General features: G+C 41.8%; 52 protein-coding genes and 1 pseudogene. 33 read left to right on the forward strand and 20 right to left on the reverse strand.

The genetic code is table 11. The annotated features are described in order from the left end of the window. From V7L31_RS19850 to rdgB, 3 genes are all read left to right on the forward strand, one after another. On the forward strand, window positions 1–2,226 hold a 2,226-nt coding region (locus V7L31_RS19850), incomplete at its 5' end, for a tetratricopeptide repeat protein (protein WP_334697835.1). Between the two features lie 244 nt (window positions 2,227–2,470). Next, window positions 2,471–3,907, forward strand: a complete 1,437-nt coding sequence (locus tag V7L31_RS19855; RefSeq protein WP_334697836.1) for a phosphoglucomutase/phosphomannomutase family protein — start codon at window positions 2,471–2,473, stop codon at window positions 3,905–3,907. Between the two features lie 88 nt (window positions 3,908–3,995). Continuing rightward, window positions 3,996–4,574, forward strand: coding sequence for an RdgB/HAM1 family non-canonical purine NTP pyrophosphatase (gene rdgB, locus V7L31_RS19860; RefSeq protein ID WP_334697837.1), 579 nt, complete (start codon window positions 3,996–3,998; stop codon window positions 4,572–4,574). A 145-nt stretch (window positions 4,575–4,719) separates the two neighbouring features. Here the strand turns inward: rdgB and V7L31_RS19865 are convergent, their stop codons facing one another. The 3 genes from V7L31_RS19865 to thiD form a co-directional block, all read right to left on the reverse strand. Continuing rightward, a complete protein-coding gene (locus V7L31_RS19865; RefSeq protein WP_012410794.1) occupies window positions 4,720–5,058 on the reverse strand; it encodes a P-II family nitrogen regulator in 339 nt (112 codons plus the stop codon). A gap of 358 nt (window positions 5,059–5,416) precedes the next feature. Beyond that, a complete protein-coding gene (locus V7L31_RS19870) occupies window positions 5,417–6,025 on the reverse strand; it encodes a cell division protein ZapB (RefSeq protein ID WP_334697838.1) in 609 nt (202 codons plus the stop codon). A 185-nt stretch (window positions 6,026–6,210) separates the two neighbouring features. Then, a complete protein-coding gene (gene thiD / locus V7L31_RS19875; protein WP_334697839.1) occupies window positions 6,211–7,035 on the reverse strand; it encodes a bifunctional hydroxymethylpyrimidine kinase/phosphomethylpyrimidine kinase in 825 nt (274 codons plus the stop codon). A 1,086-nt stretch (window positions 7,036–8,121) separates the two neighbouring features. Between thiD and V7L31_RS19880 the strand changes: the two genes are divergently transcribed. The 3 genes from V7L31_RS19880 (at window position 8,122) to V7L31_RS19890 (ending at window position 13,453) form a co-directional block, all read left to right on the forward strand. After that, window positions 8,122–9,843 carry a hypothetical protein gene (locus V7L31_RS19880; protein WP_334697840.1) on the forward strand — a complete coding sequence of 574 codons (1,722 nt, stop codon included), beginning with the start codon at window positions 8,122–8,124 and terminating at the stop codon, window positions 9,841–9,843. Between the two features lie 75 nt (window positions 9,844–9,918). After that, on the forward strand, window positions 9,919–10,047 hold the full coding sequence (locus tag V7L31_RS19885) for a hypothetical protein (protein ID WP_334697841.1): 129 nt from the start codon (window positions 9,919–9,921) through the stop codon (window positions 10,045–10,047). 190 nt (window positions 10,048–10,237) lie between these two features. Continuing rightward, window positions 10,238–13,453, forward strand: coding sequence for a choice-of-anchor D domain-containing protein (locus tag V7L31_RS19890; RefSeq protein WP_334697842.1), 3,216 nt, complete (start codon window positions 10,238–10,240; stop codon window positions 13,451–13,453). 172 nt (window positions 13,454–13,625) lie between these two features. Here the strand turns inward: V7L31_RS19890 and V7L31_RS19895 are convergent, their stop codons facing one another. Together V7L31_RS19895 and V7L31_RS19900 are read right to left on the reverse strand one after the other, a co-directional pair. Further along, window positions 13,626–14,450, reverse strand: coding sequence for a M90 family metallopeptidase (locus V7L31_RS19895; protein WP_334697843.1), 825 nt, complete (start codon window positions 14,448–14,450; stop codon window positions 13,626–13,628). A 174-nt stretch (window positions 14,451–14,624) separates the two neighbouring features. After that, window positions 14,625–15,242, reverse strand: a complete 618-nt coding sequence (locus V7L31_RS19900) for a hypothetical protein (protein ID WP_334697844.1) — start codon at window positions 15,240–15,242, stop codon at window positions 14,625–14,627. A gap of 155 nt (window positions 15,243–15,397) precedes the next feature. Between V7L31_RS19900 and V7L31_RS19905 the strand changes: the two genes are divergently transcribed. The 8 genes from V7L31_RS19905 to V7L31_RS19940 all read left to right on the forward strand — a co-directional run bounded on the left by V7L31_RS19905 (window position 15,398) and on the right by V7L31_RS19940 (window position 21,619). After that, window positions 15,398–16,153 carry a TspO/MBR family protein gene (locus V7L31_RS19905; RefSeq protein ID WP_334697845.1) on the forward strand — a complete coding sequence of 252 codons (756 nt, stop codon included), beginning with the start codon at window positions 15,398–15,400 and terminating at the stop codon, window positions 16,151–16,153. 343 nt (window positions 16,154–16,496) lie between these two features. Beyond that, a complete protein-coding gene (locus V7L31_RS19910) occupies window positions 16,497–16,865 on the forward strand; it encodes a Crp/Fnr family transcriptional regulator (protein ID WP_334697846.1) in 369 nt (122 codons plus the stop codon). A gap of 186 nt (window positions 16,866–17,051) precedes the next feature. Next, entirely contained in the window at window positions 17,052–17,417 is a 366-nt protein-coding gene (locus V7L31_RS19915; RefSeq protein WP_334697890.1) for a Lin0512 family protein, read from the forward strand. Window positions 17,418–17,507: 90 nt separating this feature from the next. Further along, window positions 17,508–17,846: a hypothetical protein gene (locus tag V7L31_RS19920; protein WP_292850203.1), complete on the forward strand. Its 339-nt coding sequence runs from the start codon at window positions 17,508–17,510 to the stop codon at window positions 17,844–17,846. A 487-nt stretch (window positions 17,847–18,333) separates the two neighbouring features. Then, complete coding sequence (locus V7L31_RS19925; RefSeq protein WP_334697847.1) at window positions 18,334–19,518, forward strand: AbrB family transcriptional regulator; 1,185 nt, start codon at window positions 18,334–18,336, stop codon at window positions 19,516–19,518. A gap of 508 nt (window positions 19,519–20,026) precedes the next feature. Then, window positions 20,027–20,302 carry a hypothetical protein gene (locus V7L31_RS19930; RefSeq protein WP_334697848.1) on the forward strand — a complete coding sequence of 92 codons (276 nt, stop codon included), beginning with the start codon at window positions 20,027–20,029 and terminating at the stop codon, window positions 20,300–20,302. Between the two features lie 45 nt (window positions 20,303–20,347). After that, entirely contained in the window at window positions 20,348–20,710 is a 363-nt protein-coding gene (locus tag V7L31_RS19935) for a phosphoribosylanthranilate isomerase (protein ID WP_334697891.1), read from the forward strand. Window positions 20,711–20,803: 93 nt separating this feature from the next. Continuing rightward, the gene (locus tag V7L31_RS19940; RefSeq protein WP_334697849.1) at window positions 20,804–21,619 is read left to right on the forward strand and encodes a DUF1838 domain-containing protein; all 816 of its coding nucleotides are present in this window, start codon (window positions 20,804–20,806) and stop codon (window positions 21,617–21,619) included. Between the two features lie 158 nt (window positions 21,620–21,777). On the opposite strand, the gene V7L31_RS19945 is transcribed toward V7L31_RS19940, so the two are convergent. Further along, window positions 21,778–22,410 (reverse strand): retropepsin-like domain-containing protein, encoded by a 633-nt coding sequence (locus V7L31_RS19945; protein ID WP_334697850.1) that lies wholly within the window; start codon window positions 22,408–22,410, stop codon window positions 21,778–21,780. Between the two features lie 257 nt (window positions 22,411–22,667). Here V7L31_RS19945 and V7L31_RS19950 point away from each other — a divergent pair, with 257 nt between their 5' ends. Further along, the gene (locus tag V7L31_RS19950) at window positions 22,668–23,393 is read left to right on the forward strand and encodes a Uma2 family endonuclease (protein WP_334697851.1); all 726 of its coding nucleotides are present in this window, start codon (window positions 22,668–22,670) and stop codon (window positions 23,391–23,393) included. A 191-nt stretch (window positions 23,394–23,584) separates the two neighbouring features. Here V7L31_RS19950 and V7L31_RS19955 read toward each other — a convergent pair whose 3' ends face one another. Then, entirely contained in the window at window positions 23,585–24,523 is a 939-nt protein-coding gene (locus V7L31_RS19955) for an NAD-dependent epimerase/dehydratase family protein (protein WP_334697852.1), read from the reverse strand. 311 nt (window positions 24,524–24,834) lie between these two features. On the opposite strand from V7L31_RS19955, the gene V7L31_RS19960 reads away from it, so the two are divergent. The 8 genes from V7L31_RS19960 to V7L31_RS19995 all read left to right on the forward strand — a co-directional run bounded on the left by V7L31_RS19960 (window position 24,835) and on the right by V7L31_RS19995 (window position 32,359). Continuing rightward, on the forward strand, window positions 24,835–25,977 hold the full coding sequence (locus V7L31_RS19960; protein WP_334697853.1) for a glycosyltransferase: 1,143 nt from the start codon (window positions 24,835–24,837) through the stop codon (window positions 25,975–25,977). Window positions 25,978–26,088: 111 nt separating this feature from the next. After that, a complete protein-coding gene (locus V7L31_RS19965; RefSeq protein ID WP_334697892.1) occupies window positions 26,089–26,847 on the forward strand; it encodes a sugar transferase in 759 nt (252 codons plus the stop codon). A 497-nt stretch (window positions 26,848–27,344) separates the two neighbouring features. After that, window positions 27,345–28,424 carry a GDP-mannose 4,6-dehydratase gene (gene gmd, locus V7L31_RS19970; protein WP_334697854.1) on the forward strand — a complete coding sequence of 360 codons (1,080 nt, stop codon included), beginning with the start codon at window positions 27,345–27,347 and terminating at the stop codon, window positions 28,422–28,424. Between the two features lie 23 nt (window positions 28,425–28,447). Continuing rightward, a complete protein-coding gene (locus V7L31_RS19975; RefSeq protein WP_334697855.1) occupies window positions 28,448–29,392 on the forward strand; it encodes a GDP-L-fucose synthase family protein in 945 nt (314 codons plus the stop codon). Window positions 29,393–29,464: 72 nt separating this feature from the next. Next, window positions 29,465–30,040 (forward strand): 5-formyltetrahydrofolate cyclo-ligase, encoded by a 576-nt coding sequence (locus tag V7L31_RS19980; protein ID WP_334697856.1) that lies wholly within the window; start codon window positions 29,465–29,467, stop codon window positions 30,038–30,040. Between the two features lie 38 nt (window positions 30,041–30,078). Continuing rightward, window positions 30,079–31,089 (forward strand): catalase family protein, encoded by a 1,011-nt coding sequence (locus V7L31_RS19985; RefSeq protein WP_334697857.1) that lies wholly within the window; start codon window positions 30,079–30,081, stop codon window positions 31,087–31,089. Between the two features lie 205 nt (window positions 31,090–31,294). Continuing rightward, entirely contained in the window at window positions 31,295–31,456 is a 162-nt protein-coding gene (locus V7L31_RS19990) for a hypothetical protein (protein WP_334697858.1), read from the forward strand. A 69-nt stretch (window positions 31,457–31,525) separates the two neighbouring features. Beyond that, entirely contained in the window at window positions 31,526–32,359 is an 834-nt protein-coding gene (locus V7L31_RS19995) for a carbohydrate ABC transporter permease (protein ID WP_334697859.1), read from the forward strand. 53 nt (window positions 32,360–32,412) lie between these two features. Here V7L31_RS19995 and V7L31_RS20000 read toward each other — a convergent pair whose 3' ends face one another. Together V7L31_RS20000 and V7L31_RS20005 are read right to left on the reverse strand one after the other, a co-directional pair. Beyond that, complete coding sequence (locus tag V7L31_RS20000; protein WP_334697860.1) at window positions 32,413–33,066, reverse strand: sugar transferase; 654 nt, start codon at window positions 33,064–33,066, stop codon at window positions 32,413–32,415. A 457-nt stretch (window positions 33,067–33,523) separates the two neighbouring features. After that, window positions 33,524–37,576, reverse strand: a complete 4,053-nt coding sequence (locus V7L31_RS20005; protein ID WP_334697861.1) for a hypothetical protein — start codon at window positions 37,574–37,576, stop codon at window positions 33,524–33,526. A gap of 704 nt (window positions 37,577–38,280) precedes the next feature. Here V7L31_RS20005 and V7L31_RS20010 point away from each other — a divergent pair. The 4 genes from V7L31_RS20010 to V7L31_RS20025 all read left to right on the forward strand — a co-directional run bounded on the left by V7L31_RS20010 (window position 38,281) and on the right by V7L31_RS20025 (window position 42,190). Beyond that, on the forward strand, window positions 38,281–38,982 hold the full coding sequence (locus tag V7L31_RS20010) for a Crp/Fnr family transcriptional regulator (RefSeq protein WP_179065484.1): 702 nt from the start codon (window positions 38,281–38,283) through the stop codon (window positions 38,980–38,982). A 377-nt stretch (window positions 38,983–39,359) separates the two neighbouring features. Further along, window positions 39,360–40,100 carry a DUF2232 domain-containing protein gene (locus tag V7L31_RS20015; protein WP_179065485.1) on the forward strand — a complete coding sequence of 247 codons (741 nt, stop codon included), beginning with the start codon at window positions 39,360–39,362 and terminating at the stop codon, window positions 40,098–40,100. A 68-nt stretch (window positions 40,101–40,168) separates the two neighbouring features. Then, on the forward strand, window positions 40,169–41,371 hold the full coding sequence (cobT, locus tag V7L31_RS20020; RefSeq protein ID WP_334697862.1) for a nicotinate mononucleotide-dependent phosphoribosyltransferase CobT: 1,203 nt from the start codon (window positions 40,169–40,171) through the stop codon (window positions 41,369–41,371). A 234-nt stretch (window positions 41,372–41,605) separates the two neighbouring features. Further along, entirely contained in the window at window positions 41,606–42,190 is a 585-nt protein-coding gene (locus tag V7L31_RS20025; RefSeq protein ID WP_334697863.1) for a PEP-CTERM sorting domain-containing protein, read from the forward strand. A 138-nt stretch (window positions 42,191–42,328) separates the two neighbouring features. On the opposite strand, the gene V7L31_RS20030 is transcribed toward V7L31_RS20025, so the two are convergent. Next, the gene (locus V7L31_RS20030) at window positions 42,329–44,293 is read right to left on the reverse strand and encodes a di-heme oxidoredictase family protein (RefSeq protein ID WP_334697864.1); all 1,965 of its coding nucleotides are present in this window, start codon (window positions 44,291–44,293) and stop codon (window positions 42,329–42,331) included. A 339-nt stretch (window positions 44,294–44,632) separates the two neighbouring features. Beyond that, window positions 44,633–45,004, reverse strand: coding sequence for a hypothetical protein (locus V7L31_RS20035; protein WP_334697865.1), 372 nt, complete (start codon window positions 45,002–45,004; stop codon window positions 44,633–44,635). A 335-nt stretch (window positions 45,005–45,339) separates the two neighbouring features. Between V7L31_RS20035 and V7L31_RS20040 the strand changes: the two genes are divergently transcribed. After that, window positions 45,340–46,497 carry an extracellular solute-binding protein gene (locus tag V7L31_RS20040; protein ID WP_334697866.1) on the forward strand — a complete coding sequence of 386 codons (1,158 nt, stop codon included), beginning with the start codon at window positions 45,340–45,342 and terminating at the stop codon, window positions 46,495–46,497. A gap of 109 nt (window positions 46,498–46,606) precedes the next feature. On the opposite strand, the gene V7L31_RS20045 is transcribed toward V7L31_RS20040, so the two are convergent. Further along, window positions 46,607–47,158 carry a hypothetical protein gene (locus V7L31_RS20045; RefSeq protein ID WP_334697867.1) on the reverse strand — a complete coding sequence of 184 codons (552 nt, stop codon included), beginning with the start codon at window positions 47,156–47,158 and terminating at the stop codon, window positions 46,607–46,609. 54 nt (window positions 47,159–47,212) lie between these two features. Then, the gene (locus V7L31_RS20050; protein WP_334697868.1) at window positions 47,213–47,992 is read right to left on the reverse strand and encodes a class I SAM-dependent methyltransferase; all 780 of its coding nucleotides are present in this window, start codon (window positions 47,990–47,992) and stop codon (window positions 47,213–47,215) included. A gap of 155 nt (window positions 47,993–48,147) precedes the next feature. Between V7L31_RS20050 and V7L31_RS20055 the strand changes: the two genes are divergently transcribed. Continuing rightward, window positions 48,148–49,059, forward strand: coding sequence for a LysR family transcriptional regulator (locus V7L31_RS20055; RefSeq protein WP_334697869.1), 912 nt, complete (start codon window positions 48,148–48,150; stop codon window positions 49,057–49,059). Window positions 49,060–49,195: 136 nt separating this feature from the next. Here V7L31_RS20055 and V7L31_RS20060 read toward each other — a convergent pair whose 3' ends face one another. Next, window positions 49,196–50,242, reverse strand: coding sequence for an alkaline phosphatase family protein (locus V7L31_RS20060; protein WP_334697893.1), 1,047 nt, complete (start codon window positions 50,240–50,242; stop codon window positions 49,196–49,198). Here V7L31_RS20060 and V7L31_RS20065 point away from each other — a divergent pair. Further along, on the forward strand, window positions 50,150–50,413 hold the full coding sequence (locus tag V7L31_RS20065; RefSeq protein ID WP_334697894.1) for a hypothetical protein: 264 nt from the start codon (window positions 50,150–50,152) through the stop codon (window positions 50,411–50,413). The two genes, V7L31_RS20060 and V7L31_RS20065, sit on opposite strands and share 93 nt — an antisense overlap. Before the next feature lie 453 nt (window positions 50,414–50,866). Here V7L31_RS20065 and V7L31_RS20070 read toward each other — a convergent pair whose 3' ends face one another. Both V7L31_RS20070 and V7L31_RS20075 read right to left on the reverse strand, forming a co-directional pair. Continuing rightward, window positions 50,867–51,163: a type II toxin-antitoxin system RelE/ParE family toxin gene (locus tag V7L31_RS20070; protein WP_334697870.1), complete on the reverse strand. Its 297-nt coding sequence runs from the start codon at window positions 51,161–51,163 to the stop codon at window positions 50,867–50,869. Next, window positions 51,160–51,357 carry a hypothetical protein gene (locus V7L31_RS20075; protein WP_229488218.1) on the reverse strand — a complete coding sequence of 66 codons (198 nt, stop codon included), beginning with the start codon at window positions 51,355–51,357 and terminating at the stop codon, window positions 51,160–51,162. The genes V7L31_RS20070 and V7L31_RS20075 overlap by 4 nt, the downstream gene beginning before the upstream one ends. A gap of 104 nt (window positions 51,358–51,461) precedes the next feature. On the opposite strand from V7L31_RS20075, the pseudogene V7L31_RS20080 reads away from it, so the two are divergent. Further along, window positions 51,462–52,103: pseudogene (locus V7L31_RS20080) on the forward strand (Uma2 family endonuclease). Here V7L31_RS20080 and V7L31_RS20085 read toward each other — a convergent pair. Continuing rightward, window positions 52,098–54,719 carry a U32 family peptidase gene (locus V7L31_RS20085; RefSeq protein WP_334697871.1) on the reverse strand — a complete coding sequence of 874 codons (2,622 nt, stop codon included), beginning with the start codon at window positions 54,717–54,719 and terminating at the stop codon, window positions 52,098–52,100. The pseudogene V7L31_RS20080 and the gene V7L31_RS20085 overlap by 6 nt on opposite strands. Before the next feature lie 164 nt (window positions 54,720–54,883). On the opposite strand from V7L31_RS20085, the gene V7L31_RS20090 reads away from it, so the two are divergent. Continuing rightward, complete coding sequence (locus tag V7L31_RS20090) at window positions 54,884–55,216, forward strand: low molecular weight protein tyrosine phosphatase family protein (protein ID WP_334697872.1); 333 nt, start codon at window positions 54,884–54,886, stop codon at window positions 55,214–55,216. Further along, the gene (locus tag V7L31_RS20095; RefSeq protein WP_334697873.1) at window positions 55,213–55,896 is read left to right on the forward strand and encodes a class I SAM-dependent methyltransferase; all 684 of its coding nucleotides are present in this window, start codon (window positions 55,213–55,215) and stop codon (window positions 55,894–55,896) included. Before V7L31_RS20090 ends, V7L31_RS20095 begins: the two co-directional genes overlap by 4 nt. 140 nt (window positions 55,897–56,036) lie before the next feature. Here V7L31_RS20095 and V7L31_RS20100 read toward each other — a convergent pair whose 3' ends face one another. Genes V7L31_RS20100 through V7L31_RS20110 form a run of 3 tightly spaced genes read right to left on the reverse strand, consistent with a single transcriptional unit; the run spans window position 56,037 to window position 57,660 of the window. Next, entirely contained in the window at window positions 56,037–56,948 is a 912-nt protein-coding gene (locus tag V7L31_RS20100; protein ID WP_334697874.1) for a metallophosphoesterase family protein, read from the reverse strand. Window positions 56,949–56,962: 14 nt separating this feature from the next. After that, on the reverse strand, window positions 56,963–57,370 hold the full coding sequence (locus tag V7L31_RS20105) for a cupredoxin domain-containing protein (RefSeq protein ID WP_334697875.1): 408 nt from the start codon (window positions 57,368–57,370) through the stop codon (window positions 56,963–56,965). Continuing rightward, window positions 57,367–57,660 (reverse strand): peptidase, encoded by a 294-nt coding sequence (locus V7L31_RS20110; protein ID WP_334697876.1) that lies wholly within the window; start codon window positions 57,658–57,660, stop codon window positions 57,367–57,369. Before V7L31_RS20110 ends, V7L31_RS20105 begins: the two co-directional genes overlap by 4 nt. Window positions 57,661–57,671: the final 11 nt, after the last annotated feature.

The raw sequence follows: 57,671 nt of genomic DNA on the forward strand, positions 1-57,671 counted from the left end.
CGCCAATCATTAAATGACACATCATTGATAGCTGTAACTTACCATCAATTAGGTCAAATCTATCAAGCATGGGGTAAATATGAACAAGCGATCGCTCATTACCAACAAAGCCATGACCTTTATGAGCAATTGGGTCAAGACAAAAATGTAGCTAATCAGTGGTACAATCTGGCAGCCTGCTATCGGGAATGGGGAAAATATGAACAAGCACTTGAATGTCAGCAAAAATGCTTGGCACAACGTCAAAAGTTAGAAGACCAATCAGCTATAGCTCAAGCTTACTTTCAACTAGGCTGGATTCATCAAGTATGGGGCAAATATGAACAAGCGATCGCCTATTTCCAACAAAGCCATAACCTCTATGAGCAATTGGGTAAAGAGAAAGATATAGCTAACCAGTGGTATCGACTAGCTGATTGCTATCGTGATTGGGGTAAATATCAGGAAGCCGTAGAGTGTGAACAAAAGGACTTGGCAATTTGCCAGCAGTTAGATGACCAAACCGGAATAGCTTTTGCTCATTATCAGCTAGGACGTATATATCAAAGTTGGGAAAAATATGAACAAGCGATCGTCTACTTCCAGCAAAGCCGTGATCTCTATGAGCTGTTAGGCAAAGAGAAAGATGTAGCTAGCAGATGCTACGGCATAGCTGATTGTTATCGGGACTGGGGAAAATATGAACGGGCATTAGAATATCAGCAGCATTGTTTGAGCATACGTCAGACATTAAATGACACATCATTAATAGCTGTAACTTACTATCAGCTGGGTCGAATCTATCAAGTATGGGGTAAATATGAACAAGCGATCGCTCATTACCAACAAAGCCATGATCTCTATGAGCAATTGGGTCAAGACAAGAATGTAGCAAACCAGTGGTACAACTTAGCTGGATGCTACCGAGAATGGGGAAAATATGAACAAGCATTTGAGTGCCAGCAAAAGTGCTTGGCACAATTTCAAAAATTAGAAGACCAACCAAATATAGCTAGTGCCTACTTTCAACTAAGTCGCATCTATCAAGCTTGGGGAAAATACGAACAAGCGATCGCCCACTACCAACAAAGCCGTGACCTCTATGAGCAATTGGGCAAAGAGAAGGATGTAGCTAACTTGTGGGATTGGCTAGCTACTTGCTATCGAGAATGGGGCAAATATGAACAGTCATTAGAGTGTCAGCACCATTGTTTACTCATACGCCAGTCATTAAATGACACATCATTGATAGCTGTAACTTACCGTCAATTAGGTCAAATCTATCAAGTATGGGGTAAATATGAACAAGCGATTGCCTACTTGCAACAAAGCCGTGACCTCTACGAGCAATTAGATAAAGTAAAAGATGTGGCTAATCAATGGGACTGGTTGGCTTATTGCTACCTTAATTGGGGTAAATATGAGCAGGCAGTTGAATGTCAAAAACAATATCTTTTGCTACATCAAGCGCTAGAAAACCAACCTGAAATAGCTAATGCCTATTATTGGCTAGGACGCATTTATAGAGTTTGGGACAAGCATGAGCAGGCATTAGAGTATTTTCAGCACAGTTACAACTTGTACCAGCAACTAGATTTAGGTAAGGATTTAGCTATATGTCATAGAGCAATTGGTGAGAGCCAACGCTTGCTAGTAAAAAATACCTCAGATAAAACAGTAGCTTTTCAATTACTGGCGCAAGCTGAACAAAATATCCGTCAAGCCATCCAAATAGATACTACAGGAGACTATAAAGAAAATCTTGCTTACGACCACATTATCTTTAGCTTAATCTGGTCAGAACGCTTACGCTTATCGTCTATTGACGACTCGTTACCGCAAGAACAAATTGCCAAGTTTGAAGAATATTATAATACTGGCTTAACGTATTTTGCCGAACTGGGGCAGACAGTAAATAGAGCAGATGAAGCTCTGGATATCGCCCGTGCCTATCTGGAAGTCAGCGTCTTAAAAAATCTTGAACGAGCCGAAGAACTAGCCCAAGAATCCCTTCAAGTTTTCCAGGAATACAATCGCCGAGAACTAGAAGCTTCATCTCGTAAACTCTTGGGCGAAATATACTTGAGCCGCGCCCAGCAGCATGAATTAGATACTAAAGTAACTGCTACCCAGTTTTTAACAGAAAGTCTGCAAATCTACAAAGAGCTTGATTTAAGCGAAAAAGCTGCCGAGGTAGAGCAGCTAATGCATTCAAATCTAGATAATACTGGAATACTTAGCGATTAAAATTCCCCACTACATAAACCAAGCCTGCGTAGATATTATATGAAACGTCTACGAAGGCGGATTTTAATTGTGAGCCAAAAGGCGCTGTCTAATAACAAGTTGTTGTGCGTCTACACACTCCATTGGAAAAAATTGCTAACTTTTGTGTTGAATATTATTTAGTACATATTTTTACTAGATTCTTTTTTTACTCTGCACACTGTATAAATGCTAGAATCCTCAAGTAGACAGTTAGGATACCTAGATGCCAGTTGTAGCTAACTCAATCAAGTTTGGTACAGACGGCTGGCGGGGCATTATTGGTGACGAGTTCACCTTTGAACGCCTAGCCCTGGTCGCGCCAGTTGCCGCAAAAGTATTATATGATACGTATTTTTCTACGGTTGGTAGCCGGACAATAATTGTCGGTTACGATCGCCGATTCATGGCTGAAGACTTTGCTCGTGCTGTTGCCGATACTGTCAGTGCTGTCGGATTTGATGTGCTACTGAGCGAGAGCTATGCCCCAACCCCAGCTTATAGTTGGGCAGCAAAAGAACTCAATGCTTTAGGGGCGCTGGTAATTACAGCCAGCCATAATCCTGGTAAATATTTGGGTTTAAAAGTCAAGGGTTATTTTGGTGGATCGGTACCGCCAGAAGTCACAAAAGAGATCGAAGATCAGTTGGCGGTGGGAGTACCACTAGCAGCTACCCCAGGTAAGCAAGAGAAATTCGATCCTTGGCCTAGTTATACCCAAGCACTAGAACGTAAAGTTGATATCGCCAAACTTCGAGAAGCGATCGCATCTGGTAAATTGACCTTATTTGCTGATGTCATGCATGGCGCTGCTGCTGGTGGATTGGCAAGACTACTAGGCAATCAAGTCAAAGAAATCAACTCAGAACGCGATCCCCTATTTGGTGGCGGTGCGCCGGAACCCTTACCTAAATACCTTTCAAAGCTATTTGAAGTCATCAAGACTCACAGAGAAACCGATAAATCAGGTTTAACGGTGGGGTTGGTATTTGATGGAGACTGCGATCGCATTGCAGCAGTAGATGGAGAAGCCAACTTCCTAAGTTCCCAAGTCTTAATCCCGATATTAATCGACCATTTAACCCTGCGGCGCGGTTTTACTGGAGAAATAGTTAAAACTGTTAGTGGTTCCGACTTGATGCCCCTTGTAGCGGCACTACATAATCTCTCAGTCTTTGAAACAGCAGTTGGTTATAAATATATTGCTGACAGAATGTTAGCAGCAAAAGTGTTGCTGGGTGGTGAAGAGTCGGGAGGAATTGGCTATGGTAGCCATATCCCTGAACGTGATGCCCTGCTGTCAGCATTGTACGTCCTAGAGGCGATCGTCGAATCTGGTTTGGATTTAGGTGAGTATTATCGCTACTTGCAGAAAAAAACAGGGTTTACCTCAGCTTACGATCGCATTGATTTACCCTTAGCAAGTATGGAAGTGCGATCGCGTCTTTTGCAACAACTGCAAACCCAACCCTTAACGGAAATTGCCGGGAAAGCAGTGATTGATTGCCAAACAATTGACGGCTACAAGTATCGCCTCGTGGATAAAAGCTGGTTAATGATTCGGTTTAGCGGGACTGAGCCAGTTTTACGCCTCTACTGCGAAGCCTCAACAATTGAGCAAGTGCATCAAACTCTTGCTTGGGCGAAACAGTGGGCGGGGTAAAATTCATTATTAGTCATTAGTCATTTGTCCTTTGTCCTTGGTAAATGACCAATGACTAAATATACCAATGACCAATGACTAATGACTAATGACAAAATTACTTGTAGTAGCTACAGGAAATCCAGGTAAGTTGAAGGAAATACAAGCTTACCTGGAAAATTCTGGTTGGGAATTAATCCTCAAACCTGAAGAATTAGAAATTGAAGAGACGGGCGAAACTTTTGCCGCCAACGCTTGTCTGAAAGCGTCACAAATTGCTAAAGCTACGGGAAACTGGGCAATTGCTGATGATTCGGGCTTACAAGTAGATGCCCTAAATGGCGCACCAGGGGTGTATTCTGCACGTTACGCCAAAACCGACTCAGAACGCATTGCTAGAATATTGAGCGAATTAGGCAACGAGGTAAATCGGCAAGCTCAATTTGTCTGTGCAGTAGCGATCGCTCGTCCTGATGGTGCGATCGTATTAGAATCTGAAGGTGTTTGCCACGGCGAAATTCTCCATGCGCCTCGTGGGGATAGTGGTTTTGGCTACGATCCAATTTTTTATGTGCAAGAGTTGCAATTGACCTTTGCCGAGATGACACGGGAGTTAAAGAGGTCAATTAGCCATCGAGGCAAGGCTTTTACAGCTTTGCTTCCACAGTTGGAGAGAGTTAATAATTAGGAGAGACGCGATTAATCGCGTCTGTACAAGAGTTAGGAGAGACGCGATTAATCGCATCTGCACAAGAGTTAGGAGTTATGAATTTTGCTAAATCTTTATTCATTACTCCTGACTAATAACTTTTAACTCTTAACTCCTAACTTTTTTAAACTGCTTCTGTGTTCTTTTCGCCAGTACGAATCCGAATCACCTGCTCAACAGGCGAGATGAAAATTTTACCATCGCCGATTTCACCGGTGCGGGCAGCAGCAATAATTTTGTCTACCACCATATCAACCTGATTGTCGTCAACTACAATTTCCACTTTGAGTTTTTGCAGAAACTCGACGGTGTACTCAGAACCGCGATACCGTTCAGTTTGACCTTTCTGCCGTCCGAACCCTCGAACTTCAGAAACAGTCATGCCAACAATACCAGCGTTAACTAAGGCGATTTTTACCTCATCTAGCTTAAATGGGCGGATAATAGCTTCTACTTTTTTCATCTTTTTAACTCCTGACTTCTACTAGCTTCGTTTATATATCTAACCAGATCCGCTGTCTGAAGCTGTAACCAGCAGTGCTTTTCCTAAAAGATATGTAATAATTACCACTTTTTTAAAATCATAGATGCTTTGCTTGAGGGTTTGGTATATGAGAACCAGCAAGGATTTATTTGGATAATCTTTGAAGTTCTAACATAAGTAAGTTGCTGTCAATTTAGCATTTTATGTAGCTTTTATAACCCAATAATATATCAACTCCGCCGTTTAGCAGATTTGTTCGGATATTTAGAGAGTGAGTGCAGACAAATTGCATAATAGCTCGAAAGCCTGCTACTGCTGCTGAATGTGGGAATGTCAACTAACGTTTCTGATGTTCAAACAAGGGACGCACAACGAAATATCCAGCACTAAAGGCAGTCAGCATAATTAACAAGATGGTAATAATTAACCACCAGCCATTGATTCCCTTGGTATCTGGCTCAGTAGTGGAATAATAATAACTTACTTGTTGCTCTTCTATAAAAACTGGTTCTGGTATGGGGAAATTTATTTCCGTTGCAGGTGTACGAAAGTCTTGGCGGCGACTTTTTTCAGGTGGGGCTTTGGGTACAGATGGACGCGAACGAGAAACCTGCTGACGTGGACGCGCTGGTGCTACTGGTTGTTTGGCGGCACTTTGAAAGTCACCAGAAGCTTGGGTAGCTTGATGATAACTGGGTGTAGTATGGGAATCCACAAAATTTTGCAAACGGGAAAAAGATTCAACTACTTTGGTAATTTCTTGGCGCAATAGTTGATTTTCTTGTGCCAATTGCTGATTTTGGGTGGTGAGTGCATTTAGCCTCGCCTGTGCTGCTTGCAACTCTGTTGACAATTCCCTATATACAGATAGTGGTACAGAGGGAGGGTAGGCTTGAGTAGTCGGTATTGGCGAATTTCTGTGAACAGAACCTATGGTTGTTCGCATTGGGGAGTTGGTATTAAAAATCAAGGTAATTAGATCGTACAGAGATGCTAACAGAGATAGTCAGCCCTCAAACTATGCCCAAGAATAATAGAAAAATGCCGAAAGGGCAAAGATTTTTTATTGGGGATTGGGGATTGGGGATTAGGTATTAGGTACTAAGAAAACTTTTCTCTAATCCCCCGTCCCTAGTCCCTAGTCAATAATGGAAAGAAGTGTCCTACAGGGCCTTGCCCTTCGCCAATATCTAGGGCGTAAGTGAGTGCAGTAGTTACATACTCCTTTGCCTGTTGTACTGCTTGCCACAAGTCTTTTCCCTTAGCTAGATTAGCAGCGATCGCAGCCGATAGTGTACAACCAGTACCGTGGGTATTTTTTGTCTCTACTTGCTGGCAAGTCAAAACCTCCAACTTGTCTCCATCAAACCAGATATCAACACCACGCAAGTCTCCCTGCATACCTCCACCCTTGACTAAAACAGCCTTCGTCCTTAAAGTCTTGTGAATAATTTCAGCAGCCTTCTGCATATCCTCCAAAGAATTAATTTGTAAACCGCTCAAAATCTGGGCTTCATAGCGATTAGGCGTGATTATAACCGCTTTAGGAATCAGGGTATGGCACAGAGTCTTTACTGCATCATCATCAATCAATTGTGCCCCTGTACGTGACACCATTACTGGATCAACAACCAGATTCTTGATTTGTAAAGCTTCCACTTGTTGGGCCACAGCAAAGATAATTTGCTGATTAAGCAACATACCCGTTTTGGCAGCTTGTACGCCAATATCCTCAACTACTGCCTGAATTTGCGCCACAACAGCCTCTCTTGGCATGGCATCAACCCTTTTTACTCCCAAAGTATTTTGTGCCGTGACACAAGTTATGGCACTGGTACCGTGGACACAGTGAAAAGCAAAGGTGCGTAAATCAGCTTGAATTCCTGCACCGCCACCGCTATCTGAACCAGCAATAGTTAAAGCAACAGGTATTCTGGACTTTATCTCAGTGTTCATATTATAGGAATCCGATTTGATTACTGAACTTACTTGTGTAGGGAGGGAACAGGAAACGGGGAACTTTTAACTGGCAAGAAGGGAATAGACGTGTACTGAGTTTTTTCACGCAATCAAATACGAGTCCTAATATGAAGATTAAGTAAATTGGCGTCATCAAACCAAACTATCTCAAAGATTGACGAAGGTGCTGAGTTAGGAGTTATTAATAATTCTTCCCCAGTCCCCACTCCGCACTCCCATTCTCTAGGTGTAGCCCGCCAAAGGCATTGCTTTCTTTAAAAATATTTAGATCGACTTCATCAAATCCTCGCACAAAGAGCTTTCTATTCCTATATAACTCTGGTAATTAACAGGACTCCACCAGACGCTTCCATAGTATTTTGGATTTTGTTGTAAAAAATCTTACTATATTCCGGGCATTTACTGATAACAACTACTATTTGTAAAGGTTACTTTTAACTAAGTTCACAAGGCTCAGTTACACCGCTTAGAACAGGTTCGACAAATTGTTCCATTAGTTCCCTTAAGTCAAGGGATTAATCTATTAAAGTTTCAACAAATTTACCTTTGACCACTATAACTTTAAGTCCCCAGTTATCGGTTAGGGGTACATTTTACCATGCAAATTTGGCAACTTTCTGACCTTAAAACAAGGGATTAAGTTCAGAATAATTATTATGCCAAATATCATTGCCATCTCAAATATAGCAGATGGTAAAACTGGCTTGCAAACAGATGAAGATACAATTCAGTTTGACTTGTTCCAGCCTTATTAATCAGGCGATATTTGACAACAATCCTAGAGACGAAGCATCTACCTACTAATCGTCCGATTACTCTCAACAAAACCCTGACGATTGACGGTATCAATACCCCTAGTTCAAGCATCAAGGTAAACAGAAGAAAACTTTTAAATTTTACAACAGTGTTTCTCTAACTGATGCAATCTTAAGTTGCGATCGGACAACCATGACTGTCTTTAAAAGTTCAGATAGATGACCTATTCAAATAACTACTTAGCAACTGAAAAAAGTTGTTGAGAGTGTACTACCAATTCACCTTATACACATTTGAAGTAAACAGATGGCTGGCACAACATACTACGTTTCTGGAACAGGCAATGATAATAGCAATGGCTTGACTACAACAACTCCCTTCCGCACAATAGGCAAAGCAGTTTACCTTCCTCAGTTGAAAGCAGGCGACACAATCCTTGTGATGAATGGGACTTACGGTAGCGTAGGGATGATATTTAACAAAAATGGCTCACCAAACAACTGGACAACAATCAAAGCCTATCCAGGAGCTACGCCTAAGATCGTAACAACGGTAAGTGCGATAAATATATTTAGTTCATCCTACGTGCGGATTGAAGGACTTACCTTTGAGGGCAATCGGCAAAATATCACTCTAGACTACGCATTACAACAGAAAAACAATCTCAGCAACCCCTTAACTAATGCCAATGGAATTTATGTAGCATCTTGGAAAAATAGCCAGGGAGTGGGTGGTACTAATCCTCATCACATTGTCATCACTGGTAACACAGTTAGTAACTTTTCAGGTGGGGGTATTGCTATCAGTGATGCAGACTACATCACAGTTGAGAAAAATATTGTGTCAGGAAATGCTTGGTATTCGCCTTATGGTAATCAGGGAATTACCGCTCTTCGTAGTTTTAATTTGGATAATAATACTACTGATTACAGGATGATTTTTCGAGGTAATGTTGTCTACAATAATCAAAGTCTAGTTCCGTGGTACGTACCTGATAAAATTACCGAAGGGCACGGTATTATGCTTGATACTACTATTCAAGCTAAAGGCGGTGTACCTTATACAGGTAAAACTTTGATTACAAATAACATAACTTACAATAATGGTAGTTCTGGTATTAATGTTTTCAAGGCTAATCATGTAGATGTCGTTAACAACACAGCCTATCAGAATAGCCGTGTTCTCACAAATAATGGAGAAATTGGTGTTTCTTACTCAGATAGTGTACGTGTCTACAACAACATTTTGTATGCAGGTAACAATCAAAATGCCAATTCTATCAAGTACGCTACAAATGTAACCTTTGATCGCAACCTTGTTTATAACTCCAAGATATTTCAAGCTTCAGATAATTTAAAGGCTACAGGGTTGCTGAATATTTTGGGTAAAGATCCCCAATTTGTTAATGCGGTTCAAAGTAATTTTGCGCTCAAACCTGGAAGTCCTGCGATCAATGCTGGCTCAAATGCTTTTAATACCATCACTGGTAATGGTACTGGCGTTGCAGCGGTTGATCTTGGTGCATACCTTCATCTTAGTACATACCAAGTTCCTACCCCAATAATTCAAGCTCTCAATGGCACAGTTGAGATTGCAGATGGCAGTACTACCGGGATTAATTTTAGTGACACCATACTTGGCAACACCCTAATAAGTAAAGCCTTTGCCATCAATAATACTACTACGCCTGCACTCAACCTGAATAATCTTCAGCTTATCGAAGAATTTAGTTTGGTTGGTACTCTTCCGACGAGTCCCGCATTGCTCGGAAGTTCCGCGATTTTTGTCCTCATCATCCTTGCCCGAAATATATTTCGGGCATTTTTGAAAGATTATTTTTTGATGCAGCGTAAAAAACCAGAATCGAGATTTTATCAGGCTTTGAGAAGTGTGATGAGAAATCCAAAAAGTATAGCTACTAATACTTCCACCATCACTACATCAGACACTTATAGTGGCAGTCTAAGCTTAAACAATAATGACATTACTGATAACAGCACTGTTAGTCGAAACGACGAAATAGCCTAAAAAACTAGCTAGTTTATAAAGAGTAGTGATCGCAGCTACTACAGATGAAGATACCATTCAATTCGACCTCCAGTCTTGCTAATCAGACAATATCTGACGACAAATCTAGAAACAAAGTATTTACTCGCTAATCGTCCGATCGCCCTCAACAAAACCCTGACGATTGACGGTATCAATACCCTTAGCTCAACCATCAACGGTTGACAAGAGAAAAATTTTCAGTTTTACAACAGTGTTTTTACAACCGATGCGATTTCAAATCGCGATCGGACAACTGTGACTGTCTTTAATAGTCCAAACAGATGACCTATTCAAATAACTACTTAGTAACCGAAGAAAGTTGCTGAGAGCGTATTACCAATCAATTTCCCTTACACACATTCGGAGAAAACAAATGGCTGGCAAAACATACTACGTTTCTGGAACAGGCAATGATAAAAGTAATGGTTTAAACGAACAAAACGCGTTTCGCACTCTGACAAAAGCCGTGTCTCAACTGCAAACAGGTGACACACTCTATGTCATGAACGGAACTTATGACAAAGGATTTACGCTTTTTAACAAAAATGGCTCACCAGACAACTGGACAACAATCAAAGCCTATCCAGGAGCTACGCCTAAGATAAAAACGACGGCAAGTGGGATGAATATATTTAGTTCATCATACGTTAGGGTTGAAGGACTTGTCTTTGAGGGCAATCGGGAAAACATCACTCTAGAATATGCTTTACAACAGAAAAATAACCTGAGTAATCCCTTAACTACTGCCAATGGAATTTATGTAACATCTTGGACAAATAGCCAGGGAGTGGGTGGTACTAATCCTCATCACATTGTCATCACTGGTAACACAGTTAGTAACTTTTCAGGTGGGGGTATTGCTATCAGTAATGCAGACTACATCACAGTTGAGAAGAATGTTGTGTCTGGAAACGCTTGGTATTCGCCTTATGGTAATCAGGGAATTACTGCTCTTCGTAGTTTTAATTCAGATAACAATACTACTGACTACAAGATGATTATTAGAGATAACATTGTCTACGATAATCAAAGTTTGGTTCCGTGGTATGCAGCTGGTAAAATTACTGAAGGACACGGTATTATGCTTGATACCACAATGCAGGCTCAAGGTGGTGTAACCTATAACGGGAAGGCATTAATTGCAAATAACATAGTCTATAACAATGGTAGCTCTGGCATTGACGTTTTTAAAGCGGTTAATGTAGATGTTGTAAATAATACGCTTTATCAAAATAGCCGTGTTCTAACAAATGATGGAGAAATTGGTGTTTCTTACTCAGACAATGTACGTGTCAACAACAATATTCTATATGCAAGCGACAATCAAAAAGCCAATGTGATCAAATACGCTACAAATATAAATTTTGATCGCAACCTTGTTTATAACTCTAATGTCTTCCAAGCTTCAAATAATCCAAACGCCACAGGGTTACAGAATATTCTGGGTAAAGATCCCCAATTTGTGAATGCTGCTGGAAAGAATTTTGCACTTAAACCTGGAAGTCCTGCTATCGATGCTGGTTCCAATGCCTTGAATGCCATTACTGGAAATATTCCTCTGGATGGTGATGGTAATGGCACTGCATTGATTGACATTGGTGCATACGAAGCTCCGCACATCACCATTACTACTCCAGAAATTCAAGTTCTCAACGGCACAGTTAATATTGCAGATGGTAGTACTACAGCAATTAACTTTGGTGATGTCACCGTTGGTAATGCCCTGACCAAAACCTTTACTATCAATAACACCGGTACCGCTGCACTCAACCTGAGTAATCTTCAACTTCCCAATGGATTTAGTTTGGTTGGGACTCTTCCGACGAGTGTGGCTGCTAGTGCTTCTACGACTATATCGGTGGCACTCAACACCACTACACCTGGTACTTATAGTGGCACTCTGATTTTAGGCAACAACGATAGTGATGAAAGCCCTTTTAACTTTGTTATTAGTGGCATAGTTAAACCTGTTCCTGCTCCAGAAATTCAAGTTCTTAACGGTGCAGTTGATATTGCAGATGGCAGTACTACAGCAATTAACTTTGGTGATGTCACCGTTGGTAATGCCCTGACCAAAACCTTTACTATCAATAACACTGGTACCGCTGCACTCAACCTGAGTAATCTTCAACTTCCCAATGGATTTAGTTTGGTTGGGACTCTTCCGACGAGTGTGGCTGCTAGTGCTTCTACGACTATATCGGTGGCACTCAACACCACTACACCTGGTACTTATAGTGGCACTCTGATTTTAGGCAACAACGATAGTGATGAAAGCCCTTTTAACTTTGTTATTAGTGGCATAGTTAAACCTGTTCCTGCTCCAGAAATTCAAGTTCTTAACGGTGCAGTTGATATTGCAGATGGTAGTACTACAGCAATTAACTTTGGTGATGTCACCGTTGGTAATGCCCTGACCAAAACCTTTACTATCAATAACACTGGTACAGCTGCACTCAACCTGAGTAATCTTCAACTTCCCAATGGATTTAGTTTGGTTGGGACTCTTCCGACGAGTGTGGCTGCTAATGCTTCTACGACTATATCGGTGGCACTCAACACCACTACACCTAGTACTTATAGTGGCACTCTGATTTTAGGCAACAACGATAGTGATGAAAGCCCCTTTGACTTTGTTATTAGTGGCACAGTCAAACCCAAAATTATTAATGGTACAGTCGGTAATGACATCTTTATTACCAGACCAAACAATGGCAATGACATCATCACCGATTTTGGTGGTGTAGGTACTAACTCAAACCCTTCATCTGTGGTGATTTCCAAAGTAGATACCTTGCAATTTATTGGGGCTGGCTTGACTGCGAGAAATCTGCAATTAACTCAAAATGGCAATAATTTAGAAGTCACTTTTGAAGATGTGGCTAATACCAAAGTCACTTTACAAAACTTTCAGTTAGAAAACCTAGAGAACTTAGCCGTATCGACAACACAATCCGCCATCGGTAATATCATATTTGACGGACAAGCCAGCGTTTCTGACAGCTTTGATGTAATTAATGCCAACTCCACTGCAACTAGCATTTTCAACACAAACACTGTTACTTTCCTCAATGACTTGAACAATAACATTGTCGGTTTTGACAACTCCAACGATGTGATTAATGGTCAAGGGGGCAATGACATCATCGATGGAAAAAGTGGTGATGACCTGCTGCGGGGTGGTGCTGGCAATGATCTTCTCATTGGTGGACAAGGCAATGATACTCTTGTGGGTGGTATAGGTGCTGACTCTTTTATCTACAACACCAATGCTGCTTTTACTCGCGCTGCTGTGGGTATTGATGCGATCGCTGACTTCAATCACTCTGAAGGTGATAAGATTGTTCTAGATAAGACCACCTTTAATGCCATTACTTCTGTTGCCGGAACGGGTTTTAGTAACGCCAGTGATTTTCAAATCACTAGTTTAGGGGCAGTTAGTAATGCTGTAATTATCTACGACCCTACAACCGGGCAATTACTATACAATCAAAATGGTAGCGCTGCTGGTTTCGGCAGTGGCGGTCAATTTGCACAACTGACTGGTAAGCCTACTCTTACTGCCTCCGACTTCATCATTCAAGCATAACCCAATACGGTTTAATTAAGGGTTATTGGTGTAGATAATTGGTTTTTGAAGACACATAAATCGCGTCTCTACATCAGGGTTTTGTTGCTCTATCTGAACTGTATTGACTTAATAAGGGACGCAATATGTTTATTGCGTCCCTACAATTTCTTGACTTGCAATCGGCTAGAGTTTAAACCCATTGCACAGGATCTAATTTATAGTAACGTTGTAATTGCTCATAAAGTGCCGGATGTTTGGACAACAATTGGTGCGGTTTTTCAAAGAATGTCTCAGTCGCCACGGCAAAAAATTCTGCGGGATTTGTTGCGCCATAGCTATCCATTACCGTCTTTACGCCTTGTAGAAGATCGTTACAAAGTTGCTGATATGCTTCTGTCATCACCTTTGACCAAATAGGATAGTCTGAGTTATGTTGCAGTATAGGAACTCCCTCAGCTTTACCATCCTCTTGATCCAACTGATGGGCGAATTCATGAAGTACAACGTTACGTCCATCCCTCCAGTTAGCAGTGTCTTGTTTCACTTGTTCCCAAGATACTACTACTTGGTCAGTTGTCCACGATTCGCCTAATCTTGCCACACGCCTTTCTTCAACAACATAATTTCCAATAGCAGTTGTTTCCTGAACAAAATAAGCATTGGGATATATCAGAATTGAACGAAGTCTAGGAAAGTACTGCCCACGTTCATTGAGTAGGAGTAAACAGGCAACAGCAGCGAGGGTCAATTTCATATCTTCTGTAACTTGTAATCCTCTACAGCCAATAAATTGCTTTTCTGCTAAAAACACTTGAATATGTCCCTGAAGTCGTCTGATTTCATCGGGAGAAAGACAAGGGTAAATAGGAAGATTATTCTCAACAATGGCACTCCAAAGGGGAGGAAAAGGACGATGCTTGAGACGATTTCTTCGCCTTTTAACTAGATTGGGATTGACTAAAATCCCAACAATAATTAGCCCAATGGTGAACAAGATAACTATTGTTTTAATCATTATTTTTTGAACAGGTTACAAGTGGTGAGCCGAAAGATTGTCATAAAGGCACTTGTTTTGTGTTGTCGGTAGCAAATACTGAAAAATGTTAAGGCTATTGCTGTGCAGTTGAAGGCGCAAATAAAGCGTATGGAAAAACTCTTGTCAATTGGAGACATTGAGCGAAATAAGCTACTAGCTACAATAACCCAGATTGCTTAATCCGGGAGTATTTACTAAGTCAGTATTGGCTATCCAACCATTACCAGATAACTCTCCAGGGAAACTTCTAGAAAGGTCGATTTCTACCCAAATGTAATTTTCAGATTTGTATGACTTAACTATATTACCTGTAACCAAGTTTACAAACACGACTGCATTGGGATTAAGTGTTGTAATAAAAGCTCCTTTTGTACTTGGTTGGCGAAGTAAAGTTACAGGTTGTACAATTTGCCGACATGCACTGCCAATAGTAGGTTTAGTCCATAGGTTTTGAGCGTTGTTTTTCGTCTGACAAAATGTAAGCACAGCAGTTTGAATAAATCCTGAAGTCGGAGATTTGATTCTGACAAATCTATCTCCACTAGTTGGTATATATGCTAAATTAATCTTTGTTTTTGCCGACAATATTCTGATAGCCTTCGATGATGTTGAAGGTTCTTTAAAAATTGGAGTATCTACTTTAGTTGCACGACAACTCGACTGTGAATAATTGGAGGCAGTCTGTGTGATTTGAGCGAATACAGGTACACCCAGAGAGAACGTAGCAATCTTTACTAGAGTAAAAATATACAATAACTTCTGAAATTCCACGTTGTTTCCTAAATATCACTTCTAAAAAACTCTACATTAGATTCGCAACTTATAAACTCTGACGTTAAAAGAGCCTAAAAAAATTATTTTTAGCCATCAGACATCATATAATGACTGATCGCTACTAATTACCAACTAGTCCCAATCTCTTAATTATGAATAAATCCAATAATACAGGAATACTTGAAAACTTTGTCAATACAGTAATGGGAGTAAAAACTCTTAATCAACAACGGTCTTCAAATACATTCATAGCTACTACACAAGAATTAGATGTCAGGGCAGTTTTAGTTTATACACTAGGAACTATCCTACAAATATTAGTGATGATTCTCGTGTTACTGGTTATGGAAAAATTAGTAATATTGATTGATAAAAATTCTTATTTTCCTAGTTGGCTGAGTACTTTATTGACTGGATTATTTTTTGCGCTATTAAGTATCCGTTCCCGAATTTTTTCTCTTTTAGATAATACCCGTTCTCGTCAGACTTATGACCAGGTAATCAGACCGAGATGGTCTCCTCCACCTTTAGTATTTCCTATAGTTTGGATGATGATTGCCGTTTTGCGGGTAATTTCTTCTGTATTAGTTTGGCAGCAAATGAATCACCAATTTTTAGTGCTACCTTTAATTTTGTTTGTGGTACATCTGGCTTTAGGAGATACTTGGAATACGATTTTTACTGTAGAACGGAGATTAGGTGCAGCTGTTCCTGTAGTTATTTTAGGCCCTTTGTTATCTGCTGTAATAGTGACGGCAATTTATTGGCAAACTAATTCTGTAGCGGGAATGACTTTATCATTTTCTTGTGTATGGCTAACTTTAGCTGCTGTATTAGTATTTAGAATTTGGCAATTAAATGGCTCTGAGCCACTGTATCCTTTAAAACTAACGCCTTTGGAGAAATAAATCCTCAAAATTCACTAAGATAAGAAAGCAAGGAAAAATATCACTTGACTTTTGTGTATGTGCCCAGAGTCTCGCTTTAGAGATTTCCAAGAAATAAATTATTCAATCTTGTGGGGTGTGCAACATGAGCGCCTTTGCTTACTGGGCAGGCGAGACGCCCACCCCACATTAAAAATTAAAAATTTCAGATGGGATTGCTAGATGACGTGAAAAGTCAGGGGACTAAATCAGGAATTTTGCGGAGGTTGAAAGTTAATCAACAGAAAGTAGTATACTTTTCTGGGTTCGCCTAAAGCTATCTAAAAGTTTCGTTTAAAAACAAAGAATTTTGGGGTTGCTCTAAATGCTAAGTCCTGTGGTAACAGTCAGTATCTTTCAAAAACAACCCGATCCTAAAGCATTTTCGGCAGGCCAAGTCATTTTTGAAGAAGGACAGCCTGGTGATGAAATGTACGGCATTCTCGAAGGAGAGGTAGATATATTAGTCAATGGCAAGATTGTAGAAACCATTGAAACGGGCGAAGTTTTTGGTGCCGGGGTACTTGTAGGAGTAAAAAATAGAACTTACTCAGCTATTGCCAAGGTGGATAGCAAGCTAGGTTTCCTCGATCGCGAAGGGTTTCTCTTTGCCGTTCAGGAAACACCCGTGTTTGCTCTACAGGTGATGAAAAGTTACTCAGAACGTCTGAGTCGCTTGCAGCATATCATCTAAAGCACCTTAGAAGGCAGGGGCAAGAAGTGCTGACAAGTGTATGTTCCCCACTGAGAAGCATCTACTAGAGAGCATTTTGCAGGACACCAAATCTCTGATTTGGTCAGATAATGCGGTGTTCTGCCAAGTGGCTTCTCTAGCTTCTGCCTTTTTTGGGGAAAAATGCGAAATTTACCTGAGGTAGCAATGGCACGTAAACGGTTGATTATTGAAATGGGGATGGGAATAGATCAACATGGACAAGAACCAACAGTAGCAGCATCTAGGGCAGTACGTAATGCGATCGCTCACAATGCTTTACCTGGTGTTTGGGAAGTTGCTGGTTTAAGTCATCCCAATGAAATGATTATAGAAGTTCAGGTAGCAGTGCCATACCCCGAACAAGTGAGGGAAGAAGAAGTACTCGCTGTTCTACCATTTGGTCGGAAAACCCTCGTCGTAGAATCTGGGGGGATGGTAGTTCAAGGACGGGCTATTCCCGAACTTAATGATAAAAATGACGAAATGTTGATTGCGATCGCAGCTGTTACAGTTCTAATCGAAAATGATTAACTGAGGCTCTGCGCTAAACTAAAAAATATTGGGATAGAAATCTCTGGCAGTAAGTTCAATACACCAATAATCTTTACCACTGCGGCGATCATGTCTCAAGAGTATAACGAATCACTCCAACTTCAGGAAATCACCAAACTCAAACCGAAACACTTTGCTGATTTAGTCCGATCGGCACAATTGGTTTTCGACCCCACAGCTGGAGTTTCGGGAAGAAATATCACAGTTGACTGGGAACAATTCGGAATTCCCCATGATGTAGTGGATAATCTCAAATTACTTGGTCAGCAGTACCAGTATGCATCTCCTCACATCCCCGTTGAAGTCATTTGGAGTAAATTAACTCCAGAAACTCGTATTTGGTTTGTTGAAAATAAAGATCGGTTGTGGCAGCTTGAAGAAGCTTTCCCAGCCCTTGACGAAGATTAAACAGCTGAACCATTGAAAGGAATACCAAATTATTTTTAGGAGTGCGACGGCTGTTGTACCCCTATAACTTAACGTGAGTTCGACGAACCTCTCCCTGCTTTGAACTAAAGTTCAAGTCTGTCCCTCTCCGAGTCGGAGAGGGACGGTTTTGCGTAGTAAAACTAGGGAGAGGTTTTTTGAATGAGCAAATTGGGTAAATATTATATAAGCAATCGAATTCACGTTAATTATTGTTTGAATGCAACACGCGATAAATTTAGACTTAGTAGAGTGTGGCATTGTTAATTTGACAGACTACTATTTATAGCGGTTTTCTTTTGCATAAAGTACAAAGTTACGGGTTTGGAGTCACGAGGTAGAAACTCTTTATATCTAATGCGTGAGTCTTGCATTTTGTACCTAACTTAAAAAGCAAGCAAACTGCTGTATCTTGTGCGATCGCATTAGTTTGAGTACATCAGTTAAATTAATAAGAAAGCTTGTATAGATGAATCAAAGCCCAAGTGTGACTCCCAACCTGGAAGAACATACTCATAAAAATCCTATTGTTACCAAACAGCAGTTATTTACAAAGCAACTAATTGTCCTTGTGTTGGAAATGCTTCTGGCATTACCCCTGGGTTTACTCCTTGCCAAGTTCCAAATTGGTAGGATTGCCTGGATATTCGGGGGGATTGCCGCTGGTACACTGGTTCTTCAAGGGTGTCGAATTTTTTATCAATATTCCCCCCAACCTAACCGCACCGCTAGAAAAGTCGGAATGGCACTTGTCGGCTTAACTGTTGGCGCTTCCAATGCCCACGCGAATCTAGCTAGTGTTGCTTCTGGTATTCCCATATTTATTTTTCTTACCTTGTTTCTGCTGCTGAGTGGTAGCTGTATTGGTTACATTTACTCCCGCATCAGCAAAACCAACCTATTGACAGCAATGCTGGCTACAGTTCCAGGTGGTGTAGGAATTATGGCAGCGATCGCCGCCGATTACAATAAAAATGTTAGCTTGGTTGCCCTAGTTCAGGCGATTCGCGTCACCTCTGTAGTTGTTCTCATTCCCTTCATTGCTAGGACATCAGCTGGTAGTTACTATCCCCAAACACTCTCAATCAACAGTACTTGGCTCAATCTCGATCCATCTCAACTAGAATTACTCTTGTTAGTACTGGTAATCACTGGATTAGTAGTTTATCCAGCAATATTATTTAAAATTCCTGCTGGTGATTTCTTTGGTGCATTGTTGATTGGCATCGGGTTTAATCCTTTGCTACATTCGCTGCCTTTTGTGGGTGATATTAGCTTTAGTCCGCCGCCTTTAATTAACTTATTGGGTCAAATGCTCTTGGGAATTACCATTGGTGAATATTGGGGAGATAAACCCAACTTTAGAAAGCAGACTGTTGGCTATGCCTTGATATCTGTAGGCATGACCCTCGTAGCCGGAGCGATCGCTGCTATACTTGCGATGCAATTAACCTCTTGGGATTGGTTAACCTGTCTGCTAGTCACAGCACCAGGAGGATCGGCAGAAATGATCCTGGTTTCTCTGGCATTGAATCATAATGTTGAAATTGTGACAACGGGTCATTTAGTGCGACTAATTGCGATTAATAGTTCTCTACCACTTTGGGTGTTTCTGTTTCGCCGTCTGGATGAGCAATTTTCTGAACCAGTTTAATTGATTTGGGCATTGGGGACTGGGCGAAAGAGTTACAGCAGTTTTCATGTATTTGAACCACATCTGTCGTAAGGGCACAGCAATGCTCATTGGTGTCAACTTAACGTGAAACCGCACGTCCGCCAGGGATTGTAAATCCCTGTCTCATAACTAAAGTCCTCTGAAGAGGACTAAATAGTGTGAAAATTTTCAGTCTACTTCAGTAGACTTGAGCTATTAGTCTCTTAATTATATTCCCTGGCGGGTGAACAACACCCAATCAGTACGCTATTTCTAGCTTAAGTTGACACCAATGAGCAATGCTGTGCCCCTACCGTGTGGTCTATTTACCTGAAAATAGCTGTAAGTAGTTTTTATATTTCAAAATATATCTTTTCTACCCTTCTACCTCTCTGCTTTTCTGGCCCTTTTCCTTTCAACTATCAGTTTCAAGGCTTATTCTAAATCTAGATGTTGCCGTTTTTGTCAACTACTTTTAAGAAACTAGGGCTTTGGGAGTTAGGAAAGAATGGAAAGAACTGCAAACCCAAGAGTCAAAATTTGCTGTATCAGCAGCATAGAAGAAGCATGGATTGCTATTCGTTGCGGTGCATCTGCACTCGGTTTGGTTTCTTATATGCCGAGTGGCCCTGGTGTCATCTCTGAAGAACTAATCGCCAAAATTGCGGCTTGTGTACCACCCCCAATCGCTACTTTTTTACTCACTTCTAGCCAAGATGCTCAAGAGATTATTCAGCAGGTAAGGCGCTGTGGGACAAATACTGTGCAAATCTGCGTAGGATGAAATCCTTGCCGGAGGCATCGCTTAGAATCAGGAAGCTATCAAGATATCCGAGATGCCTTACCTGGAATCTCTATTGTCCAGGTAATTCACGTCACTACCGAAAAATCTCTAGACGAGGCAATCAGTGTAGCACCCTACGTAGATGCAATTTTATTAGACTCCGGCAATCAATCACTGCTGATTAAAGAGTTGGGTGGTACAGGACGCTTACATGACTGGAACTTGAGCGCTAAAATCCGTGAGCAGGTAAACGTACCAGTTTTCTTAGCTGGAGGGTTAAAACCTGAGAATGTTGCAATTGCAGTTGATCGAGTTGCTCCTTTTGGACTAGATTTGTGTAGCGCGGTTCGTAGCAATGGCAAATTAGATGAGAATAAACTGAAGCTGTTCTTCGAGCAATTAAAATAGGGCATGGGGCATTAGTTTTTGACAAATGACAAAGATGCAACTTGAATTCTGATAGCTTATTCTTTTGTTATCCAAACACAAAGGATGCTTTAGATGGTTGCCCAAATCCAAGAACTTGAAGCCCAGCACTGGGTTAAAACTCGTTCTTCCCTCGATCCTACTGAATCTACTTTCCTGATTTGGAAAGGTAAAATTTACGCTTTTATCCCCGGTGAGAAAAGACAACTCCTGTTTAAAATCCTGGGATTGAGTATTAGCCGATGTATTCCCACAGCAGAAGGTAGCTGGGATTTTACTTCTAGGGAACTAACTTACTACCTCAACCCAAAAACAGATGAGGTTTTATCCAAATGGGAGAATCCTTGGACAGGCGAGACAGTTCCGGTGATTCACGTTGCCAATAATCCAGTACAGGGAAGGTTTGAGGGAAATTTCCCCGCACAAGTAGATGGTGACAGCACAACCTTCGTTTTTGATATATTTCCCCATTACCCTAATCCCCTAGCAGACGATCGCAAATTTGCTGAATATAGCCCAAATCCAATTTATCAGGCAGCGGAATTGTTTAAATTAACAGTGCCAACCGCAGATTTATTCAATCCAGCACTCTCCTCGGTTTCTGAACTCAAACTGAGTTGGGATAGAATTGGTCAATGGCTTCCTTGGATGAAAATGGGCGATCGCCCCGGTCAACTGATCTACAGTGCTGTTGGTAGCAAAGTCAATGGTTTAACAGAATTACCTCCACTGCTGCAAGACGAAATTAATAACCGTATTCCTTTATATAAACAAGCCCCAAAAGCATTGATAGATGGAGAAGATATGACTTCCTGGTTATACTTCCAAAAGCACTTTCAAGCATACTTGGCTGGTGAAATCTTCCCGCTTCCCCAAGCAGAAGAGTTGTAAACTAGCCGGAAAGCAACATCTAAAGTTGGTTGCTGAGGATAAAATTGACCTTCACTGTTGCACAGCTACGAAAACATCGCTAGTCTTTCCGACACGCTGCGCGATCGCTAAATGCGGATCGAGTTTGGCAGCGTGTTGAAAAGAATGCACCAGCTTTTTTATGATTGCAAATCTTCACGCCATGTAAAAATAATTTGCTCCTCAGCTTGCCTAAATTCAATATTAAATTTATCAAATACAACTTCTCGCCCTAAAAGCAATTGTTCTCCGCCTGTATTAATTTGTAACCATGCGACAGGAGTAATAAAATTATGTTCATCAATTGTCATTTCGACATTACGTAAAACATACTTAACTCTGCCACCTATCGTTTCTGCCAACAAAGTTGATTCTGAATCAGCCAAAGCATAGCCTAAGTCTTGACCAACTTTTAATGAAATTAAACTTAATTCAGCACCAGAATCTACTAACATTGTTGTATTAGATTCTATATCTCCGTGTTTTAAAATTACGCTATAATTTGGTTGCCAATCATGACGAGCAACGGTGCGGAAACGAATTGGTAAAATTTCTATAGAAGCAGTACGACGCGGAACTAGGTAAATTAAAAAAGGTTGTTTTGCAGCATTAGCTAATGCTAAAACTTCTCGTAAGTTTTCGCTATGAGCAATTATTCCATTTGTATTGTAAGCGATATATTGATTTTTATATAAATCTAATAACATCTGGCGGTTACGATTCAACCACTTAAGTATTTCATCTCTTTCTCTTTTAGAGGGCGTTGTGTTCATATATTTAATGTTTTTTGCGTATATAGAACAGATTAATAATACTCTTTTTGTTAGTTTTATAAAAAATATTACTTGTTTTGATAACGAAATGAAGAGTGTTATTTTGGAAGTGATTAATAACAAGATTAAATCAATAAAATATTCTGGTGAATATGGATTTAAAACCTTAGAAAAATTTAGAGATAGATGCTATTAAATTGGTATTTTATTTATTAGATTGACATAATAAGTAAAGTTAGTCGGTCAAGATTTACCTTATGTACCAAACAGACCCGCCTCGTCCTGCAAAAGAAACCCTACCCACCATGTATGATCTTCCCAGTGAATACCCGGAGGACTCTGGTTTGCCTGACGAATTTCACCTTTTTCAACCGCAACTTCTGCGCGAAACCTTCTGTCCACCTAACTATCCAGCAGAGGAGGTATTTGTTGCCACTGACTTAAACCTCTATTATGACCTCCGGCATACACTGTGGTACAAACGCCCGGACTGGTTTGCTGCTGTGGGAGTTTCGCGTCTCTACGAACAGCAAAACTTGCGTCTGAGTTATGTCATTTGGCAAGAAGGAGTTGCTCCTTTTGTAGTGGTAGAATTGCTTTCTCCTGGCACTGAAAAAGAAGACTTAGGACAAACTCTGCGGGAGATAAACCAACCACCGACCAAATGGGAAGTTTATGAGCGGATTTTGCGAGTTCCTTACTACATTGTATTTGACCGCTACACTGACAAACTCCAAGTGTTCCAATTAGTTGCAGACCGCTACAGCGAATTGGACTTGAGTACCCCACGAGTGTGGATGCCGGGTTTGGAACTGGGCTTAGGACTTTGGCAAGGTTCTTACCAAGGAATTGAGCGATTATGGCTACGTTGGTATGATGCTAGTGAGAATTGGCTTCCCACGCCCCTAGAACGAGAAAGTCAACGTGCTAACAGATTAGCAGCACAACTGCGAGAGTTAGGCGTTAACCCTGATGAGTTATGAAAACGCGATCACATCAGTAAACTTAAGCGAAACGGGCGGTTAGAAACCGCGTTTACACAAACAAAAGCTACCGATCCTGGGTTTCAAACTCTTAATTTGATCTTAGTCCGCGGAGGCGGACTTTGCCTGTGTAGCCGCGAATTCTATTCGCCCTGGCTGCACATCTCTAGTCTGCCCCTAAACATCTTTACTCACAACGCTTGTAAAATCTCCTCATCTACAGAGAAATCAACATCTGTTTTATCTTTTGCATTAGCCAAATAATCATTTTCCAGAGAGTCTTGTAACCCAGAAATCAAATCATATTCAGGATGCCAGTTTAATTCTGTTTGTGCTTTATTCACCGAAGCAAAGAAATGCTGCACCCGCATTGGAAAAGCTTTGCGCTTGCCGAAATCAAACTTTTTCGGGTCGTAATGGACGACTTTTACAGCATCGGGTGATTTACCAGCCGCTACAGCACTAGCACGGGCTAAACCATCAAAAGTGACAAAGCGATCGCCAGAGATATTATAAATCTGTCCTATGGCTTGTTTATTGCCCAAAACCTTAGTCATTGCTAGTGCCAAGTCTTTTACATGACCTAGCTGGGTGATATGCAGGCCATTTCCGGGGATAGGAATGGGGCGATCGCGCACAATTCTGTCAAAAAACCAGCTTTCCAACTCATTATAATTACGAGGCCCGTAAATATAAGTAGGGCGAATCGAAGTGAAGGGCAATCCCAATTGAGTCAGGTAAGCTTCTGTTTCATGCTTGCCCTTATGCCGACTTTTGGGATCTACTGGATCGCCTTCTATATGGGGCAATTGGTCAGATTTGAGATAAACTCCCGCAGAACTCATATACACAAAATGCTGCACTCGGTCTTGAAAAATCTCTGCTAGTGGTTGAGTATCAGTAAGTTCCCGCGCGTTATTGTCAAAAATGACATCAAAGTTTTCTTGTGATAACTTTGCTTTTAATTGAGTAGCATCTGTGCGATCGCCTATAATTTGTCCTACTCCGTGTAAAGAAGGTGCTGGTCGATTCCCACGATTGAACAACACCACCTCATGTCCTTGTTCCACTAGTAGTTGAGTTAAATAGACACCAATGAACCGAGTACCACCCATAATCAGAATTCGCATAAATTCACCCTTTATATATCAGTTTTCATCAAGAGATTGGGGAGTAAGGTAGGGACTGGGGATTGGGGACTAGGAGCAGGGAGAAGAATTTTCCCCTCCGCAAGAGCAGTACCCTGCCCCTCTGCCTCTTTTCAATGCCCCATTCCCCATTCCCAATCTGAGATTATCAGGTTGCAGCATCCATCTGGAACCTCTCAGAGAAAGATACCGTCTTATGTGCTAATCTGGGGCGCTTCCCATTCATTAATCACAAGAGGAAACTTTTCAGTCGGAGTCTAAGAAAACTATCTTCAATTTTGAATTGTTTAGCTGTGCCCTTGAAATATGCTCTAGTTCATGAGTGGCTGACACCCAAAGCCACTGGTGGTTCAGAACTCGTTGTACGAGAAATTTTGAATCACATTGATGCTGATTTGTATGCTCTCATCGATTTTGAATCCAGCAATAGAGAAAGTTATTTATATAAGCGTCAAATTGGCAAGACGTTTCTCCAAAACTTTCCATTTGCCCGCAACGGTATACAAAAATACTTGCCTTTGTGGCCTTTGGCAATTGAACAACTTGATTTGCGGCATTATGATGTAATTCTGTCTTCATCTCACGCTGTTGCCAAAGGAATCCTGACCACTCCCGAACAGATGCATATTTGCTACTGTCACAGCCCTATGCGCTACGCCTGGGACTTGACTTTTGATTATCTGCGCCACAGTAAACTAGGTAGTGGCTTACCTGGGTGGGTGACGCGATATTTATTACATCGTTTGCGCCAGTGGGATGTATTGAGTGCCAATCGCGTTGATTACTTCATTGCCAACTCACAGCATACAGCTCGGCGGATTTGGCGTTGCTATCGGCGAGAAGCAACAGTCATTTACCCACCAGTGAATATTGCAGAATTTCCATTTTTGTCTGAGAAAGAGGACTTTTACCTGACAGTTTCTCGGTTGGTAAGTTACAAGCAAATATCGTTGATTGTCAAGGCTTTTAATCAACTAAAACGACCATTAGTAGTCATTGGTACAGGAGATGAAATGAACAAGATTCGCGAGATAGCAAACTCCAACATCCAAATACTGGGATGGCAACCCGATAATGTGGTAAAAAAATATATGTCTAGGGCTAAGGCGTTTGTATATGCAGCCTGTGAAGATTTTGGGATTGCCCTAGTGGAAGCACAGGCCTGCGGCACGCCAGTGATTGCCTACGGTGCAGGAGGCGCTCTAGAAACAGTGCGAGATATCCACTCTTGTGTGGATACAGGGACAGGTATATTTTTCAGGACGCAAACAGAGGCGGCTTTAGTGGAGGCAGTAGAAAAGTTTGAAGTTTATCAGGGTTCGTTCAGTTCCGAGTATATGCGATCGCACGCCGCACAGTTTTCACCGCAAATCTTTGCCGAGCGTTATCTAGACTTTGTAAACAAATGCAACGAAAAAAGACCGTTTTCGCAATGATGGTCTTGGTTAGCGTCTTATTTTTTTAGGCTTTTGGCAATTTCCCCCAGAAGAACCTCATTTTGGCTTTAATATTGGGACTATGTGTGGTGTGGATTATTAAGGAGTATGATGACTGCCCAGAGCTCACTCCTCTCCGGCAAGCGGGGCGTACGACAAGACACTAAAGCGTCTACGCGTACTTTCTTAAAACGCGGTCAAAAAACAAAGACGCCAAAAGTTAAACCCAAAGGTTTATCTTTTCAGGGTTTAAACGGAGAGTTTGCCAAACGACTGTTCGATATAGTGTTTTCGCTGTCAGTATTAATTTTGTTCTTCCCCGTCTACTTAATTTTGGCTTTGCTGATTGCCTTCAGCTCAGAAGGCCCAATATTTTATGTCCAGGAACGGGTAGGAAAAAATTACAAAGCGTTTAATTGTATTAAATTCCGAACAATGGTAAGCAATGCAGACGAAATCCTCATGCAAATGATGGAAACATCGCCCGAATTGCGACAAGAATTTGAAAGCAGTTTTAAGCTGAAACAAGACCCCCGGATAACCAAAATTGGTCAATTTTTGCGAATTACTAGCTTAGACGAATTTCCCCAGTTCTGGAATGTTTTAAAAGGGGACATGAGTGTAGTCGGCCCTCGACCCTTGGTAGCAGAAGAATTACCAAAATACGGTTGTCACATTGATGAGATTTTAACAATCCGTCCAGGAATTACTGGTTTGTGGCAGGTATCTGGGCGTAATGATATTCCCTACTCTCGGCGAGTCCAAATAGACCTGCATTATGTCAAATTTCGGAATTTCTGGCTTGATTTATGGATCATCTTGAAAACTGTTGATGTGGTCATTTTGCCCAAAAATAACGGGGCATACTGAGTAGCTACTTAGGGTCGATTCTGTGGGGCAGTTAATGCCCCTAAATAGCAATTATTTCCTTAAAACTATAAAAATCTATATAATTATATAATTGATCCATATTTTATGTATTTCTACTTAACTCAGAATTCTCTGAGTGTTTATCAGTGGCTCCTTTTGCCCTAATTTAGACTTTTGACAAAAGTCTAAATTTCAAATAGTTATTTGATTCAATCTTCACAAAATCAGAGATATGTGAAATTTTGACAAAAATAACAAGGTATACGAAAAGAATCTTAATTTATTTTGTAAAGGAAAAATATACATAATTATAATAATCTTGCTTAAGTTTGGACTTACGTGTTAAATTACTTTTTATTAAGTATATTTATTTACGTAAAAATTTTCATAGCAACAAGAACTCGTAGGTTTCCCATTAGGCAATTGAGCAATTAGTTGCTAGGTTGTATGAGATTGCTTGTAACTTTTTAATCAAAGACAATAAGGTATAATTGAGCATGACGCAACAGAAGCGAGCGTTAATTACTGGTATTACTGGTCAAGATGGTTCATATCTGAGTGAGTTTTTGTTGGAACAAGGTTATGAGGTTCATGGCATCATTCGTCGGACTTCTACCTTCAACACAGACCGCATCGATCACATTTACGAAGATCCCCACAAAGATGGAGTGCGGTTGTTTCTTCACTACGGAGACTTGACAGATGGTACGACGTTGCGGCGTATTTTAGAAGAAGTAAAACCAGTAGAGATTTACAACCTCGGCGCTCAATCCCATGTTAGAGTCAGCTTTGATTCACCGGAATACACGGTGGATGCTGTAGGAATGGGAACGCTGCGTCTGTTGGAAGCAATTCGAGATTACCAACATCGTACTGGTATTCAGGTACGATTTTACCAGGCGGGTTCTTCAGAAATGTATGGTTTAGTACAAGCAATACCTCAAACTGAGACAACGCCCTTTTATCCCCGCAGTCCTTATGCCTGTGCGAAAGTTTACGCCCACTGGCAAACTGTAAACTATCGTGAGTCTTATAATTTATTTGCTTGTAACGGCATACTTTTTAACCACGAGTCACCACGGCGGGGTGAAACCTTTGTAACCCGTAAAATTACTAGAGCCGTTGCTGGTATCGTTGCTGGTAAACAGAAAAAGATTTACATGGGTAATCTAGACGCAAAGCGAGATTGGGGTTATGCGAAGGATTACGTTAAAGCAATGTGGTTGATGTTGCAGAAAGACCAACCAGACGATTACGTGATTGCTACTGGTGAAACCCATTCAGTGCGGGAGTTTTTGGAACTAGCATTTAGTTATGTGAATCTCAATTGGCAAGATTATGTAGAGTTTGATGAGCGTTACCTCCGTCCATCTGAGGTAGAACTGTTGATTGGCGATTCTACCAAAGCACGCCAGAATTTAGGCTGGGCACCATCAGTAACCTTTGAAGAACTAGTTTCCTTAATGGTAGAAGCAGACTTACAAGCATTAGGTCACACTTCACCTAATGGCAATGGTTCGCAATTTCCAAATGATATTGCGACTGTTCGTCAACAACTGGGCGCTTTACACTTCTGATTTGCACCAGAGAGGATAAAAATATGACCGCCTTAGAACTAAAAAATAAACGCATTCTCGTCACCGGTGGGTCGGGGTTTCTAGGTCGTCAGGTGATAGATCAACTGTGTAAAGCTGGGGCAGATCGTGAGAAGATTACGATACCGCGATCGCACGATTCCGATTTACGTGTTTGGGAAAATACCCAACGTGCAGTTGACCAGCAAGACATAATTATTCACCTAGCAGCTCATGTCGGTGGCATCGGTTTAAACCGCGAAAAACCCGCAGAGTTGTTCTACGATAACTTGATTATGGGAACCCAGCTAATTCACGCTGCCTATCAAGCTGGAGTAGAAAAATTTGTTTGTGTTGGTACAATCTGCGCCTATCCTAAATTCACTCCCGTGCCATTCAAAGAAGATGATCTTTGGAATGGCTACCCAGAGGAAACCAACGCCCCTTATGGAATTGCTAAAAAAGCACTTTTAGTTCAATTGCAATCTTACCGTCAGCAGTACGGTTTTAATGGGATTTACTTACTGCCAGTAAATTTATATGGCCCAGAAGATAACTTTGACCCTGAAAGTTCCCATGTGATTCCCGCATTAGTTCGCAAAGTTCACGAAGCCCAAATTAAAGCAGAAAAACAACTTCCAGTTTGGGGTGATGGCAGTCCCACCCGTGAGTTTCTGTATTCAGAAGATGCATCTCGGGGTATTGTTTTGGGGACTCAATTATATAACGAATCGGAACCAGTTAACTTGGGAACCGGTTATGAAATCTCTATCCTTGATTTAGTAACTCTAATCGCCGAATTGATGGAATTTAAGGGGGAAATTGTTTGGCAAACTGACAAGCCTAATGGTCAACCCCGTCGCTGTTTAGATACTGAACGGGCAAAGCAAGCCTTTAATTTCACGGCTCAAGTGAGCTTTGAAGAAGGGCTAAAAAATACCATTGAGTGGTATCGTCAACACGCCGCATAACGATGTACTAATGAGTGTAAGGTACTTAGGCTGGGCATTGCCCAGCTTATTTATTTGCAGCTATAAATTTTCATGGAAAAAGTTAATCATCAATTAAATAAAGCAGAAATACGCCGCACTCTACTCAAAACACGTCAATCAATGTCTGTTGGAGAATGGAGAGAAAAAAGCGATCGCTTATGCTTTAATTTACAAAACTCTACTTTGTTTACCCAAGCAAAAACAATCCTCGCTTATTTCAGCTTTCGCCAAGAACCTGACCTCAGTCCCTTATTTGCAAACACCAAATATCGCTGGGGATTTCCCCGCTGCGTTGATAAATCTCTGTGTTGGCATATTTGGACACCTAATGATTCTGTCCAAAGCGGTGCTTATGGCATTACTGAACCTCACCCCGATGCTCCAGTTTTAGATGCTGCGGAAGTAGATTTAATTCTCGTCCCTAGTGTAGCTTGCGACTATCAAGGATATCGTTTGGGTTATGGCGGCGGATATTACGATCGCTTGCTCAGTTTACCGCAGTGGCAGACAAAGCCAACTATCGGAATTGTCTTTGATTTTGCCTATTTGCCCCAAATACCTATTGAACCTTGGGATAAACCACTACAAGCTGTTTCTACGGAAACCGGATTGACTCAGAAAGGCTGAAGGATTCAGGATAATGAAGACACATTATCAAATGTTTTATGACTAACCCAGCATCATCTAACACTGAGCAGGAAGCAATAATTGACGAGATTATCGCAGGTAGTCTCCAAGCTCAACAAAAAAATGGCCCAGACCTCCGCCAAATTCATAGCAAAAGTCATGGACTCCTTTCGGGAGAGTTTATTATTGAACCGAATCTTTCTGAAGACCTGAGAGTAGGTTTATTCAAAACGCCCCAAACCTATCCTGCATGGATTCGGTTCTCTAGCGGTGGTTCGCCTCAAAAACGTGGTAAATTCCACTCCGATAGCCAACCGGATGTTCGCGGTATCGCCATCAAGGTGATGAATGTGGACGGGCAAAAAGTGCTGGATGATGAAGAAAAAACTCAAGATTTTATACTCAACAACTATCCTACTTTTTTGACCAAAGACGTTCGTGATTACGCGGATCTTTCCAAAGCAGGTAGTGGACAACTTACCCCAGAACGGCTGGAAGAACTTGGTTACGCATTTGCTATCTTGCAAAAAATTGGTAGCCAAAAGGTAGGAAATCCGCTTTTGATTCAATATTGGAGCATGGCTCCGTTTAAATTTGGTAGTCGCATTGTCAAATTATCTGTGAAATCTCAACAGCCTGAACAACCACCAGAAACGCTTCCAGAATCGGAAAATTACCTGCGAGAAACGCTAGTCAAATATTTGACTGAAGAAGAACAAGAAGCATCTTTTGACTTCCTAATTCAGTTTTATGTAGATGATGAAAAAACGCCTATTGAAGACCATATTAAAGAATGGCAAGAAGCAGATTCACCGTTTATTAAAGTTGCAACTGTCCGCATTCCTAGTCAGAAATTTGACTTTGAAGAACGTAAACGTTTAGATGAAGGTATATTGTTTTCCCCTTGGCATACACTCCTAGAGCATGAGCCTGTTGGAAGTGTGAATCTCTCTCGGAAGAGGCTTTACAGCGAACTTGCAAAGTATCGACGAGAACAAATTGCCCAACGTTCGCGGGAACCACAACCTTATGTTGCAGTTGAAGATTAACGATTGTGAATTGGCTTTAGACTGTAAGAGAAACTTTTGAAACCTGTGTACACAAGCTAAGTTGCAAAAAAATTGTAGGTTGGGTGAAGGCTTTGCGTAACCCAACATCCTGATAATCAGTTGGGTTGCGCTCCGCTCCACCCAACCTACTCTACTTAATCAACGACTTATTTAATAAGTCAGAGAATTTAATCCCCAACAGCAATTGTGGACATATCATTTTGCTTGGAATGATGATGCTACAGAAATTGTCGGAATTACATCTGTAGGAAGAGCAACAATTTTGGCTTTAAAAATGAATCGTCTGCAATTGATTCGTGTGCGGAAAATGTGGGTAAGAATGGGTGACCATCCATCGAATATTTGACACCAGATATAATCGCTTGTGATAAAACATAAGTTAATTTAAAAAAAGATAATTTCCTATATTAATCAAATGCTGAACTGGAAAAAATCACGATCGCAGATTCTAATGTATGCAGTGTTGGGAGCGATCGCACTGTTGATGCTCTTTCCTTTACTATGGCTAATTAGCACATCCTTAAAATCGCCTACGGAAAATATTTTTCAGTCGCCGCCACAGTTGCTACCCAGTCAACCGACACTAAATAACTTCTCTAGTGTGTGGAACTCTTTACCTTTTGGGCAATATCTGTATAACAGTACTTTGGTGTCAGTGCTGACTGTAGGCTTAAATCTGCTGTTTTGCGCCTTGGCTGCTTATCCGTTGGCGAGATTGTCGTTTGTGGGGCGAGACTGGATTTTTGTAGCGATCGTCTCTACGATCATGATTCCCTTCCAAATCGTGATGATTCCCCTTTATATTTTGACAGTCCAGTTGGGTTTGACAAATAGTTATTTGGGGATGATTTTTCCCAGTTTAGCTTCTGCCTTTGGCATTTTTCTGTTGCGCCAAGCTTTTATGAGTGTCCCCAAAGAAATAGAAGAAGCTGCCCGCATGGATGGCAGCTCAGAGTTAGGATTGTGGTGGCATATTATGTTACCGGCAGTTCGCCCAGCACTGGTAACTTTAGCTATTTTTGTATTTATTGGTGCTTGGAGTGACTTTTTGTGGCCTTTAATTGTCATCCAAGACGAAAATTTATACACTCTTCCCTTGGGAGTCGCAAAGCTAGCAGGTACATTTTCCCTTGATTGGCGGTTAGTAGCTGCTGGCTCAGTGATTGCGATCGCCCCAGTATTATTACTATTTCTGTTTTTACAACGTTACATTGTACCCACAGAAACAGGTAGTGGCGTTAAGGGGTGAAGGGGGCAGGGGAGAAAAAACTATTGATTATTGTCCAATCCCTAATTCCCAATTCAATAAGCACCAGTCTTTTTAAATACCACCCAGATAGTTTTAATAATCAGACTCAGGTCATAAGTTATAGACCACTTGCGTTGATAATCTATATCCATTTTGACAATAGTTTCAAAGTCTGTAATGCTCGAACGCCCATTCGCTTGCCATTCTCCGGTAATGCCTGGTTTGACTCGTAATCTATCCCAGTGGTGTAGCTCGTAATGACTAACTTCATCAGGAGTCGGTGGACGAGTACCAACTAAACTCATATCTCCTAACAAAACATTCCAAAATTGAGGAAATTCATCTAAGCTAGTACGCCGTAAAAATTTACCTACAGGAGTAATGCGAGGATCGTCAACAGATTTAAAGATGTGACCTTTAGCTTGATTCTTAACCAAATGCTTGAGTTTATCAGCGTCAACAATCATGGAGCGGAATTTCCAGATTCGGAAAGTTTTTCCGTTCAAACCACAACGAATTTGGGAATAAAATATTGGACTTGGCCCATGAATAAAGGTAACAATCGCCACAGGAATTGCTACCATAAATGTGATTATCAGCCCCACAATGGCTCCAATAATGTCAATTAATCGCTTTCTCACGCTCAAAGTTGACGGGTGTGAAGGCTGTTGTAAACAATTAACTGAATAAAGATAAAGATTATTCACAGGGGCTAACTTATTTCATAACAGGAATCTTTTCATTAGTAGTCTAGACATAAACATGATTGTTAGGCGATTTTTAGTGCTTTTGTCCTTACTACTGAGTGTTACTATACACAGATTTTAACCAATAGAAAAACCGAAAACTCAAATTTTACAGAATCTTTCAATTAAAGTCATAGATTGTAAATCTATAGTATTTGTCTCTATTACCTAAATAAAAATATTACTATCGTACACATCCAAAAAATCACTGTGCTGAAGTACTACTAGTACCGCAAGGCGGAATTAAAATTTAAAATTTAAAATTTAAAAATGAGTACAGCGTAAGCGTCTCATTGATTTGGAATGGGTGGTTTATTTACGCCGTGTTGTACTAGTACTTTGTTAAATTCCAAATGCTCATGACGTAGGCATTTGGAATTTTGGGTAGTATTCTTATTTCTAGCGTCATGTACCAGTTTCAATGAGCAACCTCTAAAGCAAAATTCTCTATATATGCTTCCTCCAATGATTGCTGATTACTAGCTTTGATTGCATCTAGATAGCGACGCAAAGATAACAGTTGTTGGTAATTTGGACGATAAGTAAGACTCCCTTGTTTTTCAAAAAGTGATGCAGTGGCGATCGCTTGATAGTCAGGATTTTCTTGCGAACTCTGGGTGAGCCAGGTTGAATCTGTGACTGAGGGTATTAAACCCGAAGGCAGTTCACCTTCCAAAAAAGCCAACAGCCTTTGCTGACAAATGCGAGTATTGATCCCACGACCCTCAAATAACTGAATAACTTCACCGAAAGATAAGGGTCGGTCTGGTAGCAGCCGCAGCAATTCTGTAAATAAGAAATAATCAGTGTATTGTTGCCTGGGTATATCTAAAATTTGGGGATGCAGAGGCAGCATCGCCAAACCATAAGCAACCCGACTGCAATTAGGAGCGCCGTTGTCACCGAGATATGAATCTTGAATAATCTTAGCGCTGGGGAGTTTTTGGCGTAACCAGCGATTCACCGTCGCAACACAAGCCACCCCGCCAGTTAGAATCGCTTGATTAATGGCTTCTGTGGGGATGCCACGAGCTACCAATAACTTGTTGAGTTCTCGATTGAGGCGGCGCACAAAGGGGATAAATACCTGGCTTTCTAAATCTCGTCGCTGCAAAATCCACTGCTGATCGGCTAATTCTAGGGTAAAAGAGTCTTGGTGTTGCAAAATCAGTTTTAAGGCTAGTGCTGCATCTAATACAGCCTGTCCCAGTAGAGAACTTTCTAGACGTTGCTGGAGGCGAATTCGAGCGGTGATATCTGGTTCTCCAACTCTGGGTAGTTCTAATTCTTCTAACCCTAAAGTCTGCCAATGCATTTGATCTAAACCGGGAATTGACGGTTGCCATTGCCAAGGATTACTGGTGGTAGTTTTGCGCTCGCTTGGTGTTTCTGAGCGCGATTGTCGAGATTTCGGTGGTAATAGCAGCTGGCAAATAATATCTTGTTCAATTCCTTTACCAGCATAAGCAAAACTGTGGAGCATGAAATCATTGTATGTCAATTGCACCAAGCTTTCTGGTACATTCACCAGCAGCATTTCTGTGGCAGTTGTCCCAATGTTAATCACCAGGGTGTTGCCAATAATCGGCTGTTCGCTAGTTTTTGCTGGACGATCGCTTTGACCATCGGTTAATTTTACTTGCTCACCGTTAGCTGCATTGAGTTCTGGGAGTAGACTAGCGATCGCTTCTTCAACAAAAAAGACTTGCTGCGGATGTTGAATGAGTTTGCTGGTGAGTAAGGCTTCCCGCACATTAAAGCGATATTGTTCCGACCAGCTAGATGGACAGGTGCAAATGACACCCGCAATATTATTGATAATCTGGGGAAAATTTTGTTCGCTGATCCCAACAGCGGCAGCCATTAAACTAGGGGTGGTAGAAGTTTTTTCAGATTTGAGGGTTAATAGTAGCTTAGAGAGCGATCGCACAATCCAAATCAAAGGCCCTGCTGAAAATTCATTTAATTGCAAAACAGGTTCCCATTTGTGTCTTTCACTCTTGTAGGGAATAGCTACTTGCAAATAGGGCTTTAACTGCGCCGAGTAGAGATTATTGATCGTCGAATCTGCTGTTGATCTCGGTGTTGTAGGAGTGATGGGGGAGCGATCGGGCACTTTATCTTGAGCAACAGCCGCAGGTGTTGTCTGCTCATGTGTTTCGGCACTTTCGTTTTCACCGTGGGGTATAGAAGCTGTAGGCAGATAAACTTCTGTTGGCAAACGAAATGATTGCTGGAACGAACTTGTTCCCGGTGGATTCTCTGCTGACCAGTAGATAGGATGTACAACAAAAGTCGAGCGATTTAATAATGCGGCAGAAATTCCTGTTGTACCTAAATCAATTCCTAAATACCACACTGGTTCTATAACATTAGGTGCAACCTCTGGATTATTTATGGAGTTGGAAATTGTTGCCGAAGAACTTTCTTGAACAGGAGTTACGACTTCCTTTTTTTTGTCAGTTTCTATCTGGGGAACTGCCAAACTGGAGAAAGCAGCAGTTGAAGTATTTTCAGCTATTCGGAGATTTTCAGAGGAAGTTGTGGGGATGGTGTCTTGAGTTGTATCAAGTATTTCTGAGAAAATATCCAAATTGGTGGCTGGTTGTGACTCAGAATTTAGCTGCCGATCGAAATTAGCCAAATCCCGATCTAATTGCTGCAACTGTTCTTCATCTAGGGAAATATCAGGTACGGCTGGAGCCTGGTTTGACTCAATAGAAAGCAAGTTTTCTTGGGGTGAAGCAGCAATATAGTTATCTGAAGTCAGTTCTGGCCGATCGTCGTTAATTAATACTTCCGATGTTGCGATATCTTCTTTGCCAGTCGCTTCGCTTTCCTGTAGGGGTACAGTAGGCTTCTCTTCTCCTGTCGGAGACGCTGCACGAACGGGAGGTTGCGCGTAGTTTTCTTCCTCCTGAGGATCTGGCAACGTAATTTCTGCGACTTCTGGAGTAACTGGTGCTGTAGTTGGGACATCCTCCATGAAGGATAATACTTCCAGCGATCGCTGCTTACTACTTGTATCAGGCAATAGGTCAGTTAGGGTATTAATTGTATCAACACTAGCTGGCTGAGTGTCGATTTGCGTGGGTAAACTGTCTGTTTGTGGGGTAGAGAAGCTCAGAGGTAAGTCTAGATCGGAATCCTCTTCAAAAAACAGTTCTTCCTGTGGCTCTGATGAATCTGTAGTTTCTCCTAAAGTTTCTTGGGTTGAAAAACCTGTATCTGGTAATACAACGGCAGAATCCCCAGTTGGAGTTACAGACGGGGGGACTGTGGAAATCCCTAAGTCATTTGTGGCAACATCGAGGCTGAGATTATTAACATCACCAGCACCAAACAAACTGGCGTAAAGTTGGTCTACTTCATCACCAATTAACGCAGAAATATCTTGCGGTAATTCGGTCGGGGTTTCAGAAGATTCAGACGAGTCTAAACCAAGCTGTAACAACGCTGCATCTAAATCTTCCGTGAGGTTAGTCTCCTGTTGCTCAGAATTAATAATGAGTGGAGATGAAGTTTCTGGTTGTGTCAGTTCCAAGGGGTGGGGCGCAACTTCAGCAGCGATCGCGCCTGGTTCAGGCAATGATGGTAGTGTCTCAGATTTTATCCCCAAGAAAGACTGCTGGGAACTAGGAGATTCTTGCTGCAAATGCTGGGTCAAATTATTGAGAAAGCTAGTCATCAGCTGTTCACCCTGCATCCCCTTGCTATGCATTCTTGCCAGTGCTTGCGACAGAGATTCGTAATAAGTATTAATGTTGCGCTGTAGTGCCTCAAAGACTACATTCACCGTCCCATCTAGTGATAATAGGCGCTGATCCAAATCCCTAGCTAGCTGGGTTAACCGCTCCACACTCTCTGGTGATTCTAAAAAAGGTTGAGTTACAGAGGTTGCGTGATTAATTTCTCCTGAAGAACTGGCGGAATTGTCCGCTGTCTTTTTGATCACTGGTGTTAAAGTTGGCACAAGGCGACTCATGAGTACCTGTAAAAACTCGGTAATCATTTGCTCTTGGTTAGTCAACTGCTGCGCTAGGGAATAGTTTTGCAAACGCTTTTGTTCTAGCTGGCGAATTTCCTGTATCAGGTTGGCTCGCTCTTGCAAGAGCGATTCTAATTCCGATCGCAACGGCTGAATCAATCTCGAAAATTCATTTTTTAATTGTCCAGCGTCAACAGTACTCGGTTCCTGACTGGGTGCGAGCTGCGGTAGTGGATACTGGTTGCGATCAATAAATTTTGTTAATAAAGGCGGACGCGATTCTTCAGAAGACTGATTTGGGATGCCGTTCTCTAAAGCTTCTTTTTCTTGTAACCTCACCAAAAAGTCGCGAATTCGTTCTAAAACTTCTTTAGGCTCTTGCACCTGACCAGAAAAAAATCTAGATAGGCGCTTGCCACCACTGGCAAGTAAATTGTCAATGTCTGCGATCAGCTTTTGAATTTCATCAGTACTAGAAGTCACTTTTATTACCTTATGTAGAAAATTGTCTCAACTAATATAACAAGTACTTTACAATCACTATTCGCGCAGCGTCTCCCATCAGACAAGTTTTGAGTGGCAAAAACTGCTTTGTCAAAAGAGGCAAGGGAGCAGGGGGCAGGGGAAAGACTGAGACGGAGCTTGGCCCCAGTCCAAGCGTTCTGGAAGAACGGGGCTTCTCTGCGAGACGCTTCGCGAACATACCCATGTTCCGCAACGCTTGTCGCAGAGGAGAAGGGCTTGCTCCCCTGCACCCTCTGCCTCTTCGGTGACTGTCATTATGTTATGGATTACTGGCAGCCGTGGCAATCTTCAGTCAGTCTTTGTTCGAGAAGCTTCGTTTTAGAGGTGATTAGTTGCCTATTTTTGAAAATCGCTAAAATACCTGAGCAATAATTTACTCCCTTTAGTATCATTGATGTTGTTTGCCTATATTCTGAACTAATCAAGTTTGCAGTGCAGCTAGCCCCTAAGCAATACAACCGCCGGCTATAAACTACTTTTTGCAAAACTTTTACTCCGTTTAAACTTATAGGTAAAGATTATTTAGAAAAACGTTCTTGTCGCTTTCTTGTGTAGCATAGTTTAGTTTTCTCTTTGGAAGGGAACTGTGCAATGATAGCTGAGGCTAAAAATGGCGCTCTTGTTTGTTGTGTGTACATAGCAGCTTGAATAAAGATGTTGTAATGGAAGACCGATATAGCTTGCAAGCACAGGCTAATCCCTGGATGATCACCTCCGCTCCCTTTTTTCAAGGGTTGCCAGAAACGGCTGTGGAATCAGCCCTCATCCATCTTGTCACCCGCACTCACCCAGCCAATCAGGTAATTCTGCTAGAAAATGACTGGGGCGGTTCTGTGTATTTTATTATGGACGGATGGGTAAAAATTCGCACCTACAATCTGGAGGGAAAAGAGGTAACGCTGAATATTCTTGGCAAAGGAGAATTATTTGGTGAGATGGCGGCGCTAGATGAAGTGCCTCGCTCTACAGATGTGATTACCTTAGCGCCAACGGTAATAGGCAGTATGCCTGCTCAGGATTTTGTCAAGTTACTTCAGATAGAACCCTTAGCAGGAGTTCGATTGGCGCAACTAATGGCTCGACGTTTGCGGCAAGTAAATCGCCGATTGCGGTTGCGGGAATCTGATAGCCAGTCAAGGGTAGCAGATACGTTGTTATTTTTGGCAGAAGGACAGGGAAAAAAAGGGCAAACAGGAACCGAAATCCCCAATTTACCTCATCGAGAATTGAGTAGCTTGAGCGGACTGGCGCGGGAAACGGTGACGCGAGTCTTGACGAGGCTAGAAAAAAAAGGCTTGATTAAACGGGATCAAGATACTATTTGTATTCCCGATTTGTCAGCCTTAGAAAGAATGATCGTTTAGCAGGTAACTCCCTTTCCTTCCCCAACTGATCTAAGAGATGCTATGCGAACAGCTAAGAAAAGTTGTCGAGAAATGGGTAGTGGGTACTGCAAAAGAAATTCTTTTAAGATTTGGTTGGGATATAAATCCCCATCCAAATTTTCCCAGTCGCTAGTAGTTTATCCCATTAATTTTGCAGGGCTACTAGATCCCCGACTTATTTAAGAAGTCGGGGATCTGAACACCACTAACCTCTCAAAGCTTTTGGGACAGACCACTAGTCTCTAGTACACTGCGGCATAAATAAACCACTTACGTTGTATTCATTTTTAATTTTTAATTTTTAATTCCGCCTTGCGGTACTAGTCCCCAATCCCCAGTTTAAGAACTTGTCAGATATGAGTATTTTAGATTCTCTCCCAAATGAGCCAGAGGAAGATCCATCTCCTGAATCTCCAACTCCTCAGAATCATTGGTTAGATAAAGAACAGCAGTTAATGCCTCCTCAACTCAAGGCTGATGCGCCCTTAAGGATGGTAGAAACGGCATTTTTAGCCAGTACCGCTAGTTTAATTTGGTTTATTAATTTTTACTTCCCCTTGGGGCCAGTTTTGCGGATATTTTTTCCGGTGCCGATCGCTTTAGTTTATCTACGTTGGGGCAAACGTGCGGCATGGATGGCAGCACTCACCTGTGGATTACTTCTGACAGTACTTATGGGGCCAGCCCGTAGCTTGCTGTTTGTCATGCCCTACGGGTTCATGGGCGTGCTTTTAGGAGCGATATGGTATCGTCGTCGTGTTCCCTGGATTGTTTCTATCACCTTGGGTACGCTATTGGGTACTTTGGGAGTTTTTTTTCGGCTATGGTTGCTGTCTGTTTTGTCAGGTGAAGACCTGTGGATTTATGTGATTACCCAAGTGACAGAATTCATTGAGTGGGTATTTTTGAAGCTGAGTTTGTTGGCGAGTCCCAGTGTATTTTTGATTCAAGTGGGAGCGATCGCTTTAATTCTACTCAACAACTTTATCTACCTTTTTGTAGTACACCTGGCAGCATGGTTGCTTTTTGACCGCCTGGGCAACCCCATTCCCCGCCCACCCCACTGGGTGCAAGTCCTCATGGATTATGAGGGATAGTCATTTGTCATTTGTCATTTGTCATTGGTTAAATGATGAGTCTTACTAATCATCAATGCCCATACCCAATGCCCAATTCCCAAATTAGTATTTATACTCAAAAAGAACAGGGTGAAGAATGGCTACGACGATATCGTGGTTGTCTACCCATATTTGCCTGTGTTTTAGGATTTACTGAAACTGGTTTAATTCCAGGAATTTCAGCAGCCGGTCGCACTCCAGAGGATCGGAAATATACCGCTTGTGCTGATGCCGAGTTTTTGTATTACGGGCCAGAACATAAAGCCCAATACCCCCTACCACCATTAGCGGCTGGGGCTTCGCCCGTGCTGATTTCTCGCGCCGTCTTTGAGTCACTAAAAATACCAGTTCATTTATTTAATGCTGGTTTACCCCAGCCTCCTGCTGTGCCAGTAATTGATTTGGGTGGCGCTCCTGCTAAGTGTTTAAGTGGAGGTGCTGCTATGGAAATCACAACTGTACACCACTTACTTGAACAAGGGCTACTTTGGGGAGAACGCCTTGCTACTAATATCCAACAGGGATATCTGATTATTGGTGAGTGCGTCGTCGGAGGCACTACAACTGCCCTAGCAATCTTAACTGGTTTGGGTATAGATGCTGCCGGAAAAGTTAACAGTAGCCACCCTGTTTGTAACCATACACAAAAGTGGGCATTAGTGCAAACTGGACTGGAGAAGATGAAGGGGAGCAGGGGGCAGGGAGCAGGGGGCAGGGAGCAGGATGAGACATTCCAATCGCAAATCCAAAATTCTGTAGATCCTCTAGAACTCGTAGCCGCCGTGGGCGATCCCATGCAAGTAGTTGTAGCTGGGATGGCGATCGCAGCTAGTCGTAGTTGTGGTGTAATGCTAGCTGGAGGGACGCAAATGTTAGCGGTTTATGCACTGATGAGTGCGATCGCTCAAGCTTACGCTTTATCATGGCAACCAGAAGAAATAGTTGTAGGCACAACTCGCTGGGTAGCAGAAGACCCTACTGGCGCTACAGTTGACTTAGCCCTCAACTTAGAAAAAACCAGCTTAACTGAGAGTGGAAGAACCCCTCCCTTATTAGCAACTCATCTTAGCTTTGCTGATTCTCGTTATCCCCAACTGAGAGCTTATGAGCAGGGCTTTGTGAAAGAAGGTATAGGTGCTGGAGCTGCATGCATAGCCGCCCATCTTAGCCAAGATTGGCAGCAGCATCAACTTTTGGCAGCCATTGAAGCCCAATTTGAACGACTAAGTACTGCCTTGAACCAAAGTTAAAGTCTGTTCCTCTCTGAGTCGGAGAAAGATAGTTGTAGTAATTACATACTACAACTAAGTCTGCGTGTATCTACGCAAGAACATCTTTAGCAATTCAATAAATTATGAGCAAAAAGACCACCAATTTCTTAAATAAATCGTGGATCTGAGCCTCTCGCTGGAGAGCAAATCAAATAGGATTACTATATGCTATGCAACTTTGTTTACCTTCTAGTTTTTCAAGAGAATTATCTGATGAAATTAGTCAAAAACCTTAGTATCGTTACCGCCAGTGCTGTTATAAGTATCACTGGTGTCGGTGCATCTGCGGCCCAAGCTGTACAACTATTTGATTTTCAGTACTCTTTTCCCAGTTATGAAGCAAATGGTACAGCGATTTCCGCTAGCGGTATCCTTACCACCACCGATCTAAATTCTATAAAAAACAATTACACAATTACAGGAATAACTGGCACAAGGACAGTCCAAGGAATTACTGATAAAATCATCGGGCTACTCTCACCAGGTACATACGGAATCAATGATAATTTGTTAAATGCGAATACCCCGCTGTTAACGGGAGACGGTTTTTCTTACCTGGTTTCAGGAAGCGGGGAAGATGGAAATGGCAACGTTAACGTATTCTACAGTAGTTTAAATGAGGGTTATTCAGAGCTTTCAAGCAATGTAGATTATGGCAGCTTTAGTGTTGTACCCCGTTCTGTTCCTGAACCCTACACAGTAAGTGGCTCATTGCTTGCTCTTGGTTTTGGCTGGTGGACAAAGCGAAAGCAAGCAGTAGCTTTCCAGAAAAAGCCTCATAGAGGAATCTACCTATAAGGTTCGTAGTGCATCTCCGATCTAGATTGCGTTAAAATGTGCCTGCTATCTTACACTTGCTTAAATTAATACCAAGTCGCCTTCATGATGTATCACTAGACGACTTGGTATTAAAATATGATATCAGTCGTAGCTTGATTAAAAACTTCCAGGATTGTCATCAAGTGCCAGCAAGAAATTAATCAGGTCTGCTTGCTGGTTGTAATTAAACCCAGCTTGTCTATCTACGTAGAAGTAATGACCTGTACCATCAAGATTACTACGCACTAAACTAGGGTTAGCTTTGTTGGCTTTTATAACTAAGGCGCGAAGATCGCGATCAAGCAAGGCACGCAAGCTGCTAGCAGGATCAGCAGGTATAGCTTGGCTAAGAGTGCCAGATAGCCCTAAGCCACTCTTGTTAACAACCGTAAAACAACCATTTGAGTCAAATTTTAGGCTTCCTGCCCGTACTGCTGAACCACCATCGTGCAAATACGGTGCGCTTGCATAAAGACCACGTAACGTAGTAGTTTTATAACCACCTTTGGGTAATATTCCTTTGGGTAGAGTTGTGGGAGTATCAGAGATACCCTGCGTCGGTACATCCAACACTTCAGCATTAGCAGGTATGGGAACAGGAGTATTAAAAGTGTATAACTTGGGTGGTACTAACAGATTATTCAGTGCTAAGTGAGACTGGGCACGGGCTGGGTTAGTACGAATTTCATCAATTGGATGAATTTTGTTGTCGGTGAAAAATGGTGGAATATGGCAAGTTGCACAATTAGCTTTCTCAAATACTTTTGCCCCACGCTTAACAGAATTATTTGTCAGTGCTTGCCAGTTTTCTGAAGTCTGGTTGGCAGGTGGCACTAAGCTATTTTGAAAAGCAGACATGGCGTTACTAGCAAATAAAAAAGAGCCACTGGCAATATCACCTAGCTTTCCAGTATTTGGGCTGAAAACCAAACCGTTTAAACTAAACAAACTGGGACGCAGTTTTGGATAAGTTACTGTGCCAGGGGCAGGAATTTGGTCTTCTAATTCTGCTTGTGTAGGATTGGGTGCAATTACCCCCCGCAGCCATTCAGAGGGTTTTACTATTACTCCTTCTGGTAAACGTAGGCTGGGAACAGCAGCATTTTGCAGAAATGTACCAATATAAACTTCTGGGTCAATACCGAGAGTATCTGCACTGAGTTGAGCGGCTGCCAACAGATTTATTTCTGAAGAGTGAACACCATTATTAAGAGCGCTTAGTCCAGCAAATGGGCCAATGGCTCCTTCTCCTGATGCTCCATAAGGATGATTTTTAAACGTGAAAAGACTAGGAATTTGAGTACTGTCTCTGATACCATCAGGTGAACTCTCGAAATGACCGAAAGGTACATCTAACACTGCATCGTCAAAGGCTTTTTCTAACTTCTCAGGATCGGGTAGTTCTACCTGATGACCTTTACTATCAATAATAGTTTTACCATTGCCTTTATATTGTGGGTCTAAGGGGTTGAAGTTTAACCGTGCAAACCCTGCGGCTGTATTTGGTGCTAAAGCAATCAACAAAGGGCTTGCTAATTCTCCATTAGGTACTCCTGGAATGACTTTACTATCATTAGAAAGAGTTGCATGACAAAGCGCACAGGTAATGTTAAAGCCAGGTGTCAATCCTAGTGCAACACTCTGTCCCTTGAGAACTTTTAAACCTGTAGGAATAACAGTCCCTTTGGGAAAAGTTCGACTACCTACGGTTAAATCTTTCTGGAGAGTAATTTTTAGGTTTGTCGTTGGCTGACCTTGTAAACTAGCGATCGCTACACCTAATTCATTCGATATCTTAGCGAAGCCCAGTGCAAAACCAAATACTCCTTGCAAACCAAATGTGTCTCCTATCTTCCGGTTGAAAAATATATCTTCGCCTTTTGCAATTAATTCCTTAGTAATTTTAACTGCCCCTACCCTTTGATAAGAAATAGGGTCATTAGGGTTGAGTCGTTTATTTACAACTAGTTGTGATGCTTCTTGAGGAGTGAGCAGTTTGCCAAAATAGTCGTAATAGCCTAGCGGTTGAGTAGGAGCAGGTTGCAAAAGATCAATTTTTGCAAAAGCTGTTTGGCTTGCCATCAACCAATTTGATAACAAGATGGCAAAAACAGTAATGATAAAAACGCAAATTAATAAGAAAATCTTGGTTTTTGAACGATAGAATATCTCAATTACATCAGTCTTAGGATTGTTTTTTTTTGTTTCATAGTGAGTGTTGACTAAAAACCTATAGGTAGATATATCACACTATTACGTAAAGATATGTAATAGTGTGTTTCAACTTTTTTATCTATTTGATGGCTGGATTAATTACTTCTATCTAAGTATATGCCTATAAAACCATCACTCGATATTTAACCTAAAGGCTCACCTTACTTACCTCAATCCATTTTTTAATTCGTTGAACTCAGGTTAAATTTAATGAATTCTCTCTCTAAGTAATTGTTCTTCTAAAGCCGCAATGCGATTGTATGCTGCTGTTAATTGTGCTGTCAGTCGTTGTATTTGAATTTCTGGTGTGATGTTATCTCCACTTTGACGATGCATGTCTAGATAAATACCATCTGTCAATACATCCTTGTGTTCCATTTCTGGATTTAAATTATTACGTCCTTTGAACTGATAGCCCCCAGCCACCCCATTTCCCTGATAATTATCCTTTGCTTGTGTATTCCCTAAAGAACACTCTGAAAAAGCTTGAGTGACTTTACCATCAAGCTGCTCAATTACTTGGCATAGGGCATCCAGCTTTTGGCTTAAAGTCAGGATTTGCTGCTCTAATAGCTCCATTTAATACCTTTATCCATACATTTTCTCTATGTTATTCAATTTACTCCCAATCTTAACGATACTTATGGATTATTTAAGTATTGATAATTTTTGATGTAAATCTAAATGTAAGTTAAGTTTCACCATAAGTACCAATAAGGAAATTTATGGTGAAACTTTAGTTTTTGGGTAGCTTTTCGCCAAAAAACTCGCTAATTCAAGTCAAATATGCAAAATTATCGGTATTATAACCAAAAAATACCGATAATTCTCCAACTCCACTTTTTCAGGTAGTCTGCGACTGGTGAATCTCTGCTTAATATTAGGTATAATCAAAAATCTCAAATCCAAAATCAATGGATCGACGGTCTTTTTTGCTAGGTACAAGCACATTGGCACTTTCACAACTGCTTTTTGGCTGTGGTGGAAACAACCAGACGCAACTAAAAGTACAGTTATTAAAAGGTTCTATACCTGGTCAGGTGGTGAATCAGTTCCACAAGGGTTTGCAGCAACAGGTGCAGTTAAAGTTTGCTCCAGTTGAGCGGATACAGGATTTATTTCAGCAATTACAAAGTTGGCAGCAAAAACCCAAGACTACTGATGAGCAGGGATGGAGACGCTTTATACCCTTTAGGCAAGGTCAAAAAACACCTGAAGCAGACCTAGTAACATTGGGGGATTACTGGTTAACAGCAGCTATTGAGCAGAAATTGATTCAACCACTTCAAGAAGTACAGGGAAACCAATTAAAACAGTGGTCTACTTTAGATGAAAAGTGGAAGAAATTAGTAACGCGCAACGACCAAGGTAATTTAGATACTCAAGGGAAGGTGTGGGGTGCGCCTTATAGGTGGGGTAGCACGGTAATTATTTATAACCGTGACAAGTTGCAAAAGTTGGGATGGACGCCCAAAGATTGGAGTGATTTGTGGCGAGATGGAGTGCAGCAGCGCATTTCCCTACTCAATCAACCACGAGAAGTTATTGGCTTGGTCTTAAAGAAGCTCGGAAAATCTTATAATACAGACAATCTTGACCAAGTACCAGACTTGGAAAAGGAATTACGAACATTAAATCAACAAGTGAAGTTCTACAGTTCCAATAACTACTTAGAACCTCTAATTATGGAAGATACTTGGCTAGCGGTTGGTTGGTCAAGCGATGTGCTGCCAGTTTTGGGACGTTATCCGCAACTTGCCGCTGTGATCCCCCAGTCAGGAACAGCAATGTGGGCAGATTTATGGGTACGTCCCGCAGGGATTGCTAAAGGTACTTTATCAGATCAATGGATTGATTTTTGTTGGCAACCAAGCACAGCAAAACAAATTTCGGTGCTGACTAAAAGTAATTCGCCAATTGCTACAAATATTACTGCTTCCGATATTCAAGAACCATTATGGAGTTTGTTAGAGAGCGATCGCAACATTTTCAATAAAAGCGAATTTTTACTTCCCTTACCACCATCAGCAATAAAACAATACGAGTCTTTATTCGCCAAAATTAAGATTTAATTAGGAATGGGGCATTGAAAAGAGGCAGAGGGGCAGCGTGCAGGGGGCGGAGGGGAAAATTCTTTTCCCTGCTCCCTGCTCCCAATCCCCAGTCCCCAATCTCCAATCCCTACAAAGAACGCTGGAACCCTATCTTGTTCTTAACAGCCGTTTGGATACTGCATAAAGCTGGACTTGTACTAAAGTTGCAAGTGTAGGTTGCCAAAGGTTCTTTTTGATAATTGAATACTCGGACGTTGTAACCAAAGTTTCGGGCAGCACTACCCAAGCGATTCACAAAGTCGTAGCGTTCTATATACTCTAGTAAGCTCCAAATTTGCTGATTTACGATCAAGTCTACTCGTGCAGGTTCTTTCTCTGAAGCTGGATATGCTATCCAATTATCCAATAGCTTTTTCTCAGAGTTTTGTTGTGCCCACCATAAACTAGGAACGGTTAATCGTTCTGGATGAATGGTGTTAGCTGTGATTATATAGTCTTTTGGCTTGGTCAATAAGTCTAGTTCTAAAGGCGCACTAGAAGGCGACGGGATTAGGGGCGTTTGTGCTAGTGAGGGCGGAACTAGTAAAGTGGTAAGGCTAATGGTTAGTAGTAATGAAAACGATATCTGGCGATCGCTGCGCCAAAGCCAAAGGCGATCGCACAATTTAGGTATATGCATAACTGATACTAATTCATAATTTGTCATGAAGGTATAAGTTAAAATTCGCACAAATTAAAGTTTAACGGCAACGATGCGAATTCTTCGATAATCTGCTGTCCAAGTTCCTTGTTGATATAGTGTTGGCTTCAGATATTCCTCAATGACGGGAATTATTTTTATTTGTTGCTCAGGTGTAAGTCCGGCGAAGAAAGAGCCGGCGAACATTTTAATCCAGTTTGCGATGCCAGCTTCTCCCTCTGCTAAGGGAGTGGGACGAGGAAAGAGGATAGCATAAATGGCATCAAAGCCTTGTTGTTCTAGTAGAGTGGTGTACTCACCAATACTGGGGTAATACCAAGGATTCTCTACTTGTGTTTGGGGAATACCAATGGACTCTAAAGCACTATATAAAGCTGTGACGATCGCCTTTACATTCCCTTTACCCCCAAATTCAGCAACAAAACGCCCTCCGGGTTTTAGGGATTGATGGATGGAAGCGATCGCGCTATCTGCTTCTTTCACCCAATGTAATACAGCGTTAGAAAACACCGCATCAAAGGGCTGTTCAACTTGAAAATTTGTCGCATCCGCAACATCAAAGCGGATATGGGGATAGTTTTCTCTTGCCTTTTCAATCATCGCAGGTGCGCTATCAATTCCCCAAACTTCAGCACCAGCTTGGGCAATTTTATCTGTGAGTTGTCCAGTACCACAGCCCAGATCCAAAATGGATTCTCCTGGTTTGGGGTTAAGGAGTTTGAGTAAGTCTTCACCATACTGCCAGACAAAGGTATGTTTATCTTCGTAAAGGGCAGTATCCCAATTATTATTAGCGATCGATAGATTGTTCATAAGTGGTGAAATTACAGAGTGTTGATTTTTCGATCATCAACCATGTGCCTTGGGTTGATCGCCGCCTATTCATCACAGTAAAAAAGATTTTTAATTATGTCCAATATATATTTTCACCTTAACTAATATTTTAAAGATATGAATTCAGGTAACAGATGGAACTAAGACACCTGCGCTATTTTGTCACTTTGGCAGAGGAACTACACTTTGGAAAGGCAGCAGAACGATTACATATTGCTCAACCTCCCCTAAGTCAACAAATTCGTCAGCTAGAGAAGGAATTGGGTTTTGAACTGTTTTACCGCACGAAACGAAATGTACGGTTAACAGAAGCGGGGCAAGTATTTCTGGGTGAAGTTCAGCAAATTATGAGGCAATTACAACAGGCAATCCAAGTCGGGCAACAAACAAGTCGGGGCGAAATTGGACAATTGGTGGTCGGCTTTGTCAGTTCGGCGGCGTATAATATTTTGCCAACGATCCTGCGAACTTTTCGTAGTCAGGTTCCTGGTGTAAGCATTGAGTTGCATGAACTAACTACAGATCAACAGTTAGAGTGGTTGCGAGAAGGTCGAATGGATGTGGGATTTCTGCGTCCACCTGTGGAAGACAATAAATTTAGTTGCGAAACAATTTTTCAAGAGCCTCTGATGGTGGCATTACCTGAAGCACATTTGTTAGCGAATCAATCTGATATTTGTTGGCGATCGCTAGCCAATGAACCATTTATTTTATTTCCCAGGATATTAGCACCAGGGCTTTATGACTTAATTATCAGTCTGTGTCAGCAAGCAGGCTTTAGTCCCAAGGTTGTTCAAGAAGCCATTCAGATGCAGACGATTGTTAGTCTGGTAGCAGCCGAGATGGGCATTGCGATCGTGCCAGCATCTTTGCAAAATCTGCAACGCATTGGCGTAGTTTATAAAACATTACAAGAACCTAGCTCAAAAGTAGCGTTCGTTGCAGACATTGGCGTAGCGATCGCGATGATTTGGCGAAAAAACGAGACATCCCCAACTGTGCTGAGGCTTGTGGAGATAGTTAAACAAACTGCCCAGCAGTGGTAAATATGGAGGCTTACAACAATAAGAAAATATTTGGTTACAACTAAAAACAATCATTCCAGGTTTTTATTTTGATGTCAACGCGGATGCTTTTTGGGTTGAATTGTCGTTGCCTTAAAGTAATCCTCTAAAGCACGAATTAATCGTGTTTATTTGTCCATTCTCTCCGCTCCTTCGAGGTGAGTGCGCCCCTCTTAAAGAGATCCGAGAGGTCGTTGGTGTCCGGTGAGTTTGCATCACCCAAAAATCCGTCACCTGGTGCGTATACACCGAATAGTTCCTCCCAACTTTTCAGGTCAGACGAATGAGTGTAATTTACGAAGCTTTCATAGGCGTTGCCTTTGGCCAGAGGTGAGATCACGATTTCCTCTATGGTGTGGCTGAAGTCGTTCTGGTTAGTACCTTCACTCTCATCCCACCAGATTACGATCGCACCATCATCCTTGTAAGCATCGGAGCGCATGATCTCTGGAATGATCGTGGCAAGAAAATTGTCACCCTGGGCAATTGCGGACTGATCGCCTGTGTAATGCACCCCATGATAGTCAAATCCATTAGTCAACGCCGTGTGTGAATCGTTGAATTGGTCTGGTGTAATTAGGTTGTAACGAGCAACTCTATTATGAGCTAGGTCTTCCTCTAATTGTTGCAATGGTGCATATTTAGATGCTAGGGGGTTTGCTGGTGTCGGGTCGTTACCGCCGTTGGTATCAGTGAAAAACAGATGACCATCGTGTTTAGTAGCGAAATTATATTGATGGCTACCGTTGTAAGGATTAGTATAATCAGGTGACGTACCACTAAAGCTGCTCAGTGGAACAGTCCATTGGTTTTGAGGTAGAACCGTGTTGGTAAGCAGACCATTAGCATTTTTTGCCAGGTCAATGTCTTCCTGGTAGGATTTCCAAGAGATACCAGCTTTTTCAAGTAAAGCACTGAGATGGAGTGTCGTATTCTGGTTAGTGCCACCAGGATTTTTGAAAGGATCATTATCGTTCAACACGCCGAAGTTATCGCCAGCTTCCTGCCAAATATAGTTTGGCTCGGATGGGTGGATGCTCGGGTTATTGCCGGATGGTGTAGCTAGAACGTTATGGTAAGCACCAGCGTAGGAAACCTGAGCGGCATTCTGATTTCCGGGGGTAATGAGGCTATTCTGATAGGGGGCTGCGGGATTGCCGAATATCTGGTGGGGCGCACTTGTATCGCTGCTGGGTTGCGTGAAGTTGTGGTTCTCCATATCTATGACAAAGATATGTTTGATCCTTCTACCCCTTTCACCCCCTTCAAACTTTTCGCCCTTCTCTATGCTTCCAACGCTTTCACCCTTTTCCGCCACTACCGTGTGTACGCTTAGGAGGCTCGCAGCCACAAACGCAACGGGAAGAATCGCCCACTTAAATAACTTTAGTTGCATTGATTTTTACAAAATGATTGTAAGCCTCACAAAAATACTGATATAGGTTTAAGCACTAACTATTAGAGCTTTAAGGAAACATTAACATCTAGTCGGTTCCAACGTTGAGTTTATAACGCAATACAGTTCAGATAAGCCCAAAACACTTGTAGAGACGGCGATTTATCGCGTCTCGAAAACCCAAAAACGATCGCTTTTGAAGAATTCCTCAATTGGAAGCCAGACGGCGGATGTTATGAACTATACGATAGGGTAATTATTGAAATGCAGCCAGTAGGATATCGTGAAAGGATTAATGGTTTTTTAGCGGGTGAAATAACTTGAGAATTCAAAAGATTAAAACTCCCATACCTAATACCCAAGCAAGCATTAGTAAAAGTTCCTGGCAAAGAATCAAGTTTCATCAATGATAGATTCGATTTTTTGAGAACCATGAAGAACAGCAAGAACATCAATTTGGTCAGACTTAATATAATAAATAATCCGATAAGAGCCTTCAATAACTTCTCTAATCTGCTTAGTTTCAAATTCTGGGACAATGCGACCCGATAATGGAAATTGGGCAATTTGCTCAGAGCATTGAGTTAATCGCTCAACCAGTCTTTGAGCATAATGAGGAGAATTTTGAGATATATAAGTATAAATAGAAGATAAATGATTAACGGCTGTTTCTGTCCAAAAAACTTTCACGGTTGCAATCCAAATTTTGCACGTACCTCTTCAACAGAAACAACTCTTCCCGCTTCACTATCAGTTAATCCCGCTTCTATTGCTTGTCTTACATAGATTTCATACATTAAATCATCCCATGTCAAATTTTCTGGCAATTTGTCAATTAGCCGTCTTGCTTCTTCCTTAATATTTTTGATTTCCATGACATTCATTGACTACAATCACGTCTATCTGGTTATTATAGCGATTCTCCTCAGTGATGTGATACCAAGCAAGTAATTTGCTAAACTCTGAATCGTCATCAGGAGTAAGTGTGATGTTTCAAGCCTTACCAAAAACGATCGCTTTTGAAGAATTCCTCAATTGGAAGCCAGACGGCGGATGTTATGAACTACACGATGGGGTAATTGTTGAAATGCAGCCAGTAGGAGTGAATGAAGAGATTAATGGTTTTTTAGCTGGCTAAGTAACTTTAGAGTTCAAACGATTAAAACTCCCATACCTTATACCCAAGCAAGCACTAGTTAAGGTTCCTGACAAAGAATCAGGTTATTCGCCTGATGTGATAGTGATAAATCAAAAGAATCTTTCGGCGGAACCGATGTGGAAAAAGTATTCAACAGTTACTCAAGCTGCGTCGGTTCCTCTAGTTATTGAAGTCGTCAGCACTAATTGGAAGGATGATTATGCACATAAGCTGATTGACTACGAAACTTTTGGGGTTCTTGAATACTGGATTGTTGACTATTTAGCTTTAGGCGGTAGAAGGTACATAGGTAATCCCAAACAACCGACTGTTTCCGTTTACTATTTAGTGGATGGTGAGTATCAAGTTAATCTGTTTCGGGGAAGCGATGCCTGCGGCGGTAAACAACGCATCATATCCCCTACATTCCCAGAATTAAACTTGACCGCCGAACAGATTTTTCAAGCTGGGCGTTTAGAAAATGAATTATGACCGCAATGCAGACACTCCCATAGGGCCACGAGTTACGCCTAATTGATTTTGCAACTTTAACTCGCGCCATAGTTGGGAACCTGTAATTTCACCTTGCAGTAGTTGACGGTAACGATGTATTGTTTTAGTCACTTCCTCTGGTGTCTCATTCACAAACTCAATGCGGAAGTGACGTAATCCCAGTTCTATCAGACGTTGTACGTACTCGGCTCCCGTTTGAGCAGTGCCATTAAATACAGTATTGCGGCAACCTACATCTGCTTTGAGAACGTGTTCAGTACCTACACGGTCTTTTAATTTCACTTCATGCTTATCACAAGGTCGTCCACAGTTTGTATAATCTGTACCCGTTGATAGAAAGGCACAAAAAACACAATGCTCCATGTGAAACATCGGTATATGCTGATGGATTGTCACCTCAAACCACTGGGGAGGGCAACTAGTGAGCAGGTCTTGTAGTTGGGTAATATTCAGGTCATAGGATGCCGTCAGTCGTTCTAAACCAAAGCGTTGCTGAAAGTAATCTGCTGTTAAGGGATTAGCAACGTTAAGTGAGAAATCTCCGATACAACGGTCTGCGGCAAAAAATTGCAGTTGGTCATAGTTCCGTATCAAATAGCCATCTGCCTCACAAGTACGTACTTGCTGCAAAATCCAGTTTTCTCCTGGTTTGGTAATTCGGGGTGGTGCAACCCAAATTGTGGGGAGTGGGGAGTTAGGAGTTATGAGTGCTGAGTTATGAGTTAAACGTGAAGAATTTTGCTGTTGTTGGCGCACTATTTGTACTGCTTCTCGGTAGGCGCGGGGATCTTCAAATTCACAGTAGAGTGTTTCAACATCAGCTTTGAGGGCGGCTTGCAGTTGCTTGAGATTTCGTACTAGGACGATGAGTGAGGGGGATGTGGGAGATGTGGGGGATGAGGAGGGGAGTAAGTCCTGGAAAGAGATATTAGAAAGTAATTGCCAGCGTTTGGGTTGACTCCGCAATTCTTCCAACTGTGCAACTATTTCTCGCCGCATCCGGTTCAACTCACTGACGGGTAGTATAATCGCACCGATGAGGTGGTTGGTTAGGGTTCCCAAACAGAAGGGGGTGTTACCCAAACGACCAAATTGTTCTTGTAAACGGTCTGTATCTAGGGGTTTAGTGTGTGCCTCCGCGAGTGAAATTGCAGACTCAATTTGGACAATATTACCGAATTGATCGCGGGCGATCGCAATCAACGCCTGACCAACTTCGCCATAAATCTCCAAGTCAATCGGACGCTGAAATTGTGGGTTCTCGCCTGCAAAACTCTGACGCAGTTGCTTATCGAGTTCTGGATCGCTGGTTTTCCAGATGCGATCGCCTATATGCACTCGGCGCAGGTTCAAATCATTTCGCCCAAAGGTCAGCATGGTTTCTTTACCTTTGGATACTACAGCATAAACCCGGCCACCTTCTTCCTTCGCCTCTGGATGACCGCAGTCAAATACAATTCCATCCCCTGGTTTTAGAGGCGCTTCCAATTTAACTGTTACCTGTTCGTTGTAAATGCGGATAACTTCACCCAGATAAACGCCACGCTTTTTACCAAAGCGGGCATGAACTAATTCCTGATTGTTAATCCCACCAAACCAACCCGTGTAGAGTCCGCGAGAAAATGCCATTTCTAAGTTGTAGTGTTCTTGATCTGTTGCCCGTTGTTGTGAAAGATCCCCCCAACCCCCCTTAACAAGGGGGGCTATGTTCCCCCCTTTTGAAGGGGGGCTAGGGGGGATCTCTTCCATCACCCGATCTAGAGCTTGCCGATAAACACGGGTGACATTAGCAACATACTCTGGAGCTTTCAGGCGACCTTCAATTTTGAGACAAGTTACTCCTGATTTCACCAAATCGGGCAAAACATCTAACCCTGCTAAGTCTTGAGGACTGAGTAAATATTTGCGTTCTTTTAAATTTACAACTTCCCCATCAGCGATTAAATCGTAGGGCATCCGGCAAGCTTGGGCACATTCGCCCCGGTTGGCAGAACGTCCACCTAAAGCCTCACTAGTCAAACACTGACCAGAATAGGCCACGCACAAAGCACCGTGAACAAACACTTCCAAGGGCAGCGAAGTTTCTTGTAGGGCAATCTGCTGCTGTATTTTATTGATTTCCTGGAGAGAACATTCACGCGCCAGCACGACTAATTGACAGCCGAGGGATTTGGCAAATTCCACCCCAGCCGCACTGGTGATGGTCATTTGGGTAGAAGCATGGATCGGAAAATCTGGGGAGAGGTGACGGATGAGGCGGCATATCCCAATATCTTGGACAATCACTGCATCCACACCTGCGGCAATAATTGTGCGGAGATATTGCTGTGCTTCTGCTAGTTCCTTGGGAAATATTAGCGTATTGACAGTGACATAACCTTTTACGCCCCGGCGGTGCAAGAATGTCATCAATTGGGGTAAGTCTGCCTCAGTAAAATTTTGTGCCCGCATTCTGGCGTTAAACCGATCCAAACCGAAGTAAATCGCATCTGCTCCATTTTCCACAGCAGCTTTAGCACAGTCCCAGTTACCTGCTGGTGCAAGTAGTTCAGGACGTTGAAGAGAGAGTGGGGAAGGGGAGATATCGCTTTTCATTCAGGTTGGGAGGGTTAACTAGTACCATAGTGATTTTATCTAAGTTAGCAAGGAAAGGGGTAAAGCTTTGTTATTTTGAAAATGGTGAGACATTTGGATTTTCCATCTTTGTCAAAGATAAAGAACTTTTTTTAGAGTTAGATCAGCAAGAGGCTACTTAATTAATGAAAAAGCTTTTATTTATCTGTAGCCAGAATAAATTGCGAAGTCCGACAGCCGAGGCTGTGTTTTCTGAATATGAAGGACTTGAAACGGAATCAGCAGGCTTAGATCATTCTGCTGAAGTACCGTTATCAACAGAGGCTATTCAATGGGCTGATATTATTTTTGTGATGGAAAAATCCCATAGAAATAAGCTCTCGAAAAATTTTCAGCCCTTCCTTAAAGATAAAAGAGTTATATGTTTAGATATCCCAGATGACTATGAATATATGGAACCAGCTTTAATTGAGTTATTAAAACAAAAAGTTTTACCCCTGTTAAAAATTAGACAATGAATATTCAAGAAGCATTTAATTCCGCCGCAGTAGATTACGATAACTTACGTCGGACTTTAATTCCCTGTTTTGATGACTTCTACAAAACAGCCGTTGAAATTATCTCAGGTGACGACACCGCACCGATGAAAATTCTAGATTTGGGTGCTGGTACTGGACTTTACTCAGGGATGGTTCAGTCCGTCTTTCCGAATGCAGAGTTTACCTTACTAGACTTAGCCCCTGAGATGTTAGAAAAAGCTAAGTTTAGATTTAGCCAAATGGGTAAATTTCCCAAAATATTAATTGGTGATTACGTTGACACTAATTTAGGTGATTCATATCATATTGTAATTTCAGCCTTATCAATTCATCATCTGTCAGATGTTGATAAAAAACTTCTTTATCAACGGATTTATGATGTTCTTAATCCTGGAGGAATATTTGTCAATGCTGATCAAGTTCTTGGCAAAACGCCTGATTTAGAAAAACTTTATCGTCAACACTGGTTAGATTCTGTCCGCGCAAAGAATATCTCAGAGCAGGATCTCAAAGCAGCACAAAAACGTATGGAATACGATCGCATGGCAACCCTTGATATTCAACTTACCTGGCTAGAGGCGGCTGGGTTCCAAAATGTGGATTGCTGGTACAAAAATTTTAGCTTTGCTGTTTTTGGTGGTTATCGCCCAACTATTTAACTAATATTTATCGAACAGAATTCAGGAGTCAGGAGCAGAGCGGGGCATAGCCCATTCTGACTTCTGAATTCTTCTTCAATCCAAGAACCTTGCAACCGAACCATTAGCTAGCTCTTAGAAACATCCAGAATGCGATATTTTTACCCCAGAGTATGTTGGTCAACTCTAGTATCCTTCCCGGAAATTACCTCAACTGTGCGGAATCCAAGCACCGCCAACAGATTATTTTCAGGGAGCTTGACGGGAGCAGGTTGATCGCCGTGACCTGGAGCGGGGAGGGGATAGGCAGTCGCCGCAGCGGTGTGGAAACGAATATTGCCTTCGCTATGCTCAATCACTTGATGGATGTGCCCCGTTAACACTGTTACCGATGCAAAACGAGATAGCAGTGAAAGCAACTTAGCAGAATCAGCAGTTGCCCATCCCCATTTGGGATAAAGGTCATATAGGGGAATATGGCTGAAAACCACTAGAGGCGTATCTTGTTTCTGGTTTGCCAAATCTTTGGAGAGCAAATCCAGTTGCGCCTCACCTAGTTTGCCTGTGCCGGTTGCCCCAAAGTCCAGCACATTGGTCAAAGAAACAAAGTGTATTCCCGCCTGATCCCAAACCTGTAAACCCTCTTTGACATCCTTTCGGTTGAAAGCTTCGTCGTAAGCTTTGCCGCGATCGCCAATCGTATCATGCTCCCCTGGGAGAGTAAACAGTGGGACTTTCAATTGGGAAAGCAGTTGTTTCGCCAGATCGAATTCTTCTGGTTTAGATAAATGGGAGATGTCTCCGGTGTGAATGACAAAGGCGGGTGGAGTGGGTAAGGCATTGATCGCATCGATCGTTTTCTGAAGCGTATCGGTGACATGTTCATTTGCAGGTTTTTTAAAGCCGATGTGCGTATCGCTAATTTGAACGAAGGAAAACGGTGAAGTCGTGAATGATTTTTGAGCATTTGGTTCTCCCACCTGACAGGCAGTTAATAAGCCATTTGCACCAACAGCCCACACAATGCCGAGTCCTGTCCAGCCCACGTGTTCAATAAATTTTCTGCGTTGCATTGGTATTCCTCTGGTTAGTTTTTCTTATTTGTTACCGTCAGCGTCCCTTTCATAAAGGGATGAACTGAGCAAATATAGGGATAGGTTCCCGGTTTGGTAGCGGTGTAGTTCCAGGTTTGATTGGTATCCAGTGCTTTAGAGTTGAAAGTACCATCCGTAGCCGTCGCCGTGTGGGGTTCTTCATCGACATTGAGAAACTGAACAGTTTTACCAACAGCGATCGCCAAATTCGCTGGTTCAAATTTGAAATTACGAATTTTGACTGTAGTATCGGCAGTTTGTTGGCTAGTTTGGGGTTGCTCTTTCATCACTATTGGTTGGTTAGTCATTGCCTTATGGTTCGGACTACAGGATGACAACGACAATAGGATTACCAGGAAGGCACTGGCGATCGCTATGAAAAAATAAGAAATGTATTTCATGAGCGTTCTTTTATCCGCTTTGGTTGATGACGTTTAGTAAACAGTCCGGTCAGCGAGAGTCCGGTAGCCACTAAGCCAATCAGACCTAGCCCATTCAAAACTGGCAGAATGGCATCGAGTTTGAAGATTTGGAAGGTGTGAACAGTGATTAAAAATGCAGCAATCTCTTCTTGATGCAACCATGTATCGGCGATGGCAATGCTAATGCCAGTCAGAGCAGTAAAGAGTAACGGCAAACAAAAGAGTGTAGCAATTAGCCGATGATACTTGCGAAATGTGTTTTTCATCATATTGATTCAGT

It is taken from the genome of Nostoc sp. (genome assembly GCF_036916655.1).
In the GTDB taxonomy this organism is placed as follows: Bacteria; Cyanobacteriota; Cyanobacteriia; order Cyanobacteriales; family Nostocaceae; genus Nostoc.

Excerpts from the sequence above, each read along its gene's own strand:
- V7L31_RS19855 (WP_334697836.1), top strand. The coding sequence starts at position 2,471 with ATGCCAGTTGTAGCTAACTCAATCAAGTTTGGTACAGACGGCTGGCGG.
- rdgB (WP_334697837.1), top strand. The coding sequence starts at position 3,996 with ATGACAAAATTACTTGTAGTAGCTACAGGAAATCCAGGTAAGTTGAAG.
- V7L31_RS19865 (WP_012410794.1), bottom strand. The coding sequence starts at position 5,058 with ATGAAAAAAGTAGAAGCTATTATCCGCCCATTTAAGCTAGATGAGGTA.
- V7L31_RS19870 (WP_334697838.1), bottom strand. The coding sequence starts at position 6,025 with ATGCGAACAACCATAGGTTCTGTTCACAGAAATTCGCCAATACCGACT.
- thiD (WP_334697839.1), bottom strand. The coding sequence starts at position 7,035 with ATGAACACTGAGATAAAGTCCAGAATACCTGTTGCTTTAACTATTGCT.
- V7L31_RS19880 (WP_334697840.1), top strand. The coding sequence starts at position 8,122 with ATGGCTGGCACAACATACTACGTTTCTGGAACAGGCAATGATAATAGC.
- V7L31_RS19890 (WP_334697842.1), top strand. The coding sequence starts at position 10,238 with ATGGCTGGCAAAACATACTACGTTTCTGGAACAGGCAATGATAAAAGT.
- V7L31_RS19895 (WP_334697843.1), bottom strand. The coding sequence starts at position 14,450 with ATGATTAAAACAATAGTTATCTTGTTCACCATTGGGCTAATTATTGTT.
- V7L31_RS19905 (WP_334697845.1), top strand. The coding sequence starts at position 15,398 with ATGAATAAATCCAATAATACAGGAATACTTGAAAACTTTGTCAATACA.
- V7L31_RS19910 (WP_334697846.1), top strand. The coding sequence starts at position 16,497 with ATGCTAAGTCCTGTGGTAACAGTCAGTATCTTTCAAAAACAACCCGAT.
- V7L31_RS19915 (WP_334697890.1), top strand. The coding sequence starts at position 17,052 with ATGGCACGTAAACGGTTGATTATTGAAATGGGGATGGGAATAGATCAA.
- V7L31_RS19920 (WP_292850203.1), top strand. The coding sequence starts at position 17,508 with ATGTCTCAAGAGTATAACGAATCACTCCAACTTCAGGAAATCACCAAA.
- V7L31_RS19925 (WP_334697847.1), top strand. The coding sequence starts at position 18,334 with ATGAATCAAAGCCCAAGTGTGACTCCCAACCTGGAAGAACATACTCAT.
- V7L31_RS19930 (WP_334697848.1), top strand. The coding sequence starts at position 20,027 with ATGGAAAGAACTGCAAACCCAAGAGTCAAAATTTGCTGTATCAGCAGC.
- V7L31_RS19940 (WP_334697849.1), top strand. The coding sequence starts at position 20,804 with ATGGTTGCCCAAATCCAAGAACTTGAAGCCCAGCACTGGGTTAAAACT.
- V7L31_RS19945 (WP_334697850.1), bottom strand. The coding sequence starts at position 22,410 with ATGAACACAACGCCCTCTAAAAGAGAAAGAGATGAAATACTTAAGTGG.
- V7L31_RS19950 (WP_334697851.1), top strand. The coding sequence starts at position 22,668 with ATGTACCAAACAGACCCGCCTCGTCCTGCAAAAGAAACCCTACCCACC.
- V7L31_RS19955 (WP_334697852.1), bottom strand. The coding sequence starts at position 24,523 with ATGCGAATTCTGATTATGGGTGGTACTCGGTTCATTGGTGTCTATTTA.
- V7L31_RS19965 (WP_334697892.1), top strand. The coding sequence starts at position 26,089 with ATGACTGCCCAGAGCTCACTCCTCTCCGGCAAGCGGGGCGTACGACAA.
- gmd (WP_334697854.1), top strand. The coding sequence starts at position 27,345 with ATGACGCAACAGAAGCGAGCGTTAATTACTGGTATTACTGGTCAAGAT.
- V7L31_RS19975 (WP_334697855.1), top strand. The coding sequence starts at position 28,448 with ATGACCGCCTTAGAACTAAAAAATAAACGCATTCTCGTCACCGGTGGG.
- V7L31_RS19980 (WP_334697856.1), top strand. The coding sequence starts at position 29,465 with ATGGAAAAAGTTAATCATCAATTAAATAAAGCAGAAATACGCCGCACT.
- V7L31_RS19985 (WP_334697857.1), top strand. The coding sequence starts at position 30,079 with ATGACTAACCCAGCATCATCTAACACTGAGCAGGAAGCAATAATTGAC.
- V7L31_RS19995 (WP_334697859.1), top strand. The coding sequence starts at position 31,526 with ATGCTGAACTGGAAAAAATCACGATCGCAGATTCTAATGTATGCAGTG.
- V7L31_RS20010 (WP_179065484.1), top strand. The coding sequence starts at position 38,281 with ATGGAAGACCGATATAGCTTGCAAGCACAGGCTAATCCCTGGATGATC.
- V7L31_RS20015 (WP_179065485.1), top strand. The coding sequence starts at position 39,360 with ATGAGTATTTTAGATTCTCTCCCAAATGAGCCAGAGGAAGATCCATCT.
- cobT (WP_334697862.1), top strand. The coding sequence starts at position 40,169 with ATGCCCAATTCCCAAATTAGTATTTATACTCAAAAAGAACAGGGTGAA.
- V7L31_RS20025 (WP_334697863.1), top strand. The coding sequence starts at position 41,606 with ATGAAATTAGTCAAAAACCTTAGTATCGTTACCGCCAGTGCTGTTATA.
- V7L31_RS20030 (WP_334697864.1), bottom strand. The coding sequence starts at position 44,293 with ATGGCAAGCCAAACAGCTTTTGCAAAAATTGATCTTTTGCAACCTGCT.
- V7L31_RS20035 (WP_334697865.1), bottom strand. The coding sequence starts at position 45,004 with ATGGAGCTATTAGAGCAGCAAATCCTGACTTTAAGCCAAAAGCTGGAT.
- V7L31_RS20040 (WP_334697866.1), top strand. The coding sequence starts at position 45,340 with ATGGATCGACGGTCTTTTTTGCTAGGTACAAGCACATTGGCACTTTCA.
- V7L31_RS20045 (WP_334697867.1), bottom strand. The coding sequence starts at position 47,158 with ATGCATATACCTAAATTGTGCGATCGCCTTTGGCTTTGGCGCAGCGAT.
- V7L31_RS20050 (WP_334697868.1), bottom strand. The coding sequence starts at position 47,992 with ATGAACAATCTATCGATCGCTAATAATAATTGGGATACTGCCCTTTAC.
- V7L31_RS20055 (WP_334697869.1), top strand. The coding sequence starts at position 48,148 with ATGGAACTAAGACACCTGCGCTATTTTGTCACTTTGGCAGAGGAACTA.
- V7L31_RS20065 (WP_334697894.1), top strand. The coding sequence starts at position 50,150 with ATGGTAAGCACCAGCGTAGGAAACCTGAGCGGCATTCTGATTTCCGGG.
- V7L31_RS20075 (WP_229488218.1), bottom strand. The coding sequence starts at position 51,357 with ATGAATGTCATGGAAATCAAAAATATTAAGGAAGAAGCAAGACGGCTA.
- V7L31_RS20085 (WP_334697871.1), bottom strand. The coding sequence starts at position 54,719 with ATGAAAAGCGATATCTCCCCTTCCCCACTCTCTCTTCAACGTCCTGAA.
- V7L31_RS20090 (WP_334697872.1), top strand. The coding sequence starts at position 54,884 with ATGAAAAAGCTTTTATTTATCTGTAGCCAGAATAAATTGCGAAGTCCG.
- V7L31_RS20095 (WP_334697873.1), top strand. The coding sequence starts at position 55,213 with ATGAATATTCAAGAAGCATTTAATTCCGCCGCAGTAGATTACGATAAC.
- V7L31_RS20100 (WP_334697874.1), bottom strand. The coding sequence starts at position 56,948 with ATGCAACGCAGAAAATTTATTGAACACGTGGGCTGGACAGGACTCGGC.
- V7L31_RS20105 (WP_334697875.1), bottom strand. The coding sequence starts at position 57,370 with ATGAAATACATTTCTTATTTTTTCATAGCGATCGCCAGTGCCTTCCTG.
- V7L31_RS20110 (WP_334697876.1), bottom strand. The coding sequence starts at position 57,660 with ATGATGAAAAACACATTTCGCAAGTATCATCGGCTAATTGCTACACTC.